The 52,932-nt window shown below is 70.4% G+C and carries 46 protein-coding genes and 2 pseudogenes (1 of these 48 cut by a window edge); 30 read left to right on the top strand and 18 right to left on the bottom strand.

Going from position 1 to position 52,932, the window contains the following annotated elements; translation table 11 throughout:
• Nucleotides 1-93: 93 nt before the first annotated feature.
• Nucleotides 94-2,274: a glycoside hydrolase family 9 protein gene (locus TFC3_RS02435; protein ID WP_153040400.1), complete on the bottom strand. Its 2,181-nt coding sequence runs from the start codon at nt 2,272-2,274 to the stop codon at nt 94-96.
• 170 nt (nt 2,275-2,444) lie between these two features.
• Between TFC3_RS02435 and TFC3_RS02430 the strand changes: the two genes are divergently transcribed.
• A complete protein-coding gene (locus tag TFC3_RS02430; RefSeq protein WP_067494980.1) occupies nt 2,445-3,761 on the top strand; it encodes a hemolysin family protein in 1,317 nt (438 codons plus the stop codon).
• 43 nt (nt 3,762-3,804) lie between these two features.
• Here TFC3_RS02430 and TFC3_RS02425 read toward each other — a convergent pair.
• The 3 genes and pseudogenes from TFC3_RS02425 to TFC3_RS02415 all read right to left on the bottom strand — a co-directional run bounded on the left by TFC3_RS02425 (nt 3,805) and on the right by TFC3_RS02415 (nt 6,062).
• Nucleotides 3,805-4,551, bottom strand: a pseudogene (locus tag TFC3_RS02425) (NAD-dependent deacetylase).
• Nucleotides 4,552-4,597: 46 nt separating this feature from the next.
• The gene (locus tag TFC3_RS02420; RefSeq protein ID WP_067494977.1) at nt 4,598-5,014 is read right to left on the bottom strand and encodes a hypothetical protein; all 417 of its coding nucleotides are present in this window, start codon (nt 5,012-5,014) and stop codon (nt 4,598-4,600) included.
• Between the two features lie 244 nt (nt 5,015-5,258).
• Nucleotides 5,259-6,062: a SigB/SigF/SigG family RNA polymerase sigma factor gene (locus TFC3_RS02415; protein WP_067494973.1), complete on the bottom strand. Its 804-nt coding sequence runs from the start codon at nt 6,060-6,062 to the stop codon at nt 5,259-5,261.
• Nucleotides 6,063-6,196: 134 nt separating this feature from the next.
• Here TFC3_RS02415 and TFC3_RS02410 point away from each other — a divergent pair, with 134 nt between their 5' ends.
• The 3 genes from TFC3_RS02410 to uxaC all read left to right on the top strand — a co-directional run bounded on the left by TFC3_RS02410 (nt 6,197) and on the right by uxaC (nt 9,722).
• A complete protein-coding gene (locus TFC3_RS02410) occupies nt 6,197-6,787 on the top strand; it encodes a nucleosidase (RefSeq protein ID WP_082771822.1) in 591 nt (196 codons plus the stop codon).
• A 91-nt stretch (nt 6,788-6,878) separates the two neighbouring features.
• Nucleotides 6,879-8,117: a formaldehyde dehydrogenase, glutathione-independent gene (gene fdhA, locus TFC3_RS02405; protein ID WP_067494970.1), complete on the top strand. Its 1,239-nt coding sequence runs from the start codon at nt 6,879-6,881 to the stop codon at nt 8,115-8,117.
• 186 nt (nt 8,118-8,303) lie between these two features.
• Nucleotides 8,304-9,722: a glucuronate isomerase gene (uxaC, locus tag TFC3_RS02400; RefSeq protein WP_082772347.1), complete on the top strand. Its 1,419-nt coding sequence runs from the start codon at nt 8,304-8,306 to the stop codon at nt 9,720-9,722.
• A 60-nt stretch (nt 9,723-9,782) separates the two neighbouring features.
• Here the strand turns inward: uxaC and TFC3_RS02395 are convergent, their stop codons facing one another.
• The 3 genes from TFC3_RS02395 to TFC3_RS37725 all read right to left on the bottom strand — a co-directional run bounded on the left by TFC3_RS02395 (nt 9,783) and on the right by TFC3_RS37725 (nt 11,513).
• Nucleotides 9,783-10,955, bottom strand: coding sequence for a glycosyltransferase (locus TFC3_RS02395; RefSeq protein ID WP_067494964.1), 1,173 nt, complete (start codon nt 10,953-10,955; stop codon nt 9,783-9,785).
• Nucleotides 10,956-10,979: 24 nt separating this feature from the next.
• The gene (locus TFC3_RS02390) at nt 10,980-11,288 is read right to left on the bottom strand and encodes a hypothetical protein (protein ID WP_153040067.1); all 309 of its coding nucleotides are present in this window, start codon (nt 11,286-11,288) and stop codon (nt 10,980-10,982) included.
• Between the two features lie 81 nt (nt 11,289-11,369).
• Nucleotides 11,370-11,513: a hypothetical protein gene (locus TFC3_RS37725; RefSeq protein WP_161952517.1), complete on the bottom strand. Its 144-nt coding sequence runs from the start codon at nt 11,511-11,513 to the stop codon at nt 11,370-11,372.
• A gap of 659 nt (nt 11,514-12,172) precedes the next feature.
• On the opposite strand from TFC3_RS37725, the gene TFC3_RS02385 reads away from it, so the two are divergent.
• The 3 genes from TFC3_RS02385 (at nt 12,173) to TFC3_RS02375 (ending at nt 16,926) form a co-directional block, all read left to right on the top strand.
• Complete coding sequence (locus TFC3_RS02385; RefSeq protein ID WP_236717948.1) at nt 12,173-14,041, top strand: substrate-binding domain-containing protein; 1,869 nt, start codon at nt 12,173-12,175, stop codon at nt 14,039-14,041.
• 569 nt (nt 14,042-14,610) lie between these two features.
• Nucleotides 14,611-15,609 carry a LacI family DNA-binding transcriptional regulator gene (locus TFC3_RS02380; protein WP_067494958.1) on the top strand — a complete coding sequence of 333 codons (999 nt, stop codon included), beginning with the start codon at nt 14,611-14,613 and terminating at the stop codon, nt 15,607-15,609.
• 198 nt (nt 15,610-15,807) lie between these two features.
• Nucleotides 15,808-16,926, top strand: coding sequence for an AI-2E family transporter (locus TFC3_RS02375; protein WP_067494954.1), 1,119 nt, complete (start codon nt 15,808-15,810; stop codon nt 16,924-16,926).
• Nucleotides 16,927-17,011: 85 nt separating this feature from the next.
• On the opposite strand, the gene TFC3_RS02370 is transcribed toward TFC3_RS02375, so the two are convergent.
• Nucleotides 17,012-19,267, bottom strand: coding sequence for a catalase (locus tag TFC3_RS02370; protein ID WP_067494950.1), 2,256 nt, complete (start codon nt 19,265-19,267; stop codon nt 17,012-17,014).
• Nucleotides 19,268-19,358: 91 nt separating this feature from the next.
• Entirely contained in the window at nt 19,359-20,327 is a 969-nt protein-coding gene (locus TFC3_RS02365) for a hypothetical protein (protein ID WP_067494947.1), read from the bottom strand.
• A gap of 219 nt (nt 20,328-20,546) precedes the next feature.
• Here TFC3_RS02365 and TFC3_RS02360 point away from each other — a divergent pair, with 219 nt between their 5' ends.
• Both TFC3_RS02360 and TFC3_RS02355 read left to right on the top strand, forming a co-directional pair.
• Nucleotides 20,547-22,796 carry a glycoside hydrolase domain-containing protein gene (locus tag TFC3_RS02360; RefSeq protein ID WP_067494945.1) on the top strand — a complete coding sequence of 750 codons (2,250 nt, stop codon included), beginning with the start codon at nt 20,547-20,549 and terminating at the stop codon, nt 22,794-22,796.
• A gap of 11 nt (nt 22,797-22,807) precedes the next feature.
• Nucleotides 22,808-23,392, top strand: coding sequence for a hypothetical protein (locus TFC3_RS02355; RefSeq protein ID WP_082771821.1), 585 nt, complete (start codon nt 22,808-22,810; stop codon nt 23,390-23,392).
• 63 nt (nt 23,393-23,455) lie between these two features.
• On the opposite strand, the gene TFC3_RS02350 is transcribed toward TFC3_RS02355, so the two are convergent.
• The 3 genes from TFC3_RS02350 to TFC3_RS02340 are packed head-to-tail and all read right to left on the bottom strand — an operon-like array spanning nt 23,456 to nt 26,689.
• On the bottom strand, nt 23,456-24,652 hold the full coding sequence (locus tag TFC3_RS02350) for a cysteine desulfurase-like protein (protein ID WP_067494943.1): 1,197 nt from the start codon (nt 24,650-24,652) through the stop codon (nt 23,456-23,458).
• Nucleotides 24,653-24,675: 23 nt separating this feature from the next.
• On the bottom strand, nt 24,676-26,379 hold the full coding sequence (locus tag TFC3_RS02345; RefSeq protein WP_067505794.1) for a DEAD/DEAH box helicase: 1,704 nt from the start codon (nt 26,377-26,379) through the stop codon (nt 24,676-24,678).
• A 22-nt stretch (nt 26,380-26,401) separates the two neighbouring features.
• Entirely contained in the window at nt 26,402-26,689 is a 288-nt protein-coding gene (locus TFC3_RS02340; protein WP_067494940.1) for a hypothetical protein, read from the bottom strand.
• A gap of 59 nt (nt 26,690-26,748) precedes the next feature.
• On the opposite strand from TFC3_RS02340, the gene TFC3_RS37720 reads away from it, so the two are divergent.
• The gene (locus TFC3_RS37720; RefSeq protein WP_161952516.1) at nt 26,749-26,910 is read left to right on the top strand and encodes a hypothetical protein; all 162 of its coding nucleotides are present in this window, start codon (nt 26,749-26,751) and stop codon (nt 26,908-26,910) included.
• A 202-nt stretch (nt 26,911-27,112) separates the two neighbouring features.
• Nucleotides 27,113-27,970: an S-methyl-5'-thioadenosine phosphorylase gene (gene mtnP, locus TFC3_RS02335; RefSeq protein ID WP_067494937.1), complete on the top strand. Its 858-nt coding sequence runs from the start codon at nt 27,113-27,115 to the stop codon at nt 27,968-27,970.
• Nucleotides 27,971-28,042: 72 nt separating this feature from the next.
• Here mtnP and TFC3_RS02330 read toward each other — a convergent pair whose 3' ends face one another.
• Genes TFC3_RS02330 through TFC3_RS02315 form a run of 4 tightly spaced genes read right to left on the bottom strand, consistent with a single transcriptional unit; the run spans nt 28,043 to nt 32,074 of the window.
• Nucleotides 28,043-29,053 (bottom strand): sensor histidine kinase KdpD, encoded by a 1,011-nt coding sequence (locus TFC3_RS02330; RefSeq protein WP_067494934.1) that lies wholly within the window; start codon nt 29,051-29,053, stop codon nt 28,043-28,045.
• Nucleotides 29,050-29,733 (bottom strand): response regulator transcription factor, encoded by a 684-nt coding sequence (locus TFC3_RS02325; RefSeq protein WP_067494931.1) that lies wholly within the window; start codon nt 29,731-29,733, stop codon nt 29,050-29,052. Before TFC3_RS02325 ends, TFC3_RS02330 begins: the two co-directional genes overlap by 4 nt.
• A 56-nt stretch (nt 29,734-29,789) precedes the next feature.
• Nucleotides 29,790-31,073 (bottom strand): hypothetical protein, encoded by a 1,284-nt coding sequence (locus TFC3_RS02320; protein WP_067494921.1) that lies wholly within the window; start codon nt 31,071-31,073, stop codon nt 29,790-29,792.
• Entirely contained in the window at nt 31,070-32,074 is a 1,005-nt protein-coding gene (locus TFC3_RS02315; protein ID WP_067494918.1) for an NAD(P)-dependent oxidoreductase, read from the bottom strand. The genes TFC3_RS02320 and TFC3_RS02315 overlap by 4 nt, the downstream gene beginning before the upstream one ends.
• Nucleotides 32,075-32,190: 116 nt before the next feature.
• On the opposite strand from TFC3_RS02315, the gene TFC3_RS02310 reads away from it, so the two are divergent.
• The 15 genes and pseudogenes from TFC3_RS02310 to TFC3_RS35245 all read left to right on the top strand — a co-directional run.
• On the top strand, nt 32,191-32,850 hold the full coding sequence (locus TFC3_RS02310) for a glycosyltransferase family 2 protein (RefSeq protein WP_067505788.1): 660 nt from the start codon (nt 32,191-32,193) through the stop codon (nt 32,848-32,850).
• The gene (locus tag TFC3_RS02305; RefSeq protein ID WP_067494915.1) at nt 32,847-33,467 is read left to right on the top strand and encodes a TIGR04282 family arsenosugar biosynthesis glycosyltransferase; all 621 of its coding nucleotides are present in this window, start codon (nt 32,847-32,849) and stop codon (nt 33,465-33,467) included. The genes TFC3_RS02310 and TFC3_RS02305 overlap by 4 nt, the downstream gene beginning before the upstream one ends.
• Complete coding sequence (locus tag TFC3_RS02300; protein WP_067505791.1) at nt 33,464-34,114, top strand: bifunctional 2-polyprenyl-6-hydroxyphenol methylase/3-demethylubiquinol 3-O-methyltransferase UbiG; 651 nt, start codon at nt 33,464-33,466, stop codon at nt 34,112-34,114. The genes TFC3_RS02305 and TFC3_RS02300 overlap by 4 nt, the downstream gene beginning before the upstream one ends.
• The gene (locus TFC3_RS02295; RefSeq protein WP_082771820.1) at nt 34,087-35,268 is read left to right on the top strand and encodes a molybdopterin-dependent oxidoreductase; all 1,182 of its coding nucleotides are present in this window, start codon (nt 34,087-34,089) and stop codon (nt 35,266-35,268) included. The genes TFC3_RS02300 and TFC3_RS02295 overlap by 28 nt, the downstream gene beginning before the upstream one ends.
• Nucleotides 35,265-35,540: a hypothetical protein gene (locus tag TFC3_RS02290; RefSeq protein WP_153040066.1), complete on the top strand. Its 276-nt coding sequence runs from the start codon at nt 35,265-35,267 to the stop codon at nt 35,538-35,540. Before TFC3_RS02295 ends, TFC3_RS02290 begins: the two co-directional genes overlap by 4 nt.
• Nucleotides 35,541-35,753: 213 nt before the next feature.
• Entirely contained in the window at nt 35,754-36,275 is a 522-nt protein-coding gene (locus tag TFC3_RS02285; RefSeq protein WP_067494909.1) for a DUF4232 domain-containing protein, read from the top strand.
• Between the two features lie 77 nt (nt 36,276-36,352).
• Complete coding sequence (locus TFC3_RS02280) at nt 36,353-36,994, top strand: GntR family transcriptional regulator (protein ID WP_067494907.1); 642 nt, start codon at nt 36,353-36,355, stop codon at nt 36,992-36,994.
• A gap of 114 nt (nt 36,995-37,108) precedes the next feature.
• Nucleotides 37,109-37,999, top strand: a complete 891-nt coding sequence (locus TFC3_RS02275) for an amino acid ABC transporter permease (RefSeq protein ID WP_067494904.1) — start codon at nt 37,109-37,111, stop codon at nt 37,997-37,999.
• Entirely contained in the window at nt 37,996-38,796 is an 801-nt protein-coding gene (locus tag TFC3_RS02270; RefSeq protein WP_067494901.1) for an amino acid ABC transporter ATP-binding protein, read from the top strand. Before TFC3_RS02275 ends, TFC3_RS02270 begins: the two co-directional genes overlap by 4 nt.
• 14 nt (nt 38,797-38,810) lie before the next feature.
• Complete coding sequence (locus TFC3_RS02265) at nt 38,811-39,776, top strand: ABC transporter substrate-binding protein (RefSeq protein ID WP_067494898.1); 966 nt, start codon at nt 38,811-38,813, stop codon at nt 39,774-39,776.
• 5 nt (nt 39,777-39,781) lie between these two features.
• On the top strand, nt 39,782-40,450 hold the full coding sequence (locus tag TFC3_RS02260) for a GNAT family N-acetyltransferase (protein ID WP_201787220.1): 669 nt from the start codon (nt 39,782-39,784) through the stop codon (nt 40,448-40,450).
• 152 nt (nt 40,451-40,602) lie between these two features.
• Nucleotides 40,603-41,091: a flavin reductase family protein gene (locus TFC3_RS02255; RefSeq protein WP_067494893.1), complete on the top strand. Its 489-nt coding sequence runs from the start codon at nt 40,603-40,605 to the stop codon at nt 41,089-41,091.
• Between the two features lie 104 nt (nt 41,092-41,195).
• The gene (locus TFC3_RS40145) at nt 41,196-44,096 is read left to right on the top strand and encodes a LamG-like jellyroll fold domain-containing protein (RefSeq protein WP_067494890.1); all 2,901 of its coding nucleotides are present in this window, start codon (nt 41,196-41,198) and stop codon (nt 44,094-44,096) included.
• Between the two features lie 86 nt (nt 44,097-44,182).
• Nucleotides 44,183-44,644, top strand: a complete 462-nt coding sequence (locus TFC3_RS02245) for a DUF4383 domain-containing protein (protein WP_067494887.1) — start codon at nt 44,183-44,185, stop codon at nt 44,642-44,644.
• A gap of 231 nt (nt 44,645-44,875) precedes the next feature.
• A pseudogene (locus TFC3_RS35245) lies at nt 44,876-45,055 on the top strand (cellulose binding domain-containing protein); the annotation flags it as partial.
• On the opposite strand, the gene TFC3_RS39940 reads toward TFC3_RS35245, so the two are convergent.
• Nucleotides 45,052-45,174 carry a hypothetical protein gene (locus tag TFC3_RS39940; protein ID WP_255363740.1) on the bottom strand — a complete coding sequence of 41 codons (123 nt, stop codon included), beginning with the start codon at nt 45,172-45,174 and terminating at the stop codon, nt 45,052-45,054. The pseudogene TFC3_RS35245 and the gene TFC3_RS39940 sit on opposite strands and share 4 nt — an antisense overlap.
• A gap of 52 nt (nt 45,175-45,226) precedes the next feature.
• Here TFC3_RS39940 and TFC3_RS02240 point away from each other — a divergent pair, with 52 nt between their 5' ends.
• Nucleotides 45,227-45,667, top strand: coding sequence for a hypothetical protein (locus TFC3_RS02240; protein WP_067494884.1), 441 nt, complete (start codon nt 45,227-45,229; stop codon nt 45,665-45,667).
• Nucleotides 45,668-45,794: 127 nt separating this feature from the next.
• Nucleotides 45,795-46,562, top strand: a complete 768-nt coding sequence (locus TFC3_RS37715) for a hypothetical protein (RefSeq protein WP_067494881.1) — start codon at nt 45,795-45,797, stop codon at nt 46,560-46,562.
• Between the two features lie 44 nt (nt 46,563-46,606).
• On the opposite strand, the gene TFC3_RS02230 is transcribed toward TFC3_RS37715, so the two are convergent.
• Nucleotides 46,607-51,097, bottom strand: a complete 4,491-nt coding sequence (locus tag TFC3_RS02230; protein WP_067494877.1) for a glycoside hydrolase family 2 — start codon at nt 51,095-51,097, stop codon at nt 46,607-46,609.
• A gap of 419 nt (nt 51,098-51,516) precedes the next feature.
• Here TFC3_RS02230 and TFC3_RS02225 point away from each other — a divergent pair, with 419 nt between their 5' ends.
• Both TFC3_RS02225 and TFC3_RS02220 read left to right on the top strand, forming a co-directional pair.
• Nucleotides 51,517-52,611 (top strand): multicopper oxidase domain-containing protein, encoded by a 1,095-nt coding sequence (locus TFC3_RS02225; RefSeq protein WP_236717947.1) that lies wholly within the window; start codon nt 51,517-51,519, stop codon nt 52,609-52,611.
• Nucleotides 52,608-52,932 carry the beginning of a ThuA domain-containing protein gene (locus TFC3_RS02220; protein WP_067494874.1) on the top strand. It continues 3,572 nt past the right edge of the window, so the window shows 325 of its 3,897 coding nt (coding positions 1-325); its start codon is at nt 52,608-52,610; its stop codon lies beyond the right edge, outside the window. The genes TFC3_RS02225 and TFC3_RS02220 overlap by 4 nt, the downstream gene beginning before the upstream one ends.

Genomic DNA, 52,932 nt, shown 5'->3' with positions numbered 1-52,932 from the left:
GCGGTCAGAAGGGTGTTGATGTCTGTCGTCACAAACGGATCATCGACACCCTTCGTCATGCCCACGACTCAGGGGTAGTTAGGACTTACTCGTCTAGCGCTGGGCCGCGGCGAAGGTCGCCATCCAGGCCAGCGCCGAGTTCCAGTTGATGGTCAGCTCGTTGGTGGACCAGGACTGAATGTCGTCGATGTAGCAGAACTGCCCGACGCAGCCGGCCAGTTTGCTCTGCGCCAGCGGGTCCTGCAGCGACGAGTTGGCCCCGCCGGCCAGCGAGCCCTTCGGCGGGTTGGGCAGCGCCGGGTCGAGCTGGTGGGCGTACCACCGGCTGTGCTGGTTGTGGGAGGTGACTTCGCCGTAGCCGGTGACGTAGGACTGGTTGAGCGCGTTGCGGCCGAGGATGTAGTCCATGGCTTCCAGCGCGGCGGTGCGGTACTTGGCGTGCCCGGTCAGTTCGTACGCCGAGGCGAGGACCTGGGCGTTGTTCAGCACCGTGCTGTTGGAACCCCAGTCCCACAGGTTGTTCGCGGGGGCGTACGGGACGCCGTACGGGTGGGCCTGCTGGATCGCCAGGTACTTCTCGGCACCGCGCACCACCGACGCCTTGACCTGCGCGCGGCCGGGCAGGTTGCTGGGCAGCAGGGCCAGGTCGAGGCGGCCCGCGGCGGCGGTGTTGCCCCAGTCGAACGCGCCGGTGCCGAAGATGTCCTCGGTGTGCACCGGGGAGGTCAGCACATAGTCGCGGTAGTGCTTGTCGCGCGTGGTCAGGTACAGCTCCGCGGCCGCCCAGTAGAAGTCGTCGTCCACGCGAGCGTCGTTGTAGGCGCCGCCGCCGGTGCTGTCGGAGTCCGGGGCCAGCCGGTCCGGGTTGGCCTGCGCCGCGGTGAACGCCGTGCGGGCCGCGGCCAGGGCCATGCGGGCGTACGCCGGGTCGTAGCGGCGGTAGACGCGGGCGGCCTGCGCGGCGACGGCGGCGAGGTTGAGCGTCGCGGCGGTCGACACCGGGTGCAGTTCGCGCTGCTGGGGGTCGAGGTGCGGCAGCAGCGGCAGACCGGTCCAGGCCGCGTCATGGATCTTGTGGTGCACCATCCCGGCGTCCGGGTGCCCGGCCGGAACCTGCATCTTGAGCAGGAAGTCGAGTTCCCAGCGGACCTCGTTGAGCACGTCGGGGGTGCCGTTGCCGCTCTCCGGGATCGCCAGCGCGGGCATCGGGGCGTGCCGCTGCTCGTACGCGCTGAGCACCTGCCACACCGAGATGCCGCCGTTCACCACGTACTTGCCGTGGTCCCCGGCGTCGTACCAGCCCCCCGTCACGTCCAGGGTGTAGTCGCAGACGCCGGGCTGGCAGGGCACGGCGCCGTCACCCTTGTTCGGGGCCACGTCGACGTGCCCGGCCGGGCGGGCGTAGCCGGGGCGCAGGTCGTCGCGGATCTCGATGCCGCTGCGCTGGGTGTAGTAGAACTTCAACGAGTCGCGCTGCAGCTGCCGGTACGCGGTGGTGTCCACATCGAACGGCCGGCTGGTCTCGCCGTCGGCGCTGAGCGTGTAGCCGGTGCCCCGGATGCGGTAGCCACTGAAGTCGATGGAGTGCGCGTTCTGCCCGGAGGACACGTCGACCCCACGTGGCGTGGTGCGCCCGCGCGCGACGATCCTGCCGGCGGCGTTGGCGAGTCGCCAGGGCAGCGCGGTGGTGGCGGTGGTGACCAGCGTCGCGCGTTTGGGGCCGCCGGGCAGGTAGCCGATCTGGTTGACGCGCACGCGCGGCCCGGTGTCGGGCACGTAGACCTCCGGCGGCACGCCACCGAGCAGCGAGACGTCGTCGAGGCAGAAGGTCCAGGGTTCGGCGCTGCCACCGACCTGCAGGGCCACTTGCGCACTGCTGGTGGTCACGCCCGCTTGGAAGGTGTACGAGAAAGCACTCGCGGTGCTGGTCAGCGCGGGTGCCGCCGCGAAGTAGGTGTCGTAGGGCGCGGTGGACAGGCCCACTATTGCTCGTACCGGATGATCGCCGGAGGCCGTGAAGGAGAACCGGTAGTTCTCGCCCGCGACCAGGTCGAGGTCGTTCTGCCCGATCGCCACGTCCCAGCGGTTGACCGTGCCGCCGGGCACGGTGATGCAGGCCTGCCCGCTGCTGACGTCGATGGTGGTGCCGCCGTTGGACCACCACGGCGCGGTGCCGGCGCTGAAGCCGCCGTTGACAACTTGTTCCACCTCGGCAGCCTGTTTTCCGGCGGCGGCCCGTTCTGCCGCGGCGGCTTGGGCCGGCAGGGAGGGCATAACGGACAGAGTAGCCGCGACGGCGGCGGCGAACCCCACGATTCGTTTCACGGGCAGATCTCCTTGGGAGCGCTTCCAACGATCGATCGGTGCAGATATGGTGGAACCTCAGTGACGCGCTGTCAACCTTGCTGAGAACGACTATCAGCTTCGTCGGCTAGCGTTGCGGCGTGGGAAGTTACGGCTGGCAGATCGTTCTCGTGGTGGTTCTCGTCCTGCTCAACGCGGTGTTCGCGGGCAGCGAGATGGCTCTGGTGTCGCTGCGCGAGAGCCAGTTGCAACGCCTGGAACGCGAGACCCGCACCGGCAAGACGCTGGCCGCGCTGGCCCGTGACCCCAACCGCTTCCTGGCCACCATCCAGATCGGCATCACCCTCGCGGGCTTCCTGGCCTCGGCCTCCGCGGCCGTCTCGCTGGCCCAGCCGCTGATCGAGCCGCTGAGCTTTCTGGGCGGCGCCGCCGAGCCCGGCGCGATCGTGGTCGTTACCGTGATCCTGACCTTCTTCACCCTCGTGGTCGGCGAGCTGGCCCCCAAGCGGATCGCCATGCAGCGCTCCGAGGGCTGGGCATTGCTGGTCGCCCGCCCGCTCGACGTGCTGGCCAGGGCCTCACGCCCGGTGATCTGGCTGCTCGGCAGAACCACCGACGTGGTGGTGCGGCTGACCGGCAACAACCCGCACGCTGCGCGTGAGGAGGTCAGCGCCGAGGAGATCCGCGACATGGTCGAGGCCCAGCAGGAGTTCTCGGCCGAGCAGCGCACCATCATCTCCGGGGCGTTCGAGATCGCCGACCGCAGGCTGCGCGAGATCCTTGTCCCGCGCCGCGACGTGCTGGTGCTGCCCGGCGACCTGAGCGCCCAGCACGCCCTTGACCGGCTCGTGGCCGGCGGGCACTCGCGCGCCCCGGTGGCCGGCCCGGTCGGGCTGGACGACGTGCTGGGCGTGGTGCATCTGCGCGATCTGATCGGCGCGACCGGCGTGGTAGGCGACCACATGTTCACCCCGCTGTTCCTGCCCGAGACGCTCAAGGTCTCCGACGCCATGCTGCAACTGCGCACCCAGCGCCAGCAGCTCGCGCTGGTCGTCGACGAGCGCGGCGCCATCGACGGCATCGTCACCATGGAGGACCTGGTCGAGGAGGTGATCGGCGAGATCTACGACGAAACCGACAGCGACGTGCAATCGGTGATCCACGAGGACGACGGCGCGATGCTGCTGCCCGGCACCTTCCCGATCCACGACCTGCCCGACATCGGCGTGGACACCGACGACCTGGAGGGCGGCGACTACACCACGGTTGCGGGCCTGCTGCTGGCCCGGCTGGGGCACATCCCGACCGCCCCGGGCGAGATCGTGCACCTCGACGCGCACACCGCCGAGGTCACCCGGATCGCCGGGCGCGCCATCACCCAGCTCCGGCTGCGTAAGGCTCCGGCCGCAGAGCCCGCCGCCGTCCCAGCGCCCGCACCGTCAGCGCGAAACACCTGAGCACCACCCCGGCCGCGCTCACCGCCGTCCAGCCGCCGGCCCGCTACAGGCTTGCGGCGACAGCGGGCAGCACCTCAGCAGCCGAACCGCGCAGATTGATCCGGGCCACCTCATCCAACGGAGTCGCCTGCGGGTTGACCTGGATAACGGCCCCGCCCAGCTTCGCCGTGACCTGTGGGATCTCAGCCGCCGGATGGACCACCCCCGACGTACCCACGCTGATCAGCACATCAGCGTCAGCCGCCGCCTCGACAGCCGCCTGCAAGGTCTCAGCAGGCAGAGGCTCGCCGAACCAGACCACGCCCGGCCGGATCGGGGCGCCGCAGCGCTCGCACGGCGGCGGCGTGTGGCGGCTGGGCTCGCCCTCGGGCAGCGGCGGGAGCGGGGCGGGGTGCGCGCAGGCCGAGCAGCGCGGCGTGAACAGGCTGCCGTGCAGGTGCAGCAGGTTGCTTGTGCCGGCGCGTTCGTGCAGGTCGTCGACGTTCTAGGTGATCACGGTGGCGTGCGGGGCGTGCCCGGCGATGCGGGCGGCGGCGAGGTGGCCGGGGTTGGGCTCGACCGCACGGGCCAGGGCGCGGCGCCACTCGTACCAGCCCCAGACCAGCGCCGGGTCGGCCGCGAACGCCTCGGGGGTGGCCAGCTTGGCCGCGTCGAACTGGGCCCACAGCCCGGTCAGGGCGTCGCGGAACGTCGGCACCCCGCTTTCCGCCGAGATGCCCGCCCCGGTGAAGATGACCACCCGCTGAGCCACGCGCAGCAGCTCGGCGGCTTCCAGTACTGCCTGGTTCATCCGCCGAGCTTGCCAGCCCGGCGGATCAACGCGCCACCGGGTTTGGCTACTCCCACTCGCCCCGCGTCGGCAGCGCCAGCGTGGTGCTCTTGTGGGTCCTGGTCACGGTGACCTTGACCTGCGCGAACACCTTCTGGTGGCGCGGGGTGGAGCGGACCTTGCTGAAGGTCAAGGTGACCTTGTCGGACTTGTAGTTGCCGTCGGCGCAGGACGGCTTGCAGGTGTTGACCCGCTGCACCGCGGTGGCGGCGCCGGTCGTGGCGGTGAGCTTGGTCCAGTGCACCGAGGTGAACTCGACATCCTTGTACGGCCGGAAGGTGGCCGGCTTGACCTTCACCTTGGCCGGCGTGACCCCGTAGTCGACGATCACTGCGGGCTTGGCGGCGGCCGCAGCCGGCACTGCGCTCACGGCGCCCGAGAAAGCCACCGCACACGTGGCAACGGCCAGAACACGCTTCAACATCGAACTTCCCCCGATCAGTTGGTGTCCGCCGATCGTGGCAGCTCGGCGCCCCCGACCGGCGGTGCGATCACCGGGTTGGCGCGGATGGGGGAGAAAAGACGCCGGGGCGCTGGGCGATCCGGTTCCTCGCAGATCGACGATGCCGTCGCGTCGCCGGCCATCCAGCTCACCCACGCCGGAACGGTACGCCCACAACTGAGCCGCCACCCCGGGCATCCCGGGATGGCGGCAGCAGCGAAAGTGATCAGGCAGCGAAGTCGAGGTTGCCGCGCAGCTTGGTCAGCGCCTTGGTCAGCAGGCGGGAGACGTGCATCTGGGAGATGCCGATCTGGTCCGCGATCTGCGACTGGGTCAGGTTGCCGTAGAAGCGCAGCGTGATGATCTTGCGCTCGCGCTCGTCCAGCGTGGCCAGGGCGGGGCCCAGCGCGGCGCGGGTCTCGGCCAGCTCGAACTCGTGGTCCTCGCCCCCGAGGGTGTCGCCCAGTTCGGTGCTGCCGTCGGCGCTGATCGGGGTGGACAGGCTGGTCGCGTTGTAGGCGCGGGCACCCTCCAGGCCCTCGAGCACCTCTTCCTCGGTGATCTCGAGGTGCTCGGCGATGTCGGTCACCGTCGGCGAGCGGCCCAGCGAGTGGGTCAGGTTGGTGTTCGCCGCGGTGATCGCCAGGCGCAGCTCCTGCAGGCGCCGGGGCACCCGGATCGACCAGGTGCGGTCCCGGAAGTGCCGCTTGATCTCGCCGATGATGGTCGGGATGGCAAAGCCGGCGAACTCGACGCCACGGTCGGCCTCGAACCGGTCGACCGCCTTGATCAGGCCGATGACCGCGACCTGGACCAGGTCGTCGAGCGGCTCGCCGCGCCCGGCGTAGCGGTTGGCCAGGTGCCGTGCCATGGGCATCCACGCCTCGATGGCGCGCTCGCGGATCCGGGACCGGGACGGGTGCGTGGCGGGCATGGCGGCGAAGGCCGCGATCAACTCGCTCGCACGGTCCGTCGTCGCCGTCTGGTCAGCAGCGACCTCGCTGTCGATCGGGGCAGCGATAACGGTCATGGAGGAACTCCTTAGGCACGGTCAATCTGACGAGATGCCTATTGCCCGCCCGCCCACCATGGTCAAACTCACCCGTTCGGCCACATCCGGATCACCAAACGGATGATCCCTGGGCGTCTGCCTACAATCGCCGCGTGAATCTGATCGGAACGGTCACCGCCGGCAAACCGCTGCTGGTCATGGCGGTCGAGCTGGAGGCGCAGGCGCTGGACGGCGACCTTCCGGTGCTGCTGACCGGCATGGGCAAGGTCAATGCTGCCCTGTCCGTGGCGGCCGCGCTGGCGACCGGTCCCAAACCGACAGAACTGATCAATCTGGGTACGGCCGGAGCGCTGCGGCCCGGCCTGACCGGCACGCACACCATCGGCACGGTGCTGCAGCACGATCTCGACAGTGAGGTGCTGCTGCGGCTCACCGGCGAGGTCACCGGTCCCCCGCTGCTGGTCGGCGATCCGCAGGGCATCGTGCTGGCCACCGGCGACTCGTTCATCGCCGACCCGGTGACCCGCGACCGGCTGGCCCGCGACGCCTCGCTGGTCGACATGGAGGGCTACGCGGTCGCCGCCGCCGCGCACGCCGCCGGGGTGCCGGTGCGGCTGGTCAAGCACGTCAGCGACGACGCCTCCGAGCACGCCGGCAAGAGCTGGCAGGAGTCGGTGGCCGAGTGCTCGCACGCGCTGGCCGCCTGGCTGGCCGCCAACGTCACGCCCTCACGCGCGGGCTGAATGCCGGTTTGGGCAGCTCCAGTCACTATCGACGGTTCTCCATTCGCCGAGACGCGGGAAACATGGCGTCAACAAGCGGAGGGAGACACCGATGCCAGGCAACAGAGCGGTTGTCTATCAGGGCACGGGCCAGGTGGAGGTCCGCGACACCAGCTATCCGACGTACGAGATGCAGGACGGCCCCGGGGTCAACAAGGCGAACGTCGGGCGCAAGGTCCCGCACGCGGCGATCCTCAAGACCGTCGCGACCAACATCTGCGGCAGCGACCAGCACATGGTCCGCGGGCGCACCACCGCGCCGCAGGGCCTGGTTCTGGGTCACGAGATCACCGGCGAGATCGTCGACATCGGGCCCGGCGTGGAGTACCTGAAGGTGGGCGACATCTGCTCGGTGCCGTTCAACATCTCCTGCGGGAGGTGCCGCAACTGCAAGGAACGCAAAACCGGGGTGTGTCTCAACGTCAACCCGGAGCGGCCGGGCTCGGCGTACGGCTACGTCGACATGGGCGGCTGGATCGGCGGTCAGGCCGAGTACGTGCTGGTGCCCTACGCCGACTGGAACCTGCTCAAGTTCCCCGACCGTGACCAGGCCCTGGACAAGATGCTCGACCTGGCCATGCTCGCCGACATCTTCCCCACCGGCTACCACGGCTGCGTCTCGGCCGGGGTCGGCACCGGCTCGACGGTGTACATCGCCGGCGCCGGACCGGTCGGGCTGGCCGCGGCCACCTCGGCGTTCCTGCTCGGCGCGGCCGTGGTCATCGTCGGTGACCTCAACGAGGACCGGCTGGCCCAGGCCCGCAGCTTCGGCTGCGAAACCGTCAACGTCGCGCAGGGCGAACCCGCCGAGCAGGTACGCCAGATCCTCGGCCGCTACGCCCCGGCGATCGGCGAGCCGCTGGTGGACTCGGCGGTCGACGCGGTGGGCTTCGAGGCGCGCGGGCACGGGCGTGACGCCGCCACCGAGAAGCCGGCCACGGTGCTCAACTCGCTGATGGACCTGACCCGGGCCGGTGGCGCGATCGGCGTCCCGGGCCTGTACGTCACCGGCGACCCGGGCGGCGTGGACGAGGCGGCCAAGGTCGGCTCGCTGTCGCTGCGCCTCGGGCTGGGCTGGGCCAAGTCCCACTCGTTCGTCACCGGTCAGTGCCCGGTGATGAGGTACAACCGCGAGCTGATGATGGCGATCCTGCACGACCGGGTGCAGATCGCCAAGAACGTCAACGCGACGCCGATCCCGCTCAACGAGGCGCCGCAGGGCTACCAGGACTTCGACCAGGGTGCGGCCCGCAAGTATGTGCTCGACCCGCACGGCATGATCCGCACCTGAGGCCCGCCACTCGTTGACTGACGTGCATCGATTTGTCTAGGTTGGCCTGCAAACGCTTGTCGTGCCGGAGGTGCCCCACCCCACGAGCCGGCCCCGACCACCGGCGGATTCCCCCGGACCTACCCGCAGCGCTGTGAACGGGCGTCCGGTCCGTGCTGACGAGCTGCTCGACCTGGAGGGGTGACCGTGCCCGAACCTGTCTTCGCCACCGATCCGGCCGTGCGTGAGCTGGCCGCCGAGCTGCACGCGACGGTCCGGGACCTGCCGCTGATCAGCCCGCACGGGCACGTCGACCCCGCGGTGCTGGCCGACGACGAGCCGTTTCCCGACCCGGCGCACCTGCTGGTCGTGCCGGATCACTATGTGACCAGGATGCTGCTGAGCCAGGGCATCGCGCCCGCGCGGCTGGGCCTGCCGACGCTGACCGGCGAGCCGTCCGAGACCGATGGGCGCGCGATCTGGCGGCTGCTGGCCGGTAACTGGCACCTGTTCCGGGGCACGCCGTCGCGGCTGTGGCTGGAGCGCACCTTTACCACGGTGTTCGGCGTCGGCACCCCGTTGAGCGCGGCCACCGCCAACGAGGTGTACGACGCAATCGCGGCGAAGCTGGCCGAGCCGGCGTTCCGTCCCAGGGCGCTGTTCACCCGGTTCGGCATCGAGGTGCTCGCCACCACCGAATCACCGCTGGACGACCTGTCGCGGCACGCCAAGCTCGCCGCCGACGGCTGGGGCGGCCCGGGTGGCCGGGTGATCACCACGTTCCGCCCGGACGAGGTTGTCGACATGGACCTGCCCGGGTGGGCCGGCAACATCGGGCGGCTGGGCGAGCTGGCGGGCACGGACACGTCCACGTTCGCCGGTTACCTGGACGCCCTGCGCGCGCGGCGGCAGGCATTCATCGCGGCCGGGGCGACCTCGTCGGATCATGGGCATCTGACCGCCTTCACCGCGGAACTGTCACCCGCAGACGCGGAGGCCCTGTTCGCGCGTGGTCTCCGTGGTGAGGCGACGGCGGCCGACGCGGAGGCGTTCCGGGGGCACATGCTCCTCGAGTTCGCGCGCATGTCGATCGACGACGGCCTGGTCCTGCAACTGCACCCCGGCTCGGTGCGCAACCACAACACCTGGCTGCACGAGACGTACGGACGCGACGTGGGCGGCGACATCCCCCAGGCCACCACCTACGTGCACGCCCTGCGGCCGCTGCTGGAGCGCTACGGCAACGACCCCCGGCTCCGCATCGTGCTGTACACGCTCGACGAGACTTCCTTCAGCCGGGAGCTGGCGCCGCTGGCCGGCGGGTATGCCGCGCTGTACCTGGGCGCGCCGTGGTGGTTCCTCGACTCCCCGGACGGGCTGCGGCGCTTCCGCGAGGCGGTGACCGACTCCGCCGGCTTCTACAACACCGCCGGTTTCGTGGATGACACCCGAGCGTTCTGTTCCATCCCGGTACGCCATGACGTCGCCCGCCGCGTCGACGCCGCCTACCTTGCCTCCCTTGTGGTCCAGGGCCGCCTCGCGCCCGACGAGGCCACCGAGACGATCGCCGACCTTGCCTACCATCTGCCCCGCCGGGTTTTCCGGCTGGACGGGATTCAGCGATGACCCGGATCACCGGCGTGGAGGCGGGGTGAAGCCGGCTGTGCGCTGGGTTGGCCGGGTGGTTCAGGCTCCGCGCGAGACGACGGCGAGGATTTCGGCTACCACTTTGTCCGCCGCGTCGGGATGCCCGAGTTCGCTAGCTGCGCGGGCCATTGCCGAACGCCGGGCCGGGTCGACGAGCAACCCGACCAGTTCCTCGCGCAGTCTCTCCGGTGTGGCGCCGTCGCCGTCGAGCATGACCGCTGCGCCCTTGCCGGCGAGGTGCTCGGCCGTGCTGCGCTGCTCACCGCCGGCCGAACTTGCGTACGGGATGAGAATGCACGCCTTGCCGAGGGCGGTGAGTTCCGCGACCGTCCCGGCACCGCTGCGAGCCAGGACGATGTCGGCCGCCGCCAGCACATCCGGCATCGAGTCGTGGATGAAGTCGACCACCCGGTAGCGCTCGGCCAAGGCGGGCGGCAACTGCGCAGCGACCTGTTGCATCTCGGGAAGGCTGAGGCCGCCGCATTGGTGAATGACCTGGCAGTGCGCCAGTACGTCGGGCAGCACAGCGGCAAGAAGACGGTTGATCTGCTGAGCTCCCGCCGCGCCACCGGTCACCACCACAATCGGCTGGCGCGGGTCGAGCCCGAACGCGGCAGCGCCCCTGCCCCGATCCCCGGCGAGTACCTCCGGGCGAATCGGGTTTCCGGTGACGACCGCGCGGTTGCGGGCGCTGTCGCTGAGGTGCTGCAGCGAGGGCTCCTGGCTGAGCAAGATGCGAGTGGCGAAGCGCGCGAGGATGCGATTGGCCAGGCCCAGGCTCAGGGTCTGCTCATGCATCAGGTACGGCACCCCGAACAGCCGCGCCGCCAGCCCGATCGGCACCGACACGTAGCCGCCGGTTGACAGCACGACGGCGGGGCGGTTCCGGGCCACGGTCAGTACCGCCTGGAGGATGCCGATGGGGATCCGGAACGCGTCAACGACGTTGCGGGCGAGTTCGCGCGGTGTCGGCGTGCGGCGCAGCTTGCCGGTGGTGATCGCCTTGAACGGCACCCCGGCCCGGTCGGCGACTTTCTCCTCGAGGCCGCCGTGCACACCGACCCACAGCAGGTCCGGTTCGGTGCCGGCGTTCGCGAGCCGTTCACGCAGAGTGTTGATTGTGGTCAGCGCGGGATAGGTGTGCCCGCCGGTGCCGCCGCCGGTCACCACCATGCGAAGTTTGTGCAGGTGCTGGGCGCTGTAAACGGACATGCTAGCTCCGATGATCGCGGGGCATCACTGCTGCGGACGGTCGTCCAGCGGGGGTGGGCCCGAGGGGTCTTGCGGTGGCGGTAACGGATGGTCCGTGCCGGTGGTTCCTGGGTTGAGGCCCTGAGCCGGCGACAGGTGAGGCGGCTGACCGGGGTACTGCGACGGCCAGGCACTCTGCTGCGCCGCCTGCCGCCGCCGCGACTGGCTGCGGACCAGCGCGAGGATGCCCCAGGTGATTCCACCGACGATGATCAGGCAGCACAGCAGCCGTACGACCAAGAAGCCGACGGCATAGCCCGCCTGGTACGCCGGATCCTCCGCACCTAAGATCATCATTTGATTATCCCCAAGGCCGATCGACAGATCCCATCGCCCCGGCCTTTCCCGCACCGGCCCACGGTACGAGGGCGGCAGCTACCGGCGCCGGCCGGGCAGCTTCTTGCCGATCAGCAACCAGATCGCGTACAGCACACCCGTGACCGCCACGGCAGCCCCCTTGGCGCCATGCACCACGATCAGCGGCGGCGCCGCGGACACCAGGGCAAGCGCAAGTGCCATCCGATGCGGCGGCAGTTTCTGCGGCCCTCGCCGGACCGCGTGCGGCCTCGACCGGACCGCCCGAGGGGCTTGCTCGTCGTCGGTCTCGGGCTCGATGGAGGGTGTTGGCCCGGCTGGCGCGGCGGACGTTGAGGGCGAAGACACGGTCGACGGAGCCGGCGGGGCACCGTGGGCATCCGCAGCGTGACCGGGGATGGCGGGGGTCTGCCCGCGATCCTCCGCCTCGGCGTCCCGGCCCGCTGCCGCGACGTCATCCGATGGTTGCGCCACGTGCCTCCAACGATCGTCCGACTCTCTGCGACCCTACCGCCCCCGCCGAACCGCCCCGATCGGACCCGCCCAGGCCACCGCCTTCGTGCCGCTGACCGGGCCGATCGGTCCGCCCCGACCGCTCGGGAACGCGTTGCGTCGCTCGACTGCCGAGACCTCGCTCCGAGCGCCCAGAGCAGGGCAGAATGTCGCAATAGCCAGAGGCAGGGAGGACCGGAGGGCGTCGCTCTGATCGCAGCCTCTGGGCAGCGGCTGCCGCCAACTGCTCCACATTCACGGCACCACGGCGAAACCAACCGTGTGACAGGCATCGCTTTTGATCCCTGCGCGCGAGTTTCGCGGCGCGCCCGGCGCCGCGTTACCCTTCCGACCTGAGCGCACAGTCATCGATGGAACGGGGCCCTACGGTGTGGATCACGGTCGGCATCGCACTCGCGCTCGTGCTGGTTGCGGGCGTGGCAGTGCTGCTCGCGGTGCGGGCCCGGCGTGCGCGGGCAGCCCGGGAGCAGGCCGCCGCCGCGGCAGCACGCACCGACCCGTTCGCGCGGCCGCCGAAGCGCGTCGGCCTGGCCCCGCCCGCCGAGGTCCAGCGCTTCCCTCCCCCACCAGCGGTCCGGCCGTTGTACGTGCCGATGTGGCGCCGGGCGCGCTGGGTGATCGCCGCGGTGGTTGTCCTGCTGCTGTTCGGCATCGCCGGCGTAGTCGCGTTCGGCAGCCGTCTGGGCGGAAACGAAAAGCCAGTCGCCGCCCCGGCCACCTGCGCAGAAGCGCGTCTCCGGGTCTCCGCCGCACCTGAGATCGCGCCGGTGGTGCAACAGGCCGCGCGCACCATCAACCCCGGCGGCGCCGCATGTGGACCGGTATCGGTCACCGCCGAGGAACCCGCCGTCACCGAGTCCGCCGCTACCAAGCCGGACGTGTGGATCCCGTCGAGCAGCGCCTGGCTGACGCTTGCCGGGGCGGACGGCAGCACATACGAGGCGAAGGGCGAGCCGCTCGCGTACTCCCCGATCGTGCTCGCCGGTCCGGAAGCGATCGCGAAGCTCTACGTCAAGAACAAGCGGACGTCCTGGGCGGCCGTGGTCGACGGTTTGGCCAAGCACCGCATCCCCGCGGTCAGCATGCCGGACCCGATGCGCAGCTCGGTCGGATTGTTGTCGGTGCACGCGGTGCACGCGGCGATGGGCCGCACCACGCCGGACGCCGGGATGGCCCAGTTGCGCGCGCTCACCCTGCGCAGCCGGCTCAAGGACCCGGCCTTGGACCCGGCGGCAGCGCTGTCGAAGGATGCGGGCGCCGCCGACGAGACCACTGCGGTGTACGACGTCGGCATCTTCCCGATCACGGAGCAGCAACTGGCGGCGTACTCCAAGGACAAGCACGAGGTCACGCTGACCGGCGCCGCCCCGGTCGACGGGGTGGCCGAAACGGACTACCCGTACGCGATCGCGCGGAAGACCACCGAGAGGGGCCTGGCCGACCAGTTGCGGGCCGCGATCACCAAGCAGGCGATCACCGGGGCCGGCTTCCGGACCGAGCCCGCCAAGCAGGCCGTCAAGCTGCCCGGCCAGACCGACGAGTTGCTCGCCCCGGCGTTGCAATGGTCGCAGTACCAGTCGAAGACGTTCCAGGTGCTGCTGATGATCGACACGTCCGGCTCGATGAACCAGAAGGTGGTGGCCAAGGACGGGCGTACGACCACGAAGGCGGCTCTGCTGCGCGAGTCCGGCCTGAGTGCGAACCAGCTGTTCGGCGAGGACACCAGCATCGGGATGTGGTTCTTCTCCACCCCGTCGCCGAGCAGCCCGGCGCATCGCGAGGCCGTCCCGGTCGGCCCGCTCACCGCTCAGGTGAACGGCAAATCCCGGCGCGACACCATGGGCGCGGCGATCGCCGGCTACAAGGCCACCAATGACGCGGGCACACCGCTGTTCCGCACCGTCCTGGACGGTCAGGAGGCAATGCGCGCGGAGGCCCAGCCGGGCACGGTCACCCTCGCCGTGGTTCTCACCGACGGCCGCGACGAACAGTCCCGCTACGCGATGTCCCGCGACGATTTCCTGGCCGAACTGAACCGCACCCGCGACCCGGAACGACCGGTACCCATCCTGGCGATGGGCTACGGCGCGGACGCGGACATGCAGTCCCTCGACGCCATGGCCAAGGCAACCGGCGGCAAGGCGATCCCGGCAAACAACCCGGCCGACGTCGCTTCGGCCATCGCGCAAGCCTTCCTGGCCGCCCACGCACCGAGGTAGCGTGGACGAGCGGATTGCCTTGATCTGGTTCTCCGCTTGCCCCGCGCGTTGGAGAACGTGAGGTCGACGCCGGCCGTCGAGGCGGACTCCTGAATGGACCTGGTGTTCGCGGTGCGCCAGCCACTTTCCGCTCCGACCTGGAGAAGCCCAAGGTCAGCTTGCCGTCGCCGCTACCCCCGCCGGCGTCGTCACCTCCGCAGCCGGCCGGCAGGCCACTCGGCACCGCTGCGGCGATCTTTTCGCCACCACACCCTCCTGGCGGGGTTTGTCAGCGTTCCCAGAAGATGGGCGGGCAGGTCCCCGGACAGCCCGGAATCGGCCACGGCCATCGAGCTGATCAACGGTGTGACTCGCATCACCTCGATGTCACAGGTGTTACCGCTCCCAGATCCAGCGTCCGAAGTCGATATCCGTCCGTCACCTTCACCGAGGGTGTCGCTGCGCTACTACACTGTGGCCGATCAATCCTGTGGCGCGCTCGCCGCCACAGCTCAGCAGGCCAGCAGCTCAGGGGGTCGACGTTGGTCCGACAATCGGAACCGGTCTCACCCCGGCCCCGCGGCACGGTCATGCGCGACGTCGCCAAGCTGGCCGGGGTCTCCCACCAGACGGTGTCCCGGGTGCTCAACGAGCATCCGCACGTACGCCAGGAAACCCGTGCGCGAGTGCTGGAAGCGATGCGCTCACTGAACTACCGGCGCAACCTCGCCGCGCGCACGCTGGTCACCCGGCAGTCCAACACGCTGGGCATCCTCGGCTTCGAGACCACGCTGTTCGGCCCGGCGTCCATGCTCTACGGCATCGAGAGCGCCGCCCGAGAGGCCGGCTACCTGGTCAGCATCGCCACCGTGCGCAACCTCGAACGCGCCGACGTGCTCGCCGCCGCTGACCGCCTGGCCGAGCACGCGGTCGACGGCATCATCGCGATCTCCCCCAAACCCGCAGTGACCAACGCCCTGATGCAGGCGCCGGCCGACCTGTACTGCGTGGCCGTGGGCGGCGCCGGTGACGCCGAAGCGGTGCCGACCGTACGCATCGACAACGCGTTCGGTGCCCGTCTGGCCACCCAGCACCTGCTGGACCTGGGCCACCGCACCGTGCACCACGCGGCCGGGCCGGGTGACTGGCCCGAGGCACACGAGCGGATCGAAGGCTGGCGCAGCACCCTGTACGACGCCGGCGCCGTGGTGCCTCCCGTGCACCCGCAGTGGTGGGACGCGGCGTCGGGCTACGACCAGGGCCGCGCACTGGCCGCCGACCCCGGCGTGACCGCGATCTTCTGCGCCAACGACCGGATCGCCCTGGGAGTGCTGCGGGCGTTGCACGAAGCCGGCCGGCGGGTGCCGGAAGAGGTCAGCGTAGTCGGCTTCGACGACATGCCGGACTCCGGGTTCTTCCTGCCGCCGCTGACCACGGTCAGCCAGGACTTCGGCGAACTGGGGCGGCGCAGCCTGGCGCTGCTGCTTGAGCACATGAACCGGCCCACCGATACCGGGCCGGTGGACCACATTGTGGTGCCACCGAAGCTGGTTGTACGGGCCAGCACCGCTGCTCCGCCTGCTCAGTAGGTGGCGCTGCCGTGCGGGATGCTCGCCCAGGGCGAACCGGTCAGGAGCTGAGCGATCGATGGAGCCCGGGGGCTCCGTTCCGCCGGTGGAAGGTGTTCCGTTGCGGGCGCCGCTCCGGGGGGGCCGGCCGGTGCCGGGCCAAGAACACGCGCTACCAGGGCGAACGAGAAATTCAGGTACGGCTCTAGGGTATTGATCATGGCTGGCACGCTGAACCCTCAAAAAACCCGGGCGGCACTGCGCACCTCGGCGCAGTTCTCCTTGCGGATGATCCTGGTCCTGCTCCTGACCGCGGTGGTGCTGTGGTTGCTGGGCAAGGCCTGGTCGGTCATCTGGCCGCTCGTGGTGGCCTTGCTGCTGACCACGCTGACCTGGCCGCCCACCCGGTTGCTGCGCCAGCGCCTCGGGTGGCCGCCGGCGTTGGCCGCCTCTGTGGTCACCCTGCTGTTCCTGCTCATCGGCGTGGGCACCATCGTGCTGATCGTGGTGCCGGTGACCTCGCAGGCGCCGCAGCTGGCCTCCGGCGTCGTCAGCGGCATTCAGCACCTGCGGGAATGGGCGTCCGGCCCGCCGCTCAACATCGGCGACGACCAGGTGACCAGCGTGCTCGATTCGGCCATGACCCGGGTGCAGAACAGCGCCGGGGACATCGTCAACTACACGGTTACCGGCGTCGGCACGGTCGTGAACGGCGTAGTCACCACCGTACTGGCGCTTTTCCTGATGTTCTTCTTCCTCAAGGACGGGCCGCGCTTCCTGCCGTGGCTCACCCGCCAGCTACCGGGCCGCTTCGCCGATGACGTCCCGGCCGTCGCGGCTCGCGGTTGGGACACCTTGGGAGCCTTTGTACGTTCACAAGCATTCGTCGGTCTTCTCGATGCCGTCTTCATCGGCCTCGGTCTGTGGATCGTCGGGGTTCCGCTGGTGCTTCCCCTGGCCGTGCTGACGTTCGTGTCGGCTTTCGTCCCGATCGTGGGCGCGCTGTTCGCCGGCTTCGTGGCCGTACTGATTGCGCTGGTGTCCAACGGCTGGACCGATGCACTGATCATCCTCGGCGTCATCGTGCTGGTGCAGCAGCTCGAAGGCAACGTGTTCCAGCCGATGGTGCAGAGCCGCGGACTGGGCCTGCACGCCGCGGTCGTGTTGCTGGCCGTGACGTTGGGCGGCAGCCTGGCGGGAATCGTGGGTAGCTTGCTCGCGGTGCCGGTGGCGGCGCTGATCGCGGTGGTGTGGACCTACGTGCGCGATCAGCTCAGCGATCCCGATCCCGATCCTGTTCCGCCCGCCGGCCCCGAGCCGGAACGGGCGACCGGATAAGACGCCCGAGCCACGGCCGGTCAGAACTGAAGGCCGAGGACACAAAAGAGCGGGCCCGGCGAACCGGGCCCGCTCAGCGGTCAGGTCAGGCCACAGTGGCCGGGAAGCGTTCCCACACCCGGTGCGCGGGCAGGAGCTGCATCACCGCGGCCAGCGCCTCGGCTCCCGACGCGGCCGAGACCACGCCCGGCGTGCCGCTCACTCCGGCAAGGTCGAGGACCGTCGAGCCCACGCCCCACGCGCCGACCGTCTTGGCGTGCCGCCACGCCTCGTCCACCAGCAGCAACACCCGCGGGTCCACCGGCGCCGGACCGCTGGCACCGGCCTTGGCGTCACGCGCGGGCAGCGCGTCAGGCGCCGGCACCGGTGCCGCACCGAGCAGGATGGCGTCGTACTCTACCGAGCGGGCGGTGGCGAACGTGCGCTGCACCGGCAGGTCACCGATCAGGCCGCCGTGCCCGGCGATCAGCAGCGGAACCATCCCGGCGTCGAACACCGCTCGGCGCACCTCACGCACGTCGCTGAGGTCGCTCGTGTCATCCATCACGATGCCGATGACCCGGCCGTCCGGCGGCCATTCCGCGCCCACCTGCGACAGTGCCGGGCTCGGTGCCTCCTCGGTCAGGGCGATCGCCGGTTCCGGAGCGGTCAGCCCCAGCCCCGTCGCCACCTGCTCGCACAGCACCGGGTCGATGTTGGCCAGGCACTGCAGCTGACGTTCCTTGATCGCCTGCTCGTAGCACTTGCCCAGCTCGAAGGTGTACGCCCGGATGATGTGTTCCTTCTCCACCGGCGACATGCTGGCCCAGAACAGCCGCACCTGGCTGTAGTGGTCGTCGAAGGAGGCCGGGTTCGCGCGCACCTTCGGCGCCTCGGCGACCACCACGGGCACGTCGACGAAGGCGCCCTCCTCGGTCGTGAAGGGGTTGCCCCCATCAAGGGAGTTCGGCCGGTACGGAGCCACGCCCGCGTGCACGGCGTGCTGGTGGAAGCCGTCGCGCAGCATGTCGTTGACCTCGGCGTGCGGGCGGTTGATCGGGATCTGCGAGTAGTTCGGGCCGCCCAGCCGGGTCAGCTGCGTGTCGACGTACGAGAAGAGCCGCCCTTGCAGCAGTGGATCGTTCGTCACGTCGATGCCGGGGGGCAGGTGGCCGAGGTGGAACGCGACCTGCTCGGTCTCGGCGAAGAAGTTGGTGGGCGTGCGGTTGAGCACCAGCTTGCCGACAGCCTGCACCGGCGCCAGCTCCTCCGGCACAATCTTGGTGGGGTCGAGCAGGTCAATGCCCGCGAACGTCTCCTCCGGGGTGTCGGGGAAGACCTGAATGCCAAGTTCCCATTCCGGATATGCCCCCGCTTCGATGGCATCGTAGAGATCGCGGCGGTGGAAGTCGGGGTCGATGCCGGCCAGTAGCTGCGCCTCCTCCCAGTCCAGGGAGTGCACGCCGAGCTTCGGCTTCCAGTGGAACTTCACCAGCGAGGTCTCACCGGAGTCGTTGAGCAGCCGGAACGTGTGGACCCCGAAGCCCTCCATCGTCCGGTACGAGCGCGGGATGCCCCGGTCCGACATGTTCCAGATCGTGTGGTGCTGCGCTTCGGTGTGCAGCGAGACGAAGTCCCAGAACGTGTCGTGCGCGCTCTGCGCCTGCGGGATCTCGCGGTCCGGGTGCGGCTTGCCGGCGTGGATGACGTCCGGGAACTTGATCGCGTCCTGGATGAAGAAGACCGGGATGTTGTTGCCGACCAGGTCGAACGTGCCCTCGTCGGTGTAGAACTTGGTGGCGAATCCCCGGGTGTCACGCACGGTGTCGGCCGAGCCGCGCGACCCCAGCACGGTCGAGAAGCGTACGAAGACCTGGGTCTCCTTGCCCTTCTTCAAGAAACCGGCGCGCGTCACACTCTCCGCAGTCCCGTAAGCGGTGAACACGCCATGCGCACCGGCGCCGCGCGCATGCACCACGCGCTCCGGAATCCGCTCATGGTCGAAGTGCGTGATCTTCTCGCGGAAGTGGTGGTCCTGCATCAGGATCGGCCCGCGCGGCCCGGCCTTCAGCGAGTGATCGGTGTCGCGCAGCCTGGCTCCCTGCGCGGTGGTCAAGTACGCGCCCTGCTGCCCATTGGCGGTAGGCGGAACTCCCGTGGGTGCACCCGTGGGCGTCACCGTCTCGGGCGTGCCCTGCTCATCCTTGGGCGGCAGCGGGGGCACCGGTGTGGTCGGCTCCTCCAGCGGCGCGGGAGCACTTCCCGGCTTCCCAGGTACGTCCGGAGTAAGCGCATCGGCCACCTTCGCCGTGGCCGTCTCGACGGCGTTCTTCACCGCTTTGGCAGGCTTGCTGGCATCCATAAGATCCCGTACCTCCGCTAATGTTCGCTGAACGCGTCCCCGAGTACCCCCACTTCGATCCGGCAAACTTCCCAAAACGATCTTTGTGGGCTCAGTGCGGCAGTGGTTCGGGAGCGGTTCGGCTACCGCGTCCGGCGGGGCGGGTAGTGACCCGGCGGCGACGCAAGGTGCGGCCGGCACGAACCACATGGTCACGGTAAGCGCTTCCCAGGGCGTCGGTCATGGACGCAACAGCCGGGCGGGCGGAGGTAAGGAGCCAGACGCCCGCGGCAGTGGCCAGAGCACAGGCCATGGCCACCATGAAGCCCGCATTACCGCCGCGGAAGTGTTCGCCGAGCAGCACTACGCCTATCGCCGCAGCGGCCAGCGGATTGGCTACCGTGCCAACGGCCAGCGGGGCGGCCAGGCTGTGGCGGTAGGAGCGCTGCGTGAACAGGACACCGGCGATGGTGAGGGCGGTGACGGCCGGGGTGGTCAGGAGGAGCACTTGCGGACGTACCGTCATCGTCTGGGTCAAGGCCGAGGCACTGCCGAAAGCGATCCCACCGGCCGCGGCCGCCGTCAGGCCTCGGGCGTGAGCGGCGGCGAGCGTGAGCGTTGCGGCGGCAATGACCATCACCGTGATCAGGTCCCGGTTGCTCAGCGCGCTACCGCCGGCGGACCCACTCAGCGTGAGCAGGCCGATCAACCCAGCCGCAGTCAGCAGCGCCGCCACCCTCTCACGCCGGCCGATCCGCCCCTGAGCCCCCGCAGCCGCCGCATCCCCCGGCAACGAACCAGACCGCGCCCCAGCAGAGCGCATCAGAGCAGCCAGAGGCACAGCCAGCACCAGCGTCAGCACACCCAGGGCCTGCACCAGCACCAGCGGCCCGAAGCGCAGCGCGGCCACATGCAGCAGCGCGCCCAGCCCGTTGCTGCCCATCGCCAGCCACCAGTGCGGCGTGCGCATCAGCTCGCGCACCGGCAGATCGCCCACGCGTTGCTGCAGCAGCGCGCCGAGCGCATACCCGAACGCTGACACCACGCAGAGTGCCACAACGATCGTCACGGTCCCGTTCATGGCGATCAACCTAGGCGTTCGATGGAGCTTCGCACGTCGGCCGCTGGCGGTAAGTGTGGTGGGGCTGAGTACTACGAGCGTTGTATGCCGGCCGCTGCGAAGAGGCCGATGAAGCTTTCGATACACCTGCTCCGGCGGGACCGCGGCGTGCAATGCCCCCACGGGCGTGCGCGTCCTTAGTAGTGTCCCCTGCGGCAGTTATCGATCGAGAGGAATCCGTTGAGCGCCGAGGTACTAGCGGTACAGCGCTGGGTCAACGCCACCTACCGGACCGTCACCGGCTACGTGGTCATCACCGAGGACGGGATTCCCGGGTCTCAGACGGTGAACGCCCTGACCCGGGCCTTGCAGCACGAACTGGGCCTGACCGCCCTGGCCGACAACTTCGGTCCCGGCACGCTCACCGCGCTCACCGCCCACGGGCCGGTCGGCGCCAGCGAGGCCAACAAGAACATCGTCTTCATCGTGCAGGGCGGGTGCATCCTCAAGGGGTACGACCCCGGCACCCTCGACGGCGTGTGGGGTGCCCGCACCACCTCGGCCATCGCGGCGATGATGACCGACGCCGGGCTCGCCGCCCGGGTCGACGGCACGCTGCAGCCCAAGGTGTTCAAGGCGCTGCTGTCGACGGACAGCTACCTGCTCGTCGCGGGCGGTTCGGCCAGCGTGCGCGCCTCTCAGCAGTGGCTGAACGACCGCTACCTGAACCGCTCGGCGTTCTACGTGCTGTCCTGCGACGGCCAGCGCGGCCGGAACATGCTCACCGCGCTGACGTTTTGCCTCCAGTACGAGGCCGGGCTGACCGACGCGCAGGCCAACGGCAACTTCGGCCCACTGACCCAGAGCGGGCTCAAGGCCAACGGGCTCGTGCAGACCGGCTCGACCGGGCCGTGGGTGCGGTTGTTCAGCGCCGCGCTGTCGTTGTACCCCTCGGCGCAGACGTTCACCGACACGTTCACCGCGGCGCTGGCCACCCAGGTGAAGGCGTTCCAGCGGTTCGTCGCGCTGGCCGAGACCGGCAGCGGCGACTTCGCCACGTGGGCGTCGCTGCTGATCAGCACCGGCGACCAGACCCGCCCGGCCACCGCGCTGGACACCATCATGGAGGTCACCAGCGCCCGGGCCGCCGCGCTCAAGAGTGCCGGATACTCGCTGGTGGGACGGTACCTGACCAACGTCGAGGGCACCTCGCTGGACAAGAAGATCAAGCCGGGCGAGCTGAACACCCTGTTCGGCAACGGGCTGCGGCTGTTCCCGATCTTCCAGACGGCGAACGACTCGGCCGGCTTCTTCAGCTTCAGCCAGGGCTACGCCGACGCGCTGACCGCCCACGACGCGGCGGTCGGCTTCGGCATCGACGCCGGGGCCACGATCTACTTCGCTGTCGACTTCGACGCGACCGACGCCAACGTCGACCAGGGCATCCTGCCGTACTTCCTGGGCGTGGCGGCCGGCCTGCGCGCCAAGGGCAGCCGGTACGGTCACGGCAACTACGGTGCGCGCAACATCTGCAGCCGGCTGTGGCGCGAGGCCTTCACGCTGCGCAGCTTCGTCAGCGGGATCACCTCGGGGTGGACCGGCAACATGGGTTACCCGCTGCCCGACAACTGGCTGCTCGACCAGATCGCCACGGTCGACGTCGGCAGCGGGGACGGGGCGCAGAACATCGACCGGTGCGTGCTGCGGCCGTACGGTGACGTGGGGGAAAGCGCGACCAACTCGCCGGCCGCGACCTTCCAGGAGTTCCTGACCTGGATCGACAAGCTGACGGAGCTGGCGACGGCCTACGGGCAGGGCAACGCGGACACACTGGTGCTGCAGTACCTGCGCGCGGGCCGGCACGATACGTGGCAGGCGCGCCAGCTCAACGGCGCCACGGACGAGGGTTTCCTGGCCTACGTCGGCGCGCGCAACGTCGCGCGCATCCGCACCTTCCGCGATCCGGTGGCCGGCGTTGAGATCGACACGAGCCGCTTCGGCGATGCCACTCTCGGCGCCCTGCAGCCGGGGGTGCGGGCCGATTTCGGCGGCTGGGGCTCCGATTGGGTCGCGCTCTACGGCGACTTCAAACTCAACGCCTCCGGTACGTCCGCAGCAGACTACGCATCGGCCAAGTTCGCCAAGTCCGGTGCTTTCAGCCTGGCTGCCTTCGTCGCCGATGTGGACGCCCACCACGCCGCGGCCGCTCTGCGCTCCGGCACCCGGCTCGCCGCTCACCTGCGTGGCACCGCACCCAAGTCCCGCTTCCGGCGCTTCTTCTCCACCCGCTTCGCCAGCAACGCCGCCACCGCTGCCGCAGCCGCACGCGACGTGCTGACCAGCACAGCTGACACCGCGGTGACCGATGCCCGGACTCGGCTACTGCGGGGACAGGCGAGCACGCCGGTGCCCGCGAACGACGAACTGACCGCCTTCGGCAAGGTCTTCGCCGACCGTCTCGTCGCCCTCGCGTGGGCGGAAGCCAAGTGAAAGGAACCCCGATGCGCCGCCGTACCCTGCTCGCCCTGGGCACATCCTCGCTGGTAGCGGCCCCGCTCGTGGGGTCTGCCGCGGCGCCCGCCTCGCCCTCGCCGCGCCTTTCCCCGCTGATCTCCTCGTCGCTGAGCTCGTTCGTTGTACAGGGCAGCGATGCCACGGTTCGGCTGCGCCCAGGCCCGGCGTCGACGGTGCTGCTGTACGCCGCCCGCCGTTTCCACTACGAGATCGACACGCTGCACCCCGGCGAGGTCGCCTCGGATGCCGCTGGAACATCGGTGACCCTCCGCCCGGCCTGGTACGCCGAAGGAGTAGCCGGAGGGCTGCTCCCCCACCAGGTGGTCGTCGTCCGAGACATCATCGCCGAGTGCGACGGCCTGCTGGCTTGGGGCGGCGACGCTGCCGTCCCCAGCGAGGGCCGGTTCTCGCTGACCGTGGCCCCCGGCGACGCGCAGTTACGGACGCTGGCGAAGCGGTTGAACGGCTTCGAGACCAAGCGGGCGCAGCGAGTGGGGGCCGGGGTGGCGCTGGCGTACACCGAGGCTCGCCGCCGCCGGGCTGAGAAGATCCGGAAGCTTTCCAGGCGGTGAGGTTGTCGCCCCGGGGGCCGGGCTGGTTTGTTCTTGTTCGGCTCCGGGCGTCTCGCCGTCGCTCTAAAGTTTCGCCACCGCCTCGAGCAGCCGGTCCACCTCTTCCCCGGTGTTGTAGTGGTACAAGCTCGCCCGCACCGCGCCGCCGGTCTCCCGCAGCCCGGCCGCCGCGAAGAACTCGACCGCGTAGTAGTCCCCGTTGGACACGCAGATCCCCTGCTCACCGAGGACGCGAGCGGTTTCGGCCGGCTCCTGCCCCGCAACCCGGAACGAGATCGTCGGGCAGCGGTCGGCCGCAGCCGCGAGCACGGTGACGGATTCGATGGCGGCCAGTCCGGTGCGGAGCTGCTCCGCGAGGCCGTTCTCGTACCCGGCCGCCGCGGTCATGCTGGTCAGCAGGCGTTCGCGCCGGGAACCGGCGTGACCGGTCAGACCGGCGAGCTGGTCAACGGCGGCGGTGAGCCCGGCGAGAAGTTCGAAGCTGAGGGTGCCGTATTCGAAACGCTCGGGCACCTGCCGCGGCGATGGCACCAGCTTGACCGGTTCGAGCGTCTCCCAGAGCGCCGGGCCGGCCACCACCGCGGCGTAGTGCGGGCCGGACCATTTGTAGGCGCTGGTCACGTAGAAGTCCGCGCCCAGCTCGCGCACGTCGGTCGGCCGGTGGGCGGTCGCGTGCACGCCGTCGACGTAGGTCAGCGCGCCTGCGGCGTGCGCGATGCCGGCGATCTCCCGGACCGCGGGCACGGTTCCCACGGCGTTGCTGGCCGCGGTCACCGCGACCAGCTTGGTGCGCGGGCCGACGAGGTCCACGTACTGGGCCGCCGGGAGCTCACCGGTGGTGATGTCGACGCCGGCCCACCGCACGGTTGCGCCGGCCGACTCGGCTGCCTGCACCCATGGTCGTACGTTGGCATCGTGGTCCAGGCGGGAGACGACCACCTCGTCACCGGGCCCCCAGCTCTGCGCCAGGGTCCGGGCGACGAGGTAGGTCAGGGCCGTGGCGCTCGGCCCGAACACCACCCCGCGAGGGTCGCCGCCGACCAGATCGGCCACCGCGTCCCGGGCGGCGGCGACGATCTGGCCGGACCGGCGGGCGGGCTCATAGTGGTTGCCCCGGTTCGAGACGGCCGCCTGCATGGCGCCGGAGATCGCCGCGATGACAGCGGCGGCCGGCTGGGTGCCGCCTGCGCCGTCGAAGTGCAGGAATCCCTCCGCGAGCGCGGGGTAACCGGCTCGGACCTGAGCAACGTCGAAGACCATGATTCCTTTTCCGGTGCAGGCGGTCAGTGCATGGGACGTTCACGGCGGACAGTGGCCTTGCGGCCCCGGATGGTGGCGCGGCGCAGCGCAGCGATCACCATGTCGGCGGCCGGTTCGGGAACCTCGACCAGGGTGTAGCGATCGGCGATCTGGATGGCCCCGATGTCGCGGGCGGACAGACCCGACTCGCCGGCAATGGCGCCGACCATGTCCTGCGGGCGCAGGCCGTTGCGCTTGCCGATGCCCAGGAACAGCCGGGCCGAGCCGGCTCGGGCGGGTCGCCCGCGTACCGGGCCACCGCGGTGATCGTCCTTGCGCGAGTCGTCCCAGCGGCGGCCCTGGTCGCGGTTCTTGTCGCGATTTCCCCGGGCAACCGACGGGATCTCCACGTCGTCACCGTCGCCGCCGGAAGCCTCGTGCAACATCTTGATCGCGGCCAGCGCCACGGTTTCCAGGTCGCGTTCCTCGGTGAGCCGGGCCAGGATGCCCCGGAACCGGTCGAGGTCGTCGTCGGCGACCTTCTCCTCGATCGACGCGCGGGTCAGCTCCAACCGGCGCGTGCGCAGGTCGGACACCGACGGAACGTTCTCGATCGCTATCGGCTGGCGGGTGAGCCGTTCAATGGCGGTGAGCATGCGCTGCTCACGCGGCTCGGCCAGGGTGATCGCGGAGCCTTCGCGCCCGGCGCGGCCCACCCGGCCGATGCGGTGCACGTAGGCCTCGGGGGCCGACGGCACGTTGTAGTTGACCACGTGCGTGAGCTGCTCGATGTCCAGCCCACGGGCGGCCACGTCGGTGGCGACCAGCAGCTCGGTGGTGCCCGAGCGCAGGCGTCCCATGACCCGGTCACGCTGGTCCTGGCTCAGGCCGCCGTGCAGGGCCTCGGCCCGGTAACCGCGGCCGTTGAGCACCTCGGTGAGTTCGTCGACCTCCTCCCTCGTACGGCAGAAAACGATTGCCGCGGTGGGAGCCTCGACGTCGAGCACCCGGCCCAGTGCGGCAGCCTTGTGGGTGCGCGCCACGAAGTAGACGCTCTGGCGGACCTTGGGCAGCTCGCCGGGCGGAAGCGCGGGCCGGCCCATCTGGATGCGCACGGGTTCGCGCAGGTGCTGGCGGGCGATGGCGTCGATGCGCGGCGGCATGGTGGCCGAGAACAGCACGGTCTGGCGTTCGGTGGGCGTCTGGTCGAGGATGGCCTCGATGTCCTCGGCGAAGCCCATGTCGAGCATCTCGTCGGCCTCGTCGAGCACGACGGTGCGCACCCCGGACAAGTCGATCGTGCCGCGCCCGAGGTGGTCAAGGACACGCCCGGGGGTGCCGACGACAACATCGACGCCGCGCTTGAGCGCGTGCAACGGCCGGCCGATGGGCTGCCCGCCGTACACGGGCAGGACCCGCACGCCGAGACCACGGCCGTAGCGGTGCACGGCTTGCGACACCTGCTCGGCCAGTTCACGCGTGGGCACCAGCACGAGCGCGCCGGGGCCCGCGTCGCCGGTGCCCAGGGTCAGCGAGTTGAGCAGGGGCAGCGCGAACGCGGCCGTCTTGCCGGTGCCGGTCGCGGCCTGCCCGAGCAGGTCATGACCCTCCAGCAGCGGGGGGATGGACTCGCGCTGGATCGGCGTCGGCTCCTCGTACCCCAGGTTGGACAGGGCGTCGAGCAGCTCCGGTCGCAGAGCCAGACCGGCGAAGCCCGCCGGCTCGTCCTCGTCGGGGTAGTCGGTCATCATCAGCTCCGTGTTCGCTTCGTCACTCGGCCTGGGCCACTGCATCGTCTGCATGCCCGGCTTCCTCGTCCTGATGCACCGGCGAGGTGGTGAGCAGTTCCAGCTCCCAGCGCTCGGCCAGCGTCTCGCCGTCCTCGTCCTGCTCGAGATAGCTGCGCACCCGCACACCGAGCCCCAGCTGGCTCGCGGCCCGCAGGTGCTCCACGACGTCGTCGATGCTCGTCAGGTAGTGGGTGGCGATCAGCTCGGGACCGGGCTCGATCAGCTCAGTGCCGGGCTCGATCTCAACGGCGTCCTCTACGTCAGTCACGCCGTCAAGGGTAGAGCCCCCGCCTCCGGACCCCTGCGCCCGAGCCCGGCCCGGGTGACGTGGGCGACGACATCCAGGTTCACCCTTACTGTCCGTATACCGGACCGTCTCAGCCCGGCTGCACGGTGGTGGCGGTCGTCACCGGCGATTCGCTGCCCGGCGATCTCCTGAGGCTGTTCACCCTCGTGCTCATCTCGGTGCCGGCCGGCCCTGGCCGGTGATCACCTCAGTCACCGCCCCGTGCCTGGCCTCGCCGTCCTGGCCCGTCCTACCACCGCACGAACGCTGCGCCTGCGCCACGTCACATGGCGCCGGAGCCGGTCTGGAGTTCTTACGAACCAGGGAAGCCCGACCGCCGGCCGCCGCCCGGAGCCACGCCCGCGGATAGCGTGACCGCACCAGCAGCGGCAGGCGGGAGGCGACATGACGTCCATCGGCATCATCGGCGGCAGCGGTTTGTACACCTTGGACACGATGATCGGCGCGCGGACTGTTGACGTGCCGACGCCGTACGGTGCGCCCAGTGGGCCCCTGTTTACCGGCCGGATGGCGGGTCGCGAGGTGGTTTTTCTGTCCCGGCACGGCTTCGGGCATCGTCTGCTTCCCGGCGAGGTGCCGTACCGGGCCAACATCTTTGCGCTGCGCGAACTCGGTGTCCGCCGGGTGCTGGCGATCAGCGCCGTGGGCAGCCTCACCCAGCGGCTGGCGCCCGGCACGCTTGTCGTTCCGGATCAGATCGTTGACCGTACCAAGGGGGTGCGGCCGTCGACCTTTTTCGGCGACGGCGTGGTGGGGCATGTGGCGATGGCCGAGCCCTTCTGCCAAAGCCTTCGCCAGGACCTGGTGAAGAGCGCCATGGACCCGGCGGGAGCGGATTCCCCGAGCCCCGGCGTCGTGGATGGCGGCACCTACTGCTGCATCGAGGGACCGCAGTTCTCCACCCGGGCGGAGTCGAGGCTGTACCGCTCCTGGGGCCTGGACATCATCGGTATGACAGCCATGCCCGAAGCCGCCCTGGCCCGCGAAGCCCAGCTCTGCTACGCCGGTCTCGCCCTGGTGACCGATTACGACTGCTGGCACGAGACGGCCGAGACCGTCAGCGTCGGCCTTGTTGCCGAAACCATGCGCGCCAACCTGGCCACCGCGCGCACCGTGCTCGCCGCGACAATCGCCGGCCTTGAGGTTGACGCGGACTGCTCCTGCCACCATGCGCTTGACGCAGCCGTCATGACCGACCCGGCGTTGATCCCGCCGTTCTTGCGCCGCCAGATGGCGTTCTGAACCAAGAGTGGGCAAGCAACCCGGAAAACGGACAATTCAATCGCGGCGACCGGTAACCCAGCGAAACAGGATCTAGCCGGGGAGATGGACGATGAAGCGGCACCCGGTGCCCGTGTTGCCCACGCCCACCCGGCCGCCGTGGGCTTCCACCAGGCCCCGGACGATGGCCAGGCCGAGCCCGCCCCCGCCGGTGCCGGCCGGGGCAGGGGTCCGGGAGCGTTCGCCGCGGAACGCTACGTCGAAGACGCGGGGCAGGTCGTCCTCGGGGATGCCGCCGCAGGTGTCGGACACTGCGAGCCAGGCGGCGCCGTGGTCGTGCCCGCCTTCGATGTGCACGCTGCCGTCCGGCGGGGTGTAGCGTACCGAGTTCACCAGCAGGTTGGTGAGCACCCGGGCGAGTTCGGGTTCGCTGGCCAGCACGGTCGGCCAGCCGGTCTGCGCGGCGATGACCCGGACCTGGCGGGTAGCGGCCAGCGGTGCCGTGGCGGCCAGCGCGTCGGACACGATCTCCGCGAGCGACACCCGCGACAGGGTCAGCCGCAGCGCGCCGGCGTTGATCCGGGAAAGCTCGAACAAGTCGTCCACCAGGTGGGTCATCCGGTCGGTTTCGACGCGGATGCGCCGGTGGTAATCAGCGACGGTGGCGGCGTCGGTCACCACGCTGTCCTGCAGCGCCTCGGCCATCGCGCGCAGTCCGGCCAGCGGCGTGCGCAGGTCGTGGGAGACCCAGGCGACGAGTTCGCGGCGACCGGCCTCCAGGCGGCGTTCCCGCTCGCGGGCTTCGGCGGACCAGACGGCCGCGGCGGCGAGCCGGCGGCCGAAAGCGACACCGACGACGAGGCTGACCGCTGCCGCCGCGGCGACGGTGAGCAGCACGACCTGCAGGTCGTGCGCGGACAGGAACATGGCCTGGGCCACGGTGGCGACTCCGGCCGCCACCGCGGCCACGGTCACCACGAGCAGGACGCCGACGTGCACGGCAATCGAGTGTTTGTGCAGCAGCCGCAGGACGAGGGCGCCGGCGCTGGCCACAACCGCGCCGGCCAGCAAGGCGTACATGCCGATGAGCACAAGATCCGTCATGGCTGCGCCGGCTCGTAGCGGTAGCCGACACCCCAGGCGGTGACGATGCGCGCGGGTTGCGCCGGGTCGGCCTCGATTTTTTCGCGCAGCCGCCGGACATGCACCGTGACAGTGGACTGGTCGCCGAACTCCCAGCCCCACACCCGGCTGAGCAGCTCCGCGCGCGACCACGCGCGTCCCGGGTGACGGATCAGAAAGGCGAGCAGGTCGAACTCGCGCACCGTCAGGGTCAGCGGCGCCCCGGCGAGGTGGGCGGTGCGCCGGCCGGTGTCGGCCCTGAGTTCGCCGTCGGTGAGCACGGCCGTGCTCACCGGTGCCGGGCCGCGGCGCAGCACGGATCGGATGCGTAGCACGAGTTCGCGCGGGGAGAACGGTTTGGTGACATAGTCATCCGCGCCGACCTCCAGGCCGAGCACCCGGTCGGCCTCCTCCCCCAGGGCGGTCAGCATGACCACCGGCAGCCCGGAGTCGAGCAGCCGCAGCCGGCGGCACACCTCCAGCCCGTCGAGGCCTGGCATCATCAGGTCCAGAACCACCAGGTCGGGGCGTTCGGCCGCGGCAGCCGTCAGCGCGCCGGGGCCGTCGCCGACGAGCCGGACCCGGCAGCCGTCCTGTTCGAGGTAGCGGCGGACCACGTCACTGACGGTCGGATCGTCGTCGACGACGAGGACATGGGGCACGTCACGAGGCTACCCAGCGGCTGCCGCGGGAGATCTTTCGGAATTCTTACGGCTCCTCACCACGTGGTCAGCAGCAGGTGGTTGACCAGGATGGCCACCGCGGCCTGAGCGATCAGCCAGCCGCGACGGGTGGCCGGCGCCAGCAGGGCCGCGCCGGCCAGCAGCCACACCAGGAAGGGCAGCCAGATGCGCTCGACCTCGGCTTTGCTGAAGCCCGACAGGTCGGCGAGCAGGATGGCGGTCAGTGCGGCCAGCGCCAGCAGCCCGCGCCGGGGGTTGAGCGCCGCGCGGCGCAGCATCACTGCCGACGCGGGACCAGCGCTCACCACGACGAGAGCCAGATTGGCCCAGACCCAGTAGCCGTACGGCCGCAGCCGCGCAATGCCCTGGTAGTAGCGCACGGTGACCTGCTGATACCCCTCGATCCACCAGAACCCGGCGAGCGTGAACGCCAGCACCACGATGCCGGCCCCGGCGAGCACCGGCCACGGCGGCAGTCGCCGAGCAGCGAGCAGCACCCCCAGCGCGAGCACGCCGAGCAACGTGAGACCGTACGAGAGGTAGACAGCGAAACCCAGCAGTAAGCCGGCGGCGAGTCCCGCAAGGACGGCCCGGCGGGTCACGCAGAGCGCGAGCAACGCCAAGCCGGTCGCGGCGACGCCGGTGAACAGACCGTCGGCGGACACGCCCAGCCACACCGCGCCGGGAAAGAGCACGAGGAACGGCACTGCGGTGCGGGCGTCGCTTTCGCTGCCCAACGCCCGCAGAGTCACCGGTACGGCCACAGCCGCCAGCGCCGCCACCGCCATGCACACGCACGCCGCCCACGCCCCACCGCGCAACCCGATCCGGTCGAGGCCGACGAAGACCAGGAACGCACCGGGGGGATGACCGGCGACGTGCGTGGTCCACGAATCCGGTTGGAAGTCAGCGATCCGGTTCGCGAAGCCGCGCAGCAGGGTGGGCACCGGCCCCGCGCCGGCGACCTGGCTCAGGTATTCATGGCGGGTGGTGAGCCGGCCGGCCACTCCGCGCTGCCAGCCGTCGACCAATGCCAGCGCCACGATCCAGGCGAACGCGGCGCCGTAGGTGCTCAGCAGCAGCCGGCGCCACGGCAGCGTGGCAGCGAGCCGGGGACCGTACCGGATGACCGAAGCCGCAACGATCAGCGTGAGCGGCGTGCCCGGCCCGGCGTGCGGACGCCACACCGCGGTGAACGGCGCCGCGCTGGCATGCACGGAACGCCCGCTCAGATGAAGCACGGCGGCCACCGCGGACGCGAGCGCGACCAGGGCGAGGGCGGCACCGGCGGCCGTGAGGTCGGCCCGCCGGGGCGTCATCCGCGCAGCGCCGCGTGCACGAAACCGGCCAGGCCCTCGGCCAGGCCGATGCGGGCGGTGAATCCGAGTTCGCCGGCCGCCCGCTGCGGGCAGGCGACCACATGGCGCACGTCGCCGAGCCGGAACTCGCCGGTGGTCACCGGCTGCGGGCCTCCCGAGGCGGCGGCCAGGGCCGTCGCCATCTCACCCACGGTCGCCGGAGAACCTGAGGCGATGTTGTACGCCCGCAGCCCGCCCACCCCCGACCCACTGGCCCGCACCGCAGCCACATTGGCCAGCGCCACATCGGACACATGCACGAAGTCGCGGCGCTGTCCCCCGTCCTCGAAGACCTGCGGCGCCCGTCCGGCCTGCAGCGCCGAGCGGAAGATCGCCGCCACTCCGCTGTACGGCGTGTCCCGCGGCATCCCAGGCCCGTACACGTTGTGGTAGCGCAGCGCCACCACATTGCCGCCGGTTTGCCGCGCCCACACCGCGCTCAGGTGCTCCTGCGCCACCTTGGTCGCCGCGTAGGCGCTGCGGGGGTCGAGCGGGGCGTCCTCGCTGACCGTCTCGCTCATCACCGCCGAGCCGCAGCCGGGGCACCGCGGTTCGAACCGGCCCGCAGTCAGGTCCGCGACGGTGCGTGCGGCCGAGCGGACCGGGCCGTGCGCGGGGCAGGCGTACGCACCTTCGCCGTACACCACCATGGAACTGGCCAGCACCAGGCGGGACACCCCGGCGCGGGCCATCGCCGCGAGCAGCACCGCGGTGCCCAGGTCGTTGCGGCTCACGTAGTCCGGCAGGTCGCTGAGGTCGACGCCCATGCCCACCTTCGCCGCCTGGTGCACCACCACGTCGATGCCGTCCAGCGCCGCGTCAACCGTTGCGGGGTCCCGGATGTCGGAGCACGGGTCTTCGGCGATGTCGAGCACCTTGACGTGGTGGCCGGCCCTCTGCAGCGCGGCGGTGACGTGCGAGCCGATGAAGCCGGCACCGCCGGTGACGAGTATGTGGGTCATGACGACCGACCGTAGGGGCGCCCGGGCTCCGGCGGCGCCGGCCGGCGGCAGCCGTAAGCATTCGGTAAGGCCGGATCGGGCCCCCGGCGCCCGTGCGGGCGCCTACGTTCGCCGTCATGACCGATGTGGTTCTTCCCTGTCTCAACGAGGCCGAGGCGTTGCCCGCGCTGCTCGCCCGGATGCCGGCCGGGTACCGGGTGATCATCGCGGACAACGGGTCGTCCGACGGCTCGGCTGCCATCGCCCGCAGCCTGGGCGCCCGGGTGGTCAGTGTGCCGCAGCCCGGGTATGGCGCCGCCGTGCACGCTGGCATTGTTGCCGCGGACCCGGTGGACGGCGTGGTGTGCGTGATGGATGCGGATGGCTCGTTCGATCCGGCTCAGCTGCCCCGGGTGGCCGATCCGGTACGCGCAGCAGCGGCGGACCTTGCCGTTAGCCGGCGCCGTCCGGCCGGACGCGGAGCCTGGCCGGTGCACGCTCGGGCCGGTAACGCGCTGCTCGCCCACCGGCTGCGCCGCATCACCGGGCTCGCCGTGCATGACATCGGCCCGATGCGTGCCGTCCGCCGCGACGATCTGCTCGCGCTCGGCCTGCGCGACCGCCGCTTCGGGTACCCGCTGGAGCTGCTGCTCAGCGCCGCCCGGGCCGGTTGGACGGTCACCGAGGTCGAGGTGGACTATCACCGGCGCGCGGCTGGGACACGGTCGAAGGTCACCGGCAGCGTACGCGGGACCGTGCGCGCCATCCGGGACATGCGCGGGGTGCTGGCCGGATGAGCGTTCAGCTGCTGGTGGTGGCGAAAACACCGGTGCCCGGCCGGGTCAAGACACGGTTGTGCCCGCCCTGTACGCCCGGCCAAGCCGCCCGGATCGCCGCTGCCGCCCTCGCCGACACCGTGCGAACGGTGAACGCCGCCACGGCCGCCGATCGGGTGCTGCTGATCGACGGGGACATGCCCGCGCCCCCGGGCTGGCGGCGTGTTGACCAGCGTGGTGGCACGCTGGGCAACCGGCTCGCCGCCGGGTTCACCGACAGCGCCCGGACCGGGGTGGCGAGCGTGCTGATCGGCATGGATACCCCGCAGGTCACCCCCGAGCTGCTCGAGACAGCCGCGCACCGGCTCACTCGTGGGACGGCAGACGCGGTCCTGGGCCTGGCCGAGGACGGCGGGTGGTGGCTGCTCGGGTTGCGCGATCCCGCGAGGGCGGCGGTGTTGCGGGAGGTGACGATGTCCACGGCGCAAACCGGGCAGCTCACGCTGACCGCGTTGCGAGGGCAGGGTCTGCAGGTGGCGGCAATGCCCGTGCTACGCGACGTGGACACCGCCGGCGATCTGGGCGTGGTTGCCGGGCTGTGCGCGCCCGGCAGCCGGTTCGCGGCGGTGGTTTCATGATCACGGCGCCGGGTGGGGTCTTCGACGCGGCTCTGACCCGCGCGGCCACCGGGCAACCGGCTCCGCTGATCGTGCACGACGACGTGGGCGTCGCGCACCGGCTGGACGCGGCCGATTGGTTCCGCGTCCACCTGCCCGGTGATCGCGCGCTGCTGCAGCGTTGCGCCGGTGCGACGCTCGACGTCGGCTGCGGGCCGGGCCGGCTGACCAGGGTGCTCAACCGTCTGGGGCATCCGGCGCTCGGCATCGACATCAGCGCCGAGGCCGTCCGGCTGGCCCGCTCGTGGGGCGCCACCGCGTTGCGCCGCGACGTGTTCGCCTCGCTTCCCGGCCACGGTCGCTGGCGGCATCTGCTGCTGGCCGACGGCAACATCGGCATCGGCGGCGACCCGCTGCGGCTGCTGCGCCGGTGCCGGGAGCTGCTCGGTGCCGGTGGCCGGTTGCACGCCGAGCTCGCACCGCCCGGAACCCGCAGCTGGGCCGGTGCCGCACGCATCGCCTGCGCGGGCGGCGTGGCGAGTACCGCGTTCGAGTGGGCGGTGCTGTCGATCGACGACCTGGTCGCGCCGGCCGATGCGGCCGGGCTCACGGTGCTCGACACCTGGACGGAGGGCACCCGATGGTTCGCCACGCTTGCCGCGGCCTGACCCGGATCGCCGCGTTCCTGCGCTCTGCTGTGTCGCGACCGCCGGTGGCGACGACCCGGTCGGCGCGGCTGACGAGCCTGCTCGGCGTCGCGCTCGGCACGGCGTTTCTGGTCTGCTTCCTGACCGGGCTGCTCAGCCATCTCATCCAGCATCCCCCGGCCTGGTTCTGGTGGCCCTCGCGGCCGGTTGGGCTCTACCGCCTGACCCAGGGCATGCATGTCGCCACCGGGCTGGCATGCGTTCCGCTGCTCGGCGCGAAGCTGTGGTCGGTCCACCCGCGTCTGTTCGTCTGGCCGCCGGTGCGTTCGGTCGTGCACGCAACCGAACGCGCCACCGTGGCCCTGCTGGTTGCTGCGGCGCTGTTCCAAGTGGTCAGCGGCGTGTTCAATGTCGCGCGCTGGTATCAGCCGATGCCGTTCTTCTTCACCGCCGGGCACTACTGGTCGGCCTGGCTGGCCATCGGTGCCCTGCTCATCCATCTCGGCGTGCAGCTGCCGGTGATCCGCGAGGCCCTGACCTCTGCGGCGCCGGAGGTCGCCGCGGGTACGGCGCTGAGCAGGCGGGGGTTTCTGGGCACCGTGGCGGCTGCGGCCGGCGTCGTCACCGTCGCCACGGAGGTTCAGACGGCGGCGCCGCTGGCCCCGGTGTCCCTGCTCGCCCCGCGCCGGCCCCGCAGCGGACCGCAGCGCGTGCCGGTCAACCGGACCGCCGCCGCGGCCGGGATCACCATCGCCCGGGGGCACGAGGCGTACCGGCTCATCGTGACCGGACCGGCGCGCACCCTCAGCCTGCGCCTGGCCGACCTGGAAGCCATGGCCCAGCACACCGTGGAGTTGCCGATCAGCTGTGTGGAGGGCTGGAGCTCAACGGGGCTCTGGACCGGGGTCCGGCTGCAGGTTCTGGCCGAGCTCACCGGCGCCGATCCCCGCCGGGCCGAGGCCCACGTCGAGTCGTTGCAGGCGCACGGTCGCTACCGGGCCAGCATGGTGGCACCGCCGCGTCTGCGGGACCCGCTCACGCTCATCGCTGTGCGGCTGGGCGGCGAGCCCCTGCACCCCGATCATGGCTGGCCCGCACGTTTGATCGCGCCGAATCGTCCCGGGGTGCTGCAGACCAAGTGGGTCGGCGCGATCACCATCCGGGCCGCGTCGTGAGGGCTGTGCGGCGCACCCTGATCGGGGCAGGCGCGCTGATCCTGGCGTACGCGGCCGGCGGCGCCTGGGGCGATCGCGACGTCAAGGCCGGCGTGCTGGTGTTCCTGATCGCCGTTCTGCTCGTTCACGACGGTGTGCTGTTGCCGGCCATCATTGCGGCCGGGGGCGCTGTGCGGCGTCTGTGCCCCCCGGCGCTGCGGGCGTACCTGATCGTCGTTCTGCTGCTGGGCACGGGCGTGGCCTTTGTCGGTCTGCCGATGCTGGTGCGTTGATCGACGCCTTCGCGCCGCAGGGGTCTGCGAGTCCGGGCCGGCGGTCAGGACGGTCAGCGCAATATATTGATAGTCATCAGTCTGAACCTTGTCGGAACGTCGTCAATGCGCGTCGTGGCACGAATCCGTGAGCACACCGCTGCCGCCGGGATCTAGCGTCATTGCCACGAGCGGGGCCACGGTGGCCCGGCCGGGGGCGAGGGGATCCGGGCGATGCGCGTACCAGTGCTGGCAGTGACGACGGGGCTTCTGCTGGCGGCCGGGGCAACCGTTGCCTCCGTTGCGCATGCCGCGACGGTTCCGGGCCGGTGCTCGGCGGTCGACCTCACCGTGGCGGTGCACGAGGGCGACATGTACAGCAAGGGCGCCGAGTATTTCGAGAACCTGCGCATCGAGTTGACCAACATGACCACCACGTCGTGCGTGCTCGACGGCACGCCGGCCGTCGAGCTGACCGGCCCGGCCGGCGGGTCGTTCGACCGCTCGTACTCGCTGCCGCACTCCGGCACTGCCCCGCTGCTCACCCTGACCAGCGGCACCACAGCGCCCACCACGGTTCGCGTGCACGTACTGCCCGACGCTCAGGACGCGTGGCAGCCGCAACGCATGCGCATCACGCCGCCCGGTGCGACCGGCGCGGTCACCGTCGACTGGCCGGAGGGGCTCACGATCCTTCAGGAGAAGACGGAACTCCCCGGCCTGGGTCTGCCCAACCGGGTCGAACCGGCCGCCTGATCACCGCCGGCCAGGGCTACTCCTGAGCAGCGCCACCGCCGAGTAAGCATAATCGATTATCCCGGTACGATGGGCCGGTGACCCCTCAGCCGTCCGAGCGTGTGTACGCCGCCCTGCGATCAGCCGTGCTGCACGGTGACTTCGCGCCGCAGCAACCGCTCAAACCGCAGGAACTCGCCACCACCCACGGCGTCAGCCTGGCCGTGGCCCGCGAAGCACTGCTGCGGCTGGTCGGCGAGGGCCTGGCCGAGCGGCTGCCCAACCGCGGGTTCGCCGTACCCGCCACCGGCGCCGAGCGCTGGCAGCAACTCGCCGAGGCCCGCGCCACCATCGAGCCCGCCGCGCTGCGCCTGGCGATCGAGCGCGGTGACCTGGAGTGGGAGACCCGGGTGCGGGCGGCCCAGCATCGCCTGGCCGGCACCCCGGTGTACGAACGCGACGGCGACCGCCACTTCAGCGACGCTTGGTCGCAGGCTCACCGCGGATTCCACCGCACACTGCTGGAAGCCTGCGGCAACGATGTCCTGCTCGACACCTTCGACCGGCTCTGGACCGCCAGCGAACTCGCCCGGCGCTGGTCGGTGGTCAGCAGCCCGGGGCGCGACGGCAGCGCCGAGCATCGCGCGCTGGAAGAAGCCGCCCTGGCCCGCGACGCCGACCGGGCCGCCGCCCTGCTGCACCACCACGTCAGCCGCACAGCCGCCGCCCTCACCGAGTAACGAAGCTCAGCGGGTCACGGTGTGAAACTCGTGACCCGTCGTTCACCAGCTCGTTAAACATATATATTCGATAGGCATTGAGCGGTATGGCTTGCCGCGCTTAGCGTCTTCGGCATGAGTCTCGTGTCCCCGGCGCGGCCGCCCAGCGCGAGCCCGCCGCCGCAACCGGTTGCCATCCCCGACGAGCCGGTCATCGTGGCGCAGCGCCATCCGTGGCGCTGGCTGTCCGTGGCCGCCGTCCTGGTGCTGGTCGCGCAGCTGGTGCACGGGCTCGTGACCAACCCCGGCTGGGACTGGCCCACGTTCGCCGGCTACTTCTTCGAACGCTCGGTGATCCACGCGCTGCTGGTCACCCTGGAGCTGACCTTCGCCGCCGCGTTGCTCGGGTTCCTGATCGGCGTGATCCTGGCCCCGATGCGCCTGTCGGGCAACCGGGTGCTGCGGACGGTCAGTTGGACGTACATCTGGATCTTCCGCTCGGTGCCCTTGATCGTGCAGTTGCTGTTCTGGGCGAACCTGGGCTATCTCTACGAGACGCTGCAGTTCGGGGTGCCGTTCGGGCCGGGGTTGGCCGAGGTGCCGACGATCAACCTGATCGGCTCGCTGGGGGCGGCGCTGCTCGGGCTGACCCTGCACGAGGCCGCCTACGCCGCGGAGATCGTGCGGGCCGGGATCATCTCGGTGGACCAGCGCCAGCTCGAAGCCGCCGCCGCGCTGGGCATCCCCCGCTTGCGACAGTTCCGCCGCATCCTGTTGCCGCAGGCCATGCGGGCCATCCTGCCCAGCGCCGCGAACTCGCTGGTCAACCTGCTCAAGAGCACATCGGTGGTCTACGTGCTGGCCATCGGCGAGCTGTTCTACCAGGTCCAAGTCGTCTACGGGCGCAACGGCCGGGTCGTGCCGCTGCTCATGGTCGCCACCGTCTGGTATGTCGTGCTGACCGCGGTGCTGTCGTTCTTCCAGCACTACGTCGAGCGCTACTTCGCCCGGGGAGCCACCCGATGAGCGCGGGGAGCGACACCATCAGCGACCCGGTGGGCGCGCCGATGGTGGAGATCAAGGGTGTGCACAAGTCGTTCGGCGCGCACGAGGTGCTGCGCGGCATCGACCTGAGCGTCGCGGCGGGCACGGTGACGGTCATCCTCGGCCCGTCGGGTTCCGGCAAATCCACGCTGCTGCGCTGCATCAACCACCTCGAGAAGGTCAACCGCGGCACGGTACGCGTGGACGGCGAGCTGATCGGCTATCGCCAGAGCGACGACAAGTTGTACGAACTGGGCGAGCGCCACATCCTCAAACAGCGCGCGCACATCGGGTTCGTCTTCCAGAGCTTCAACCTGTTCCCGCACCTGACCGCGTTGCAGAACGTCACCGAGGCGCCGGTCTCCGCGCTGGGCCGGACCCGCGCCGGCGCCGACCGGCTCGGCCGCGAACTGCTGGAACGCGTCGGACTGGCCGACAAGGTCAACGCCTACCCGCGGCAACTGTCCGGTGGTCAGCAGCAACGCGTCGCCATCGCCCGCGCCCTGGCCCTGCGACCCAAGCTGGTGCTGTTCGACGAGCCCACCTCGGCGCTCGATCCGGAGCTGGTCGGCGAGGTGCTCGACGTGCTGCGCGACCTGGCCCGCGCCGGCACCACGATGATCGTGGTCACCCATGAGATCGGCTTCGCCCGCGAGGTCGCCGACACCGTGGTGTTCCTCGACGGCGGCCGCATCGTCGAGGCCGGTCCCCCGTCGCAGGTGCTCGACCGGCCGAGCCATGACCGTACCCGGGCGTTCCTCTCCGCAGTTCTAGCCTGATGATCGGAGTTGCTGTGCGTATTCGTTCCGCCCTCGCCGCCACCGTCCTGCTGACCGGATTGGCCGCCTGCGCCGCCCCCGAGGAGAAGCCCAGACCCGCAGCGGCGGGAGCCCCAGCGGTGCAGATCAACGACAGCCCGGATCAGCAGCGGATCGTGCCCGCGAAGGTGGACAGCATCGCCGCGCTGCTGCCGGAGAAGGTCCGCCAGGCCGGCACGCTGCACATCGGCGTCGGCGCGGCGGGCTCGGGAGCACCGCCGCTGGAGTTCACCGCCACCGACAACAAGACGCTGATCGGCAGCGAACCGGACATCGCCGTGGCCGTCGCTGGCGTGCTGGGGCTCAAGCCGCAGCTGGACAACACCTCGTGGGAAAACCTGTTCATCGGCCTGGACAGCGGCAAGTACGACCTGGGCGCCTCGAACATCACGGTCACCGAGGAGCGCAAGGCCAAGTACGACTTCGCCACCTACCGGCTGGACAACCTGGCGTTCGAGGCCAAGAAGGGAGCCACCTGGAAGGTCACCGGCCCCAAGGACGTCGCCGGCAAGAAGATCGCGGTCGGCTCGGGCACCAACCAGGAGAAGATCCTGGTCGAGTGGAGCAAGCAGGCCGCCGCGGACGGGCTCAAGCCGGTCGACATCAAGTACTACCAGACCAGCCAGGCGGTGCAGTTGGCCATCGGTTCCGGGCAGATCGACGCGTACCTAGGACCCAACCCGGGGTCGGCCTACCGGGCCGCGGTGTCCGGTGAGACCGAGGTGGTCGGCACCTACTCCGGCGCCGGGGCCAGCCTGCAGGGCAAGATCGCGATCACCACGAAGAAGGACAACGGCCTGATCAAGGCGTACGGCGCAGCGTTGCAGGAGTTGGTCAGGTCCGGCGACTACGCCAAGATCCTGGCTCGCTGGAACCTGTCGAACGAGGCGGTCGCCACCATCGAGATCAACCCGCCCGGCCTGCCGCTGGAGAACAAGTGAGCAGCGTGCTCGACGAGGCGGCCTGGTCCTCGCTGCAGGGGGTGCACGCCCGGTTCGCCGAGACGCACGGGCTGGCCGCCCGCTACCAGAGCGATGTGGCGCCGTTTCACGCCCTCGCCGACCCGGCCGACCCGCAGGCCTGGGCCGACCTGGCCGAGCTGGTCGGGCCGGGGGCCGAGATCAGCGTGGCGGGCGGGCCGGACATTGCGTTCCCGGGGTGGGAGGTGGTCGCCACGATCGGCGGCACCCAGTTCGTGGACGTGAACCTGCGGGCCGCCCCGGATCGTGAAGCGGTGGTGCTGGGCGCTGCGGACGTACCGGAAATCCTCGATCTGATCGCCCGCACCCAGCCCGGACCGTTCCGGCAGCGCACCATCGAGCTGGGCACCTACCTGGGTATTCGCCGGGAGGGCGCGCTGGTGGCGATGGCCGGGGAGCGGCTGCACCCCAGCGGCTGGACCGAGATCAGCGCGGTGTGCACCGACCCGGCCCGTCGCGGGCAGGGGCTGGCCACCCGGCTGGTGCGGGCGGTGGCCCACGGGATTCGCGAACGCGGGGAGACGCCGTTCCTGCACACCTCGGCGGGCAACGCGAACGCCATCCGGCTCTACCAGTCGCTCGGTTTCGAACTGCGCAAGCGAACCCTGTTCGGCCACTACCGCGCCCTGGCGTGACAACCCCGTGACGTGACGCCGCGCGGCAGGGCCTGGCGCGGCAGGGCCTGACGTGACGTGGCCTGGCGTGACGTGGATCCCTAGTTCTCCCATCGAGTTTGCAACATGCGGGGCCCCGGCTTAGCGTGGGGTCAGCGGGGAAGGAGTACCGGATGGTCATGCGGTCGGCCCTTGAGCCACGTCAGCTCCGGCGCGTTTTCGGATCCTTCCCCACCGGGGTCACCGCGCTTGCCGCGCTGGTCGGCGACGCCCCCACGGGCCTGGCGGCCAACTCGTTCGTGTCGGTGTCGCTGGATCCGCCGATGGTGTCGGTCTGCGTCGCCCGCACCTCGACCACCTGGCCCCGGCTGCGCGAGGCCAACCGGCTTGGCGTCAGCGTGCTGGGCGCCCATCAGGAACACGTGGGCCGCCAGCTCAGTGCGCAAGTCGCCGACCGGTTCGCCGCGCTGAGCTGGCGCGCCAGCCAGGACGGCGCGGTCCTGCTGGAGGGTTCGAGCGCCTGGCTGGACTGCTCGATCGAACGCGAGATCCCGGCCGGTGACCACGACATCGTGCTGCTGCGGGTGCACGACCTGGATGCCGACCCGGCCGTGCCCCCGCTGGTCTTCCACGGCAGCCAGTACCGCCGCCTGCACCCCTGATCAGCGCGGTCATCCCCCGACTGCACCGAGCCCTCGGCCGCAGTGGACAACAGCCGAGCCCGGAAAAGGGCCAAAGATGATCTCCGCGGTGGCCGAAAGGAGCTGTGGAGGTACTCGACATGGCCGACGCGCGGGTTCGCCGCCCGATGGTCCTGCTGGCGCTGGTCGCCGGCGGGCTCGTCGTGGCGGGCGCTGCCGCATGGGCGTACTGGAGTGCCCCGGCCACCGTGGGCTCCGCGGGCCGGTCGACCGCTGCCACCATCAACGCCGGGGTCGCCCCCGCCGCGCTCAAGAACTCCGCCAGCGTGGTCACCGTGTCGTGGAGCGCGGTCACCCTGTCCAACGGCACCCCGGTCGACGGCTACCGGATCAAGCGCTACGACTCGGGCACGCTGGCCGCGCAGACCCTGACCACCGGCTGCACGGGCACGCAGACCACGCTGACCTGCACCGAGCTGAGCGTGCCGCAGGGCTCCTGGCGCTACAGCGTGATCCCGGTGCTGGGCACCAACTGGGTCGGCGCCGAGAGCGGCCTGAGCAACACGGTCAACCTGAGCGGCCCGGCAATCACGCTCGCGCAGAGTTACTACCGCGGTCCCTTCCCGGCTACCGCCACCGGCACCCTCAGCGGCTTCGGCGCGAACGAGGCGATCAGTTACAAGCTCGACGGCACCACCACGCTGACCGGCACCCCCACCGTGGTCGGGGCCACCGGAACAGCCCCCGTCAACGGCCTCACGCTGCCCGCCATGACCCAGGGCACCCACACCATCACGGTCACCGGCGTCAACGGCAGCGTCGCCAGCACCACCATCATCGTCGACAGCGTCGCCCCCACCGTGTCGGCCACCCTGTCGCAGAACCCCAACGGCGCCGGGTACATCACCACTTCGCCGGTGCAGGTCACGCTGTCGGCCACCGATGCCGTTTCGGGCGTGGCCGCGATCCGCTACACCACCGACGGCACCGACCCGAGCGTCTCGGGCACGGCGAGCACCTGCACCGGCCCGTTCAGCGTCGCCAGCACCGTCACCGTGCGCTACTTCGCGACCGACGCGGCGGGTAACGCCTCGGCGGTGGCCAGCCGGTCCGTACCCATCGATGCCACTCCCCCTGGCTCCACGGTTACGCTGAGCAGTGCCGTCAACGCCGTGCAATCCGGAACCAACGTCTACTACCGGGGCAGCACAGCCGGGTCCTTCACGCTCACCACCACCGTCTCGGACAGCAATTCAGGACCAGCTTCCGGCCGTACGTCCGCACTGGCCGGGACCACCGCAGGCTGGGCGCACACCCCGTCGACGGTCAGCACCCCGGCCGGTGGACCGTACGTCTCCAGCGCCTTTTCCTGGACCGCTGGCACCACCAGCACGCCCACCGAGACCGTGGCCGCCGCCGACGTTGCCGGCAACACCACCGCCACGACGCTGACCTACACCAGCGACAGCACCCCGCCGGCCGGCGGCTCGATCAGCTACACCAGCGGCTACCTGACCAGCCCCTCGGTGCCGGTGACCTGGGTGGCCGGCAGCGACTCGGGTTCTGGGGTGGCGGCGTCGAGCGGGCTGCTGCAGCGGGCGGCGGCTCCGATGACCGCCGGGGTGTGCGGGGCGTACGGTGTGTTCTCGACCATCGCTACGCCGTCCACCTCGCCGTACGCCGACACCACGGTCGCCAGCAACACGTGTTACCAGTACCGGTATCGCATCTCCGACGCGCTCGGCAACCAGGCGACGTACAGCAGCGCACAGGTCGCCAAGTCCCCGAGGTACTACACGTGTGCCGCCGCTGCCCTCGATGACACCGCGATCGAGTACTACAAACTCAACGACCCGGCCGGGGCCACCTCGGCCGCCGACAGCTCCGGCTTCAACCGCACCGGCACGTTCGTCGGTGCCCTCACCGCCGACCCGGCCGGTGCCTGCTCGGCCGGCGTCACGCTCGACGGTGCCACCGGGTACGTGACCACGCCGCTGCAGCAGAACAACCCGATGCCGTACGCCGAGGAAGCCTGGTTCAGGACCACCAGCACCCGCGGCGGCCTGATCACCGGCTACGCGCAGAATCAGACCGGGTCGTCGACGTTGTACGACCGCACCGTGTTCCTGACAAACGACGGCCGCATCTCGTTCCAGACCGCGACCAACGTGCTGATCGGCATCGGCTACGACACGTACCTCACCACCACCGCCCGCTACAACGACGGTAGCTGGCACCACGTCATCGCCACCCAGTCGTCAGCCGGAATGGCACTGTACCTGGACGGCACCCTGTTCCAGTCGAACACCGAAGGCGGCTCGTACGTCACCAACGGCTACTGGCGCATGGGCTACATGGGCGACCTGTCCGCCAAGACCAACGGCCCGGCGAGCAGCTTCTTCGCCGGCCAGCTCAGCAACGTGGCCTTCTACAACAAACTCCTCACCGCCACCCAGGTCATGGACCACTACATCGCCGGCGTAGTGAGCTCCGCCGGCGCAGTAACCGCCCCCGCCGGCAGCCCTGCCGCCGCCATCCAATCCCTCAACCGCTTTATAAACAAACCCCCCCCCCCCCCCCCAGGGCATGGCCCCCCCCCCCCCCGGCGGGGGGCCCCCGCCGGCGCAGAACCCCCCCCCGCCGGCAGCCCCGCCGCCGCCATCCAATCCCTCAACCGCACGCGTCCCACCACTACCCCGTCGTTGACCCCGAGCCCGGCCCCTTTCGCCACCACCACTTCGCAGAAGGCCGCCAACACCGCACCGCGACAGTCCCTCAACTCCGCGCCGCAACCCTCAACCACCCAGCCGGACCCCGCCCCCGCAACCACCCAGCGGCAGGAAACCACCACGCCGGCCGCGCCCCAGAAGCCACCCGTCACCGCAATCCCCGCAACAGCAACGCCCTCAGCCCCGCAACAAGCCCAGGCGCCACCCGCGCCAACCCCCGCGCCCCCGTCGGCGCCAGTCCACGATGACAACCGGCAGGACGATCAACCTTCCCGACCGGCTCTCACAATATTGTGACGCGCGTCTCATATTGAGGAGATACGCCCGTTTAGTGACCACCGCAATGGGCAAGCAGCGGACTCCCTTGTGGAAGGAGAAGGTTCATGGCTACCGCATCGACTGCGGGCGGCATGGCGGCCGCGCGCACTCCGGTCCGTACCGCAGCGCTCGCCGTTTCGATCGTTTTTGTCCTTGTCGGCATTCTCGGGTTCATTCCGGGGATCACCACCAACTACGGCGACATGGCGTTCGCCGGGCATCATTCCGACGCCCACCTGCTCGGCATCTTCCAGGTGTCAATCCTGCACAACATCGTGCACCTGCTGTTCGGGCTCGTCGGGTTGGCGCTGGCGCGCACCTCCGAGGGCGCCAGGGCGTTCCTGATCGGCGGCGGTGCGATCTACCTGGTGCTGTGGCTGTACGGGCTGATCGTGGGCCAGGACAGCAGCGCCAACTTCGTCCCGCTCAACACCGCCGACGACTGGCTGCACCTGCTGCTCGGCCTGGGCATGATCGCCCTCGGCCTGCTGCTGACCCGGCGGCGCAGCGCGGTCGCCGATCGCTGAGATCACGCATCACCGCAGCGCGCCGGTTCGAGGCTGAACCGGCGCGCTGCGGACGTTCCGGCAAGTTTGACATCCTTGAATTGGTTTGGCGCTGCTGAACGCAGCACGCCGACGCGCTTCCGGACCGGCCGCCGCGCACGGCAACGCCATCGGCCCAGCCGCGCGCAACTACGGCTGCTTCGAACGCTGGGCAGCGTGCCGATCACGTCGTGAAAGGTCAATCTTGCCCACGCCGGCGCTCCCAGGGTCACCCCATCGTGGAACTCCACCATGTCCACCTCGGGTAGCACGGTGACCACCGCGAACGCCTACTACCACGGCAGCTTGGCCGCAGCCGGGCGGACCTCCTCCGGCTTCATCGCCAGCGGTACGGCCGCCACACCGACCGTGACCTGCACCGCGACGACCTAGGCCCAGCCCTGGCGCACATCGACGAGCACCTCAAGCTTGTCGCTGGGAGCGCTCCCGAAATCGAAGAAGCGCGACAGCACCGTGAACAGCCGGGTGGGGGCGAGGCGCCCACCTCGCACGCACCCGTTTCACCGACGTTTCGGACGGTCCTCATCGGATAAGGTGGCAACCATGGCTCCCGTCCTCGCCCGCAGCTTGATGCAGCGGACGTTGACTGTGCTTTTCGCGCTGCTTCTTGGCGGCCTTGGCGCGGGAGCGAACACCGGCTTTGACGCGGGAGCGGCCGCTGGTTTTGGCCTGGCGGCGACTACCGGCTCTGCGCCGGGCTGGGTCGCCGCAACGACCGTTGTCGACAGCGCGACGGCCGTCTCGCCGGGAGCGTGGGAAAACAGCACAGCCGCCTCGGCCGCCGCGAAGGCCAGGTCCGGCAACGCTGCGGGCGCCGCAGCCAGCAACGCCGCAGGCCAGGCCACAGTCGCCGAAGCCGCGCCGGTGAGCTTCCCCGCCGGCCCGGGCACCACACCCCCGCCGGCATTCGAGCACCAAGAGCTGCTCGCGCAGCACAGCGCCGGAGCCCACAGCTCCCGCGCACCTCCGTTCACTCTCGTTTGATCTCACGCGCCGCTGAAGCCGGCGCCGCGCCGCTGAAGCCGCTTCGCTGAAGCCGATGCCCGCGCCGTGCCGCCGGAACTGGCGCCGCGCCCCTCCCGAGACCATCCGAACCGAACGGAATCCCGCCATGAACATCGTTGCCGACATGCTGCTGCGCGAACCCGCCCCCGTCGCCATCTGGGGCGCCCTCATCCTGCTCGCCCTGCCCGCCCTCATGGTCCTGGCCAGCCCGGTCGGCCTGCGCCGCCCCCGCCTCGCCCTGCTGCACACCGCGAGGTCCGTGCGCGCCCTGCGCGAGGAGCGACGCCGCAGGGTTCGTGAGGCCGAGGAGGTCCTCCGGTACGCCGGGGAGCTGCACGTTGCCGCCGAGCGCGCCGAACGCGGGGCCGAGCGCTGGCAGGAACACTGCGCGGACGCCGAAGCCCGGGTCAAGCAGACCTGGCTGGACTGGCAGGACGGACAGTCCCGGCTGGAGCGAGCCCTGAGCGCCGCCGCGTTCCGCAACCCGTACACCACGCCGAGCCCGTCCGAGTACGCCTCCCGCGAGCGTTGGCTGCACCAGGCGGTCAGCGCCGCCGCCGAACGTGGTGAGCTGCCCGCCTCCGCGGTGGCCGATGCGCTGGCCGGGCGCGGCTGGGACGCCACCCTGCACCCGTTCGACCAGGAACTCGCTGTGCTGGTGGCTTCCGCGGCGTACCTGCGCGCCGAGCACCACCGGTCGATGGCCGCCGAGGACGCCGCCTGGCACGACGCCTACCTGGCTCGCCGCACCGCCGACGACCTGCGCCGGGAAGCCGCCGCGGCAACGGTGGAAGCCCTGTCCGTGCGGCACCTCGTGCAGGCCGGCACCGCCTCACCGCACGCCCACCCCGCGGTCGCCATCCGCACTGCTTGAGCCGCCGAGCAGCAACCCGGCGGCTCACCCCCTCCTGGGAGCGGCTACCCGGCGGAGCAGGCGAGGCGGGCATTGGCCCAGTCGCCGTGGTCGTTGCCGTTGCCGTCACCGGCGTCGGTTATCCGCAGTTCCATGGTGGTGGCGCCGGACACGTCGAGGTCGAGCTGCTGGGCCCCGTCCGCGCCGGTGAGCGTGGCCGAGGCATACTTGCGCACCCCGTCGAGCCACACCTCGAAGATCACCGTGCCGCCGCTGCCGGTCTCGTCGTCCACTCCTGCGTCGGTGCGGAACCGGGTGCAGGAGCCGGTCAGAGGAACCCGGACGGTGGAGGCCGCGTGGGCGCCGAGGCCCTTGGCGTACGCGGTCCCGGCGATGGTGAGCGGGTTGCCGTCGGTGGCGCCTTGTTCGCCGTTGCTGCGATCCTTCTCAACCGGGCCCCAGCCGTTCGTGACCGGGGTGTAGGGGCGGTCGCTGAGCCAGGCCCAGCCGGCGGGCAACGGCACCGAGATCGTGGTGGTCGCGGTGGTAGTGGATCGGAAGCCGGTGGGGGTGGTGGTCACGGCCGTGGCGGTCAGCGGGTACGTCCCGATGTCGAGTCCCGCCGGTGCTGACACGGTGAAGGTGGCCGTTTCCTGATCGGTGATGGCGCCCAGCGACACCGACGCCGGGGTCGCTGTCCAGCCTTCGGGCACTTGCAGACGTACCGTGGCGTCTTGAAGACCGGACGCGCAGCGCGACTGGACCGGAACCTGAACTTGCACCGAGCTTCCGGGTTGCATCTCGGCCGGCGCGGTCACCGTGAGGCCGGGCGGGCAGGGCGCTGGAGCGGTGGAATCCGGTACGCCTCCGGCCGCCGCTTCGTTGCGGGTCAACGGGCGCAGGACCAGCTCGTGGTGGTACGGCGTGGTCGGCGACAGGCGGTAGGGGGCGAGAACCGAGTTGGGGGTCTCGCCCATGCCCGTCTCACCGGCATCGGCGTGCAGGGTGTTCCAGCCCCGGTTGCGCACGAGCGGGAGCTGGTGGTCGTATTCGGCGCGGTCCAGGTTGTCGTAGGCGCTGACGCTGACGTCCTGCGTGCCGCCCACGAGCAGACCGGCGCGACCATCGGTGAGAGAAGCCCAGCGGGTGCCGGTGTGGTTGCCGTTGGCCTGCGGACGCGAGTAGCGCACATACTGCTGGTCGACTGTGCTGGTGTAAACGCCCATCGGGGAGCCGCTGTGCCGGTCGTTGTAGTTCTCCTGCGGGCCGCGGCCGTAATAGGCGAAGCGTCGCAACGCATCCGGCACCGGCACCGCGATGCCGACCCGCGGCAGGTACGGCAGGCTCGCCAGCCGCGGCCCGGACGGCACGACGTCGTGGGCCAGGGTGATCGTGCCGCGCTTGTCGATGCGGTATTCCATGGTCTGCGCGAACGAGATGCCGTTGCCGGCCGCGGTGCTGCGAACCTCGACCACCACCGCGTCGGCCTCGGCGCGGGTGGTGACGCCGGTGACGGTGGTGTGCAGGTTGTCCAGGCCAGTCTCGTGCCAGACCCGGCGGTCGTCGGTGCCCCAGTCGTACGTCTCGTTGCTCGTCGGCGGCCGATAGACGTCCAGCGCCGGGGCGCCGTGCAGCAATTCACGCCCGGACGCACGCATCGAGGTGAGCTGTCCCGCGTCGAAGCGGTACGTGAAGTCGTTGCCGGACACCGTGATCCGCTCGCCGCTGGTGGTCAGCGCCGGCGCCCCGGCGACCGGCGGTGGCAGGATGCCGGGAACGGCGTGCCCGCCGGCTGCGAACTGGTCCCACCCGACGATCCAGCCGCGCCGGGCCCACGCGTGATCGGTGTCGCTGGCCGCGGAAACACTCAGGAACCGCTCGCGGTCGTCCGGGTTCGCGGGCTTGGAAACACCTTTGAGCTCGTAGGTCGCGCCGGGTTCGAGGCGGACCTTGCGGCTGCCGCTGCGCAACGTACGGTCCTGCTCGGTGAGCTTCCAGCGCAGCGTGACGGCGAACGCGCCGGTCTGCTGCTCGTTGTGCACCGTGATGGTGTCGCCGGTGCGGGTGAAGCGGATCGGGGCCTGCGCCCAGGCCATCTCGGTGGTCTCGGGCTGCACGTAGCGGTCCGAGCCGACCAGGCCGTCGGTGCCCGACAGGCTGATGCCGAGGCTGAGGAAGTCACCGCGGCGCTGGTAGGTGTCGAAGTTCAACGCCAGCACGGCATCGCGGGCCAGGCCGGTGCTCAGCTCGGCCGGGGTCAGCGCCCTGGCGTAGATGCGGGCGTCGTCGATCAGCCCGCGGCCCAGCCGGGCATTCCACAAATCGTTGTCCTGCTGGGTTTCGGCGTTGTGGCCCAGGTTCACTTCCCACAATCCGGCGTCGACCGGGCCACTGCGCGGGGCCGTGGCCCGTTGCGTGCCGTCGATGAGCAGGCGTACGGCGGTGCCGTCGTAGACACCGGTGAGGCGATGCCAGGCGCCGTACCAATCGGCGGGTACGTCCGCAGTGACGCTGGTGCCGTCGACGCGGAACTCCAGCGTGTCGCGGTCGGTCATCTGCAGGCCGTACGCCTGGCCCTTGGTCAGGATCGGGAAGCTGCCGGCCCACTCCCCCGGCTGCACCCACGTGTCGAGGGTGAGCGGGCCGGTCAGGTCGAGGCGCTTGTCGCGGAAGACGTCGACGAAGTCATCGAGGCTGGACAACTTGATCGCCTGCCCGCGATGCCCGGGTGCGGTGCCGGGCTTACCGACCAAGAAGCTCTGGATGCCGTTCGCCGAGTCGGGCGTGACCACCAGCGGCTGGCGCAGGTTCTGCTCGGCCCAGTCCCAGATGAAGCCGCCCTGCATCGACGGGTACTTGCGCGCCAGGGCCCAGAACTGGTCGAAGTTGCCCAGGCCGTTGCCCATGGCGTGGGCGTACTCGCCCATCACAATCGGCTTGCTGCTGGTGAGGGTGCGGTTCTCCAGCCGGGCCGGGGTCGGGTAGCGCGGGCCGTCGACATCGGCGTACGGGGCGTCGCCGTCGGGGCTGTTGGACTGGTGGTAGAGCAACCGGGTCGGCTCGTTGGCATCGGCCCAGGCGGCCATCGCGTAGTGCGCGGCGCCGAGGCCGGCTTCGTTGCCGGTGTCCCAGAAGATGACGCTCGGGTGGTTCTTGTCGCGCTCGACCATCGCGCGGAACCGGTCGGCGAACGCGGCCTGCCACTCCGGGCGGTCGGCGAGGCAGACCGAGGGACACGACTCGCGGTTGTGCGTCTCGATGTCGACCTCGTCATCGATCCACAGACCGTGCTTGTCGGCGAGGTCGTAAAGATAAGGATCGGAGGGATAGTGCGATGTCCGTACGGCGTTGAGGTGCAGCTTTTTCATGAGGAACACGTCGTCGCGCTGGGCCTGGAGGGTGACGTGGCGGCCGGTGCCCGGATCGGTTTCGGCGCGGTTGGTGCCCTTGATCAGAATGCGCTTGCCGTTGACGAGGATCTGGCGGTCGCGCACCTCGATGTCACGGAAACCGACGGGCTGCGCGGTGGTGTGCACGGCTTTGCCTCGGCTGTCGAGCAGTTGCAGCACGAGCGTGTAGAGGTTCGGCTCCTCGGCGCTCCACCGCAGGGGGTTCGCCACGGGGGCGGTGAGCGTGACGCGGCCGGGGCCGGTGCGGGCGCTGGCTGTGGTGACATTGCGGCCTTTGGCGTCGCGCAAGCTTGCTCGTACCGTGAAATCGCCGGCGGCACCCGCGACGTCCACCCGCGCGCTCAGCGTCGATGCGTGGGTGGTCAGGTAGGCGTCGCGCAGCCGCGTCTGAGGGGTGCGATAGAGCCACACGTCGCGGAAGATGCCGCTGTAGCGCCACTGGTCGACGTCCTCGAGGTAGGCCCCGGACCCCCAGCGGTGCACCTGCACGGCGAGGCTGTTGCGGCCCGGATGCAGCCGCTCGGTGACGTCGAACTCCGCCGGCGTATAGCCGCCCTGGTCGTAGCCGACGTAAGCGCCGTTGACCCAGACCAGGTAGTTGCTGGTCACACCCTCGAAGCGCAGGAAGACCCGGGAACCGGACCAGTTCCTGGGCAGATCGATCGTCCGAAGATAGGCGCCGGTCGGGTTGATGTCATGCGGGACCTTCGCCGGGTCGTCCGGGACGATGTCCGTGGGAATGTTGCGGAACATCGGGTGGTCGATGAAGTCCGACTGCCAGGTGTGCGGCACCTTCGCGGTGGGCCACGCGGCGGCATCGAACCCGGCGTCGTGGAACTGCGGGGGCACGTCGTCGAGCCGGTCGTAGATCTTCAGCCGCCAGTCGCCGTTGAGCGAGCGCACCTCCGGGTTCGGCGCGTCATGGCTGGTGACGTCGGCGGCCGCGGACCGGGCATCGGGGTACGGCCGCAGGTCGGCGTGCGGCTCCTCCTGGCCCTCGCCGGTGAGCTGCGGGTTCTCCAGGTACTGGTACACCTCGGCGGCCGTTCGCGGCCCGGCCGGCGCCGCAGCCGGGGCGGCCGCTGCGGGAACTTGTCCTGGGAGGGCGAGCACGGCCGCAACGGCGGCTGCGGAGATCCACGACATCGGGGGCTCCCGTCGGTAAGCACGTGCATCGAACACAATCAATGACGCGCGCTCCTGTCAACTCTCGCCACCCTCAGTCACCTATGACACGCCCCCGTACCGTCCCCACTACACAAGATCACCGTTACGGAGCCGCTGGTAACCGCGCCGGGAGCGCTTCCACGAGACGGGCGGCAGCCACCACGTACGGTCGGGTAGCCGTCATGAACTGCCCAAATAGCGCACAGCGGGGGTGGGCTGATTCCCCTGTAGAGCTTCACTTTTGTCGATTCCAAACATAGATTGATGTCGACTGACGAAAGTTTTGGGACGCGGCCGCCGGGAGCTTCGATGACGCTGAGCTACCGGACAGACGGCGCGTCAGATCGGGTTGGATCGATGCGTGCGCTGCCTGGCGCGGCGACCACGGATGGAGACGCATGGCCTCTGACAACACGGCCTCTGACAACACGGCCATGGGTAACACGGCCGCCGGCAACACGGCCGATGACAACGTTGGCACACCTCGCGGCGGGCTGTCGCGGCGCTCGCTGATCGCGACCGGGGCGCTGGGTCTGACGGTGCCCGCCGCCATCGCGCTGACCGGGCACGACAGCGCGGCGCGGGCCGCCGGGGCGGTGCAGAAGCTGACCATCTACGCCGAGGCGCTGCCCGGCAACCTGTACGGCTACGGCTTCGAACGCGGCAAGGCCACCGTGCCCGGCCCGGCCCTGGAGATGTACGAGGGCGACACCCTGGAGATCACCCTGGTCAACACCACCGACCAGCGGCTGTCGATCCACCCGCACGGCGTGGACTACAGCGTCGGCTCCGACGGCTCGCCGTTCAACGCCTCGTACAACAACCCCGGCGAGACCCGGACCTACGTGTGGCGCTCACACGAGATGACCGCGGCGGCCGGGCGCCGGTTCATGCCGGGCAGCGCCGGATACTGGCACTACCACGACCACGCGATGGGCACCGAGCACGGCACCCTCGGCGTCGCCCGCGGCCTGTACGGCGCCCTGATCGTGCGCCGCCGCGGCGACATCCTGCCCGACAAGCAGTTCACCGTGGTCTTCCACGACATGCTCATCAACAACAAGGTGGCGCCCAACACCCCGATGTTCGAGGCCAACCTGGGCCAGCGCGTCGAGTGGGTGGCCATCGGGCACGGCAACACCCTGCACACCTTCCACCTGCACGCGCACCGCTGGGTGGACAACCGCACCGGGATGCTCGAGGGGCCCAACGACCCCAGCATCCCGGTGGACAACAAGGACCTCAACCCCGGCAGCTCGTTCGGCTTCCAGGTGCTCGCCGGCGAGGGCGTCGGCCCCGGCGCCTGGATGTACCACTGCCACGTGCAGACCCACTCCGACGGCGGCATGGCCGGCGTCTTCCTGGTGCGCAACGCCGACGGCAGCATGCCACCGGGCGCGCAGGAGGCCATCGACCGCTTCCGGGGTCACGTGCACGGCACCAGCGCTCAGCAGGCTCCGGAAACCCACGACCACGGAGGGCCGGCTCAATGAGACGAAGAATCGCCGCAGCAGCAGCGCTCACACTCGCGACAGGCCTGATCGCGGCGCCGTCAACGCCCGCTGCCGCCGCACCAACGGCGGCACCGACGCCCGGCGTGCTGGTGTTCCACGGCCCGGCGGCCCAGCAGGAGGACCCGGTCACCGAGGCCACCGCAGCCGTCAAGGAACTCGGCGCCTCGGCCGGCGTGCCGGTCACCACCTCCAGCGACCCCGCGGTCTTCTCCGCCACCACCCTGGCCGGCTACCGAGCCGTGGTCTTCCTGTCCGCCACCGGTGCGAGCCTGTCCCGGGACCAGGAAACCGCCCTGCAGA

Origin of the sequence: Actinoplanes sp. TFC3 (genome assembly GCF_001553785.1) — a bacterium.
In the GTDB taxonomy this organism is placed as follows: Bacteria; Actinomycetota; Actinomycetes; order Mycobacteriales; family Micromonosporaceae; genus Actinoplanes.
This window is presented reverse-complemented; position numbering and strand designations above follow the sequence as displayed.

Excerpts from the sequence above, each read along its gene's own strand:
- TFC3_RS02435 (WP_153040400.1), bottom strand. The coding sequence starts at position 2,274 with ATGCCCTCCCTGCCGGCCCAAGCCGCCGCGGCAGAACGGGCCGCCGCC.
- TFC3_RS02420 (WP_067494977.1), bottom strand. The coding sequence starts at position 5,014 with ATGTTGAAGCGTGTTCTGGCCGTTGCCACGTGTGCGGTGGCTTTCTCG.
- TFC3_RS02415 (WP_067494973.1), bottom strand. The coding sequence starts at position 6,062 with ATGACCGTTATCGCTGCCCCGATCGACAGCGAGGTCGCTGCTGACCAG.
- fdhA (WP_067494970.1), top strand. The coding sequence starts at position 6,879 with ATGCCAGGCAACAGAGCGGTTGTCTATCAGGGCACGGGCCAGGTGGAG.
- TFC3_RS02395 (WP_067494964.1), bottom strand. The coding sequence starts at position 10,955 with ATGTCCGTTTACAGCGCCCAGCACCTGCACAAACTTCGCATGGTGGTG.
- TFC3_RS02390 (WP_153040067.1), bottom strand. The coding sequence starts at position 11,288 with ATGATCTTAGGTGCGGAGGATCCGGCGTACCAGGCGGGCTATGCCGTC.
- TFC3_RS37725 (WP_161952517.1), bottom strand. The coding sequence starts at position 11,513 with ATGGCACTTGCGCTTGCCCTGGTGTCCGCGGCGCCGCCGCTGATCGTG.
- TFC3_RS02385 (WP_236717948.1), top strand. The coding sequence starts at position 12,173 with ATGGAACGGGGCCCTACGGTGTGGATCACGGTCGGCATCGCACTCGCG.
- TFC3_RS02380 (WP_067494958.1), top strand. The coding sequence starts at position 14,611 with ATGCGCGACGTCGCCAAGCTGGCCGGGGTCTCCCACCAGACGGTGTCC.
- TFC3_RS02375 (WP_067494954.1), top strand. The coding sequence starts at position 15,808 with ATGGCTGGCACGCTGAACCCTCAAAAAACCCGGGCGGCACTGCGCACC.
- TFC3_RS02370 (WP_067494950.1), bottom strand. The coding sequence starts at position 19,267 with ATGGATGCCAGCAAGCCTGCCAAAGCGGTGAAGAACGCCGTCGAGACG.
- TFC3_RS02365 (WP_067494947.1), bottom strand. The coding sequence starts at position 20,327 with ATGAACGGGACCGTGACGATCGTTGTGGCACTCTGCGTGGTGTCAGCG.
- TFC3_RS02355 (WP_082771821.1), top strand. The coding sequence starts at position 22,808 with ATGCGCCGCCGTACCCTGCTCGCCCTGGGCACATCCTCGCTGGTAGCG.
- TFC3_RS02350 (WP_067494943.1), bottom strand. The coding sequence starts at position 24,652 with ATGGTCTTCGACGTTGCTCAGGTCCGAGCCGGTTACCCCGCGCTCGCG.
- TFC3_RS02345 (WP_067505794.1), bottom strand. The coding sequence starts at position 26,379 with ATGACCGACTACCCCGACGAGGACGAGCCGGCGGGCTTCGCCGGTCTG.
- mtnP (WP_067494937.1), top strand. The coding sequence starts at position 27,113 with ATGACGTCCATCGGCATCATCGGCGGCAGCGGTTTGTACACCTTGGAC.
- TFC3_RS02330 (WP_067494934.1), bottom strand. The coding sequence starts at position 29,053 with ATGACGGATCTTGTGCTCATCGGCATGTACGCCTTGCTGGCCGGCGCG.
- TFC3_RS02320 (WP_067494921.1), bottom strand. The coding sequence starts at position 31,073 with ATGACGCCCCGGCGGGCCGACCTCACGGCCGCCGGTGCCGCCCTCGCC.
- TFC3_RS02315 (WP_067494918.1), bottom strand. The coding sequence starts at position 32,074 with ATGACCCACATACTCGTCACCGGCGGTGCCGGCTTCATCGGCTCGCAC.
- TFC3_RS02310 (WP_067505788.1), top strand. The coding sequence starts at position 32,191 with ATGACCGATGTGGTTCTTCCCTGTCTCAACGAGGCCGAGGCGTTGCCC.
- TFC3_RS02305 (WP_067494915.1), top strand. The coding sequence starts at position 32,847 with ATGAGCGTTCAGCTGCTGGTGGTGGCGAAAACACCGGTGCCCGGCCGG.
- TFC3_RS02300 (WP_067505791.1), top strand. The coding sequence starts at position 33,464 with ATGATCACGGCGCCGGGTGGGGTCTTCGACGCGGCTCTGACCCGCGCG.
- TFC3_RS02295 (WP_082771820.1), top strand. The coding sequence starts at position 34,087 with ATGGTTCGCCACGCTTGCCGCGGCCTGACCCGGATCGCCGCGTTCCTG.
- TFC3_RS02285 (WP_067494909.1), top strand. The coding sequence starts at position 35,754 with ATGCGCGTACCAGTGCTGGCAGTGACGACGGGGCTTCTGCTGGCGGCC.
- TFC3_RS02275 (WP_067494904.1), top strand. The coding sequence starts at position 37,109 with ATGAGTCTCGTGTCCCCGGCGCGGCCGCCCAGCGCGAGCCCGCCGCCG.
- TFC3_RS02270 (WP_067494901.1), top strand. The coding sequence starts at position 37,996 with ATGAGCGCGGGGAGCGACACCATCAGCGACCCGGTGGGCGCGCCGATG.
- TFC3_RS02255 (WP_067494893.1), top strand. The coding sequence starts at position 40,603 with ATGGTCATGCGGTCGGCCCTTGAGCCACGTCAGCTCCGGCGCGTTTTC.
- TFC3_RS02245 (WP_067494887.1), top strand. The coding sequence starts at position 44,183 with ATGGCTACCGCATCGACTGCGGGCGGCATGGCGGCCGCGCGCACTCCG.
- TFC3_RS02240 (WP_067494884.1), top strand. The coding sequence starts at position 45,227 with ATGGCTCCCGTCCTCGCCCGCAGCTTGATGCAGCGGACGTTGACTGTG.
- TFC3_RS37715 (WP_067494881.1), top strand. The coding sequence starts at position 45,795 with ATGAACATCGTTGCCGACATGCTGCTGCGCGAACCCGCCCCCGTCGCC.
- TFC3_RS02230 (WP_067494877.1), bottom strand. The coding sequence starts at position 51,097 with ATGTCGTGGATCTCCGCAGCCGCCGTTGCGGCCGTGCTCGCCCTCCCA.
- TFC3_RS02225 (WP_236717947.1), top strand. The coding sequence starts at position 51,517 with ATGGCCTCTGACAACACGGCCTCTGACAACACGGCCATGGGTAACACG.